Raw genomic sequence first — 57,671 nt, 5'->3', positions numbered from 1 at the left:
TTGACCAATACGCAAAGTTGTAGTTCGTTTAATGCCATTCATCTGACACAAACGATCGATAGATACATGGTACAGACGAGATACTTTACCTAATGTATCTCCCTTACGAATCTTGTGATAACGAATAGCTGATTTTTCCGCTTCTGCAGCTCCCGACTTTCCAGCCTTCACAGCAGCTAAGGCACGTTTACGTTGCCAATCATAACGATTGGCTCCACGAATAAACAAATAATCATCCGCAACAATATCCTGTTTAGGGAAATCGAACATAAATTCCGGATTAATTACCTCACCCAAGAAACGGGTTTCGAAATGCAGATGAGAACCAGTAGAACGTCCGGTATTACCACCCAAACCGATAGGATCACCAGCCTTTACATATTCATTTTCCTTTACCATCTGTTTGGAGAGATGGCCGTAAATGGTTTCCAAACCATTGTCGTGACGGATTACCACATATTTACCATATCCACGACGCTCATACTTCACAATACGCACACGACCATCGAAAGCAGAACGAATCGTATCGCCAATATATACCTTAATATCAAGTCCATTGTGCATACGACGCCAACGAGGGCCACATTTAGAAGTGATTTTGGTATGGGTAGTAGGCATACAAAAGCCTGTCAAATCAATACGGAAACTATCTGGAACCTGAACTGCATTACCATAAGCATGCACACGGTCGTTACTCCAATTAGGATAAAGAGTGTAAGCTGGATATACAGCTTGCTCTGCTTTAATCTGGCGAACCAAAGCCAAAGAATCAACAGCTTTTAATTTTCTGTCAATTGGAGCTTGACGCGCCAGCAAATCTTGTCCTGAGGCATTTAAGCTGACAAAAGCTAAAGCTGCTACAGCGACGGTCTTAATACATTTTAATATCATTCCTCTTATGTTATTTCCCGACCTGTATCTATACTCAGTGAAGCATTGGCCTTTAGAAACTGAAACGTATCGATACAAGCCCACATTATAAAAATTCCATGTAACTATCACGAAAACTTGTTATGTTTCGCAAAAACTGTCTCAAAGATAGTTTTTTTCCATCAGACCGCCACGACGAATTAACTATTTTTTATCTATTTTCAGACCATAACAATGAAGATATGTCAATTCTATGTTTTTAAACATAAGAACGTTTTAAACAATGTATGTATCCCTGCTGATATACATCGCTTTTCTCTAATTTCATTTCTCTGAAACAGATGAATCTTTTCCTGAAAGAACAAATTTTCCTTCTTTCCACTCATACAATAGTGGCATTTCCCTCAAATAAGGAGCCAGTTCTTTTGCTGTTTCTTTATCAAGGTAATCAGGAGTAGTATATACAAAACGTAATGAATTCGTATCCTCCGACAATTCAGCCTTTAACATATACATATCTGCACGCATGCGCAAGTTGCGTACTGAATCAGTTTGAATTTCAGAAAGATCATTTCTATAAAAAGAATCTTCTTCCGGAAGAGTAAGAAAGGCCTCATCCGATAATTTTCTCCAAGACGTATCATAAAAAGAAATATGGCTGTCTGATGTAGGGGCCATATAAGTATGAACTACACAAAGAATCTTTGTCGAATCGTTTAGAGGGAGCAGCTTCATTTCAACTTCACTGGCCAAAGTCATCTTTATTTTCAAATAATCTGCTGTAAGTTTTGTCATTTCAGAGGGTTTACCAAAGCGATTCTTTACCTCAGCCTTCATATTACTGGCAAGGAAATCGCCAAAATCTTCCCTATTAACTTTCGTCAGTAAAAGAGAAAGTGAATCGGGCATAGTAATAAACAAGGACTTGATATCTTGTGCCTGTGTTGTCAATACACAAAGACACATACCAAGAATTAAAAGTATTTTTTTCATGAGAATATTTATTTTTTAATCGAGTCAAAGATACATATTCTACATTTTCCCACCAAATTTACCTGCAGTTCTTGCTTTGACTATACCAACCTGTAAATTATTTACAAAAAGCCTTTTCTATCTTTCAGCAGAAAAGGCTTTATAGTCTCCCCAAAATATCTTATTTCTTACGTTTTAAAAAATCGGTAGGACTTTCACCAAAATAATCTTTGTAGCACTTTGTAAAATAGGAAGGAGAACTAAATCCCACTTCATAAGTAACTTCAGCCACAGTTTTATCGGTAGAAGCCAACAATGCAGCTGCTTTCTTAAGACGGGCAATACGCAACAATTCATTAGGAGCATACCCCGTCAGTGCTTTTGCCTTTCTATACAATTGAACACGGCTCATGCCAATCTTATCTCCTAAATCCTCCACACTCAAATCAGGGTCACTTAAATGCTCATCAATCAACGCACGAAGGCGCTCTACAAATCCTTTATCCAATTCTGCTATAGGTTCTTTCCGAAGAGTCATCTTATCGGAAAAGAAACTCTGCAAACGACGTCTGTTATCAATTAAATTCCGCAAACGAACCTGGAGTAAACGTGCACTAAAAGGTTTTAAAATATAAGAGTCCGCACCACACTCATATCCTTTTACTTTCTGTTCATCCATTGTATAAGCAGTCAGCATCATGACAGGAATATGTGATGTCTGCAACTCAGACTTTAACTTACGACAGCACTCCATTCCATCCATTACAGGCATCATTACATCACAAATAATTGCATCAGGAACATATTTCATAGCCAAAAGTAATCCTTCCTGCCCATTGGATGCTTCTATGACAGTATACGTTTCTTGCAGAAGAATCTTCACATAATCTCTAACATCCTGATTATCATCAATTACCAGTACTGTTTCTTTATCACTGCATTCTACCGGCTCTGATACTGTTTGAAGCGTTTCCTGATCAGCAGAAAGCACAGCTCCTTCCTGAAGATTTTCTAGGACTATATTTCTTTCCACGTTATCATTTAAAACGCCTTGCTGTTCCATTGGCATGTCGATGGTAAAAATAGTACCCTTACCTTCTGCGCTGTCTACAGTAATACTGCCCCCATGCATTTCTACAAAAGCTTTTACCAAAGCAAGTCCAATACCCGACCCTGCATGATGTACATCTACCTGATAAAAACTTTTAAAAATATGCTGTACATGTTCAGCAGGCATACCAATGCCTGTATCTGAGACCCTATAACACAGCCATCTATTATTGTCCCGTTTGTAAACTGCAATCGAAACTTCTATCTTTCCATTTTCTGGAGTAAACTTAAATGCATTCGATAGAAGATTATAAGTAATACGTTCCATTTTTTCAGCATCAGCAATCATCACACAATCTTCTTTTTCAGTCTCAACTGACACGATAAAATGTATATGCTTACGATAAGACAAGGTACGAAAAGCCTCTGTCCATTCTTTTATGGTTTCAGCTATATTAAATTTAGAAAGAGTCAAGTCCAACTTTCCATTTTCAAACTTACGAAAATCCAGAATCTGATTAATCAGACGAAGTAATACAGTTACATTTTTCTGTACAATACGTAAAAGAAAGCGCTCATGTTCACCCAAGTTACCCGTTTCTACCAATTGATTAACAGGATCTGCAATCAACGTTAATGGAGTTCGGAAATCGTGTGAGACATTGGTAAAAAAAGCCAATTTAGCATGAGTAGCCTGTTCTAATTGCTCAGACAAATCCACCAACTGATCACGCTGTTCTTCCAAGCGTCGTTTCTGGTCGGAAAGTTCTTCATTCATTCTATTCTTCGTCCAAAAAGCACGTACCACAAAGAAAAGCAACAAGCCAACCAATATCAAAATAATAATACAAGCATACAACAACATCTGTTGTGAAGAATAACGCATCAAGTATGCATCAAGCCGTTTATCAAGTACCTCTATTTTCGAATCCAGCTGGCTGATGTGTGCAGTCTGCATTTGCATAATACGGGCATTTGCCCGATTGACAAGAGCAGTAGAAAGAATTGTCTCACGATTATATTTTTTCTTCTGCAAAATATTCATAGCAACCTCGAATACTTTATCCCCTCCAGTCGGATAAATAAAGGTTGCATCCAATTGCCCATTAATCACTTGCTCCACACCATGTCCTTCTCCTGCTAACGCATCAATGCCGACAAAAAGCATTTCCTTTTGTCGGCCTTTTTCCAAAGCTGCTTCATAAGCACCTTCTGCCATCCGGTCGTTATGAGAAACAACCATATCAATATGTGAATGGCAATTAAGAATAGAATCAAAAGCCTCTTTTGCCGACACTCGGAGCCAAGCAGCATCGGCAGAGGCTACAATTTTAATATCTGGAGTTTTTTTTAAAGCCGCCATTATCCCTCGATGGCGCTCCAAAGCTGATGTAGACCCATGTAATCCGGCTATTTCTACCAATTGTCCTTTTCCATGAAGTCTCTCAGCTATATAATTACCTACCTGAAAACCTATTTCATAATTGTCTGCTCCCACGTATGCCGTATATTTATCGGAATAAATTCTACGATCGACCAAAACAACAGGAATACCTTTATCATATGCCTTTTCAATAACCGGAGTTATGGCCTCAGCTTCGTTGGGAGAGACAATCAATAAATCAACACCTTTATCTATAAAGTCTTCTACATCTGCAATTTGTTTAGCATTATCATCCTTTGCGGTACAAATATCCACTTTCACTCCCGGATAAAACAAAGCTTCACGCTTTATTTCCTTGTTCATCTGTTCACGCCATTCATCATCGCTACACTGAGAAACACCTATTATATAATGTGCTTTTTGCGGAGTACATCCCCAGCACATCCATATACATCCGAAAATAAAAGCTAACAAAGAATATTTCATACCATTTTCATTCATGATAACACTGTTTCTACCTTCATTTTACCACACGATTTCTCAACTCCTGTGGCAACACGGGCATAGCACCGTTTTGGGTGCATACATAAGCAGACGTTTCTACAGCCAATTTATGAGCTTCTGTTACCGACAAACCTTGTAAAACAGAAGATACAAATGCTGCAGTAAACGAATCACCAGCTCCAACTGTATCGGCAACTTCTACTTTCGGAGTTTCTACAAAAGATACATGTCCTGGAGTAAAGACATAACTTCCGTTTACTCCACAAGTAAGGATCAGCATCTTAAGATTATATTTGGCCAACAATATCCAGCATTTGTCCTGAAGATCAATTCCAGGATAACCAAACATCCGGCTTACAGTAACCAGTTCTTCATCATTTATCTTCAATACATTACATTTCTCAAATGAATTGCAGAGAATCTCCTTGGTATAAAATCCCTGACGAAGATTGATATCAAAAATCTTCCAAGTATCTTCTGAAGGCATTGCATCAAGAAAACGATTAATGGTTTCACGTGATACAACACTACGCTGTGCCAAAGAGCCGAAACAAACAGCTTTTGTACATTGAGCCAAACCTTCTAAAGCAGGAGTATAAGGAATATTGTCCCAAGCCACTCCTTCTTTTATATCATAACAAGGAACTCCTTCCGCATCCAACTCTACCTGTACAGTGCCAGTAGGATATGGTACAACTTCTACCATTGCGCTAAGTTTCTTTTCACGGAAATTCTCCAAAATCTCCATGCCCAATTTATCATCTCCCACTGCACTTACTACCCGGCTCTCCAATCCGAATTGAGACACATGATACGCAAAATTAGCGGGAGCTCCACCTATTTTTTCCCCTTCTGGAAGCACATCCCACAATGCTTCTCCCATTCCTACGACGATTGTATTTTCCATATCTTGAATTCTATATAATCAAAGTTATATATTACTTTTTAATTTTCCATGTATAAAGGAGTAAATAAATCACTCCGACCATCATCACAGCTACTGCTCCATTCTGTCCTATGGCATCACTGGCAAATCCCATGAACAAAGGGAAAACAGTACCACCAAACAATCCCATAATCATCAAACCTGAAATTTCATTTCTTTTTTCAGGAACAGCCAATAAAGCTTGTGAAAAAACAATTGAAAAGATATTTGAGTTACCAAAACCAATCAATGCAATTGCCGCATAAATCACATATAGTTCATGAGATATAAACAACCCAATCATAGCTATCAACATACAGCATACGCTAAGAATAAAGAAAGAACGAGCAGATACTTTCTGTAAGACAATAGCTCCTGAAAAACATCCCAGTGTACGGAATATAAAATATAGACTGGTAGCGAATCCAGCTTCACCAAGTGACATTTCCAGACGTTCCATCAAAATTTTTGGAGCAGTTGTATTAGTGCCGACGTCAATTCCTACATGACACATAATGCCCAAAAAGCAAAGCAAAATAAACGGACGGCCCAATAATTTCAAGCAATCTCCAAACCCAGATGCTTGATCAGCTTTCTCTTCTTCAATCGGAGTTGCCCCCAGCCACAGTATAGCAATTACAGCTATAACCATATAAACAGGGAACAGGACTCTCCATCCCAATCCAAATGTAGGCATAGCCTGAGTAGCCCCCCACATCGCAATATAAGGTGCCAAGAAAGATGCAATAGCCTTTACAAACTGGCCAAAAGTCAAAGAACTTGCCAATTTATCTCCCGATATGATATTACTCAACAGCGGATTCAAAGAAGTTTGCATCAAAGCATTTCCTATTCCCAGTAAAGAAAAAGAACAAAGCATAATACCATAACTATCACCAAACACCGGAATAAGCAAGGATACAAAAGTTACAACCAAACTAAGTAGAACTGTTTTCTTACGCCCTATTTTATTCATCAGCAATCCAGTAGGAACTGAAAAAATAAGGAACCAGAAAAACACTAATGACGGAAAAATATTTGCTTCCGAATCACTCAGATTCAAATCCGCTTTTACATAATTTGATGCTATACCTACCAAATCTACAAAGCCCATTGCAAAGAAGCAGAGCATCAAAGGTATTAATTTAGCATACTTCAATTGTTGATTCATTGTTGTCATCACTATTAACTTTATAATTTATATTACATTTGTTCTGAAAATTCGATTACGCAACTTTGCAAAGACTTGTCTCCAAATACTTCCAGACCTACTTTCATTAAATAATCTCCAGAAACAACCTGATTATTCATCTTTAATACAGATTGGCAACCAGGCATCAGATTAATTTCTTCGACTTTATACATTTTATCAGGATTCAATCCCTGTACTTTAACTGGAAATACTTTTTCTTTAAAACGAGGATAAATATCATATGCAAACAATACAGCTTTTCGTCTATCTTCGCTGACATAGTTCACAGCCATGTGTGCACTCTTATAAGGAGAAACCAAACGATACTGTTTACCATCAAGTATAACAGAAGACAAACGTTTCCAATTGCTTATTGCAGTCTTACAATAAAGCAGCTCATCTTCCGACAAATCTTTCAGACCAATATCAAAACCTAATTTACACATAGAGGCCACATCGGTACGGAATTTTACAGAAGCATTCTTATTCCAGCTTGTTACATGTGCACACATTGCCTTAGCCGGGAAGAAATGAGAGAATCCCCACTGAATATAAATACGTTCTACCGGATCTGTATTATCACTACACCAAAACTCTGTAAAATATTTCAATGCTTCATAGTCACAACGAGCTCCACCTCCCGAGCACAGCATCAAAGGCAATTGAGGATATTTTGCAGATACACGCTTCATGACATTATATACCCCACGCACATGATCGATATAAAGACGTCCTTGCTTATTCTTCAAATAAGGTGAATAAATATTGGTTATCGGACTATTGCAATCCCATTTAAAATAAGCAAGTCCTGCATTCTCTTCCATCAGTTTTTCGACAACCGAATATACATAATCTTGTACCTGAGGATTACTCATATCAAGAACCAGCTGATTACGATAATAATAAGTTTCACGATTAGGATAACGGATAGCCCAATCCGGATGTTTTTCCATCAGTTCACTTTGAGGATTTATCATTTCAGGTTCTATCCAAATACCAAACTCTACTCCCGCTTCTTTAGCGTAACGTATTAGCGCCGGAACACCTCCCGGAAGTTTCTGACGGTTAGCTTCCCAGTCGCCAAGACCTGCATTGTCACTATTACGCGGATATTTGTTGCCAAACCATCCGTCATCAAGCAAGAACATGTCAACCCCCAAATCTTTCGCTTCTTTCATCAGTTCAGCCAATGTAGGTTCATCAAAGTTGAACGCAGTATTTTCCCAGTTGTTCAGCAAAGTCATACGTGTACCTTTACCATCTTTCAACTGATAGTTTCGTGCCCACTGCTGAAAATTTCGGCTTCCTTCTCCTGTACCCTTGCTCAATGTAAAAATAAACTCAGGAGTAGTAAAAATCTCATTTTTCTGCAACTCATATACCGATGCATATGGATTAATAGAAGGAATTACACGTAAGTTACCTACATTATCCACCTCAAAAGTAAATCGGAAATTACCGGTCCATCCAATTGTTCCCATCAATACATCTCCATCCTTTTCCTCCACCGGTTTTCCCAGTCCTACCATGAAAAAAGGCTGAACATGCATAGCGGCTCTACTTCCCAATTTTGTATCTATTACTTTTTTGCCAAATTGCAATTGCTGGCTGCTCATCTGTACTTCTTTTGCCCAGTCGCCACTAAACTCTGTCAGATAATAAGAAGGACTACTAAAGTAAAGAATCGTTGAAGCATAACGGGATAACAACAACGGTTTCTTTTCCTGATGTTTTATTTCGCTCCAAGTTTTAATGACATTTTCCTCCGGATAGGCTACATAATGAAGTGTCACTTCTACCGGATACTTATCATCACGAAGCAGAATATCTGTTTGAGTTCCTCCTGGCACCTGTTTTACCGAAGAAGACACATAATATAGCCATGCAGAAGGATTACCGTCTGCATGCATCATACTCCAGGCAGGTTCAAAAAAATCTTCATTTCCAGAGGTACTGCACACCTCCCATCCACGTTCTACAACGCTTGCATCAGATGCCGGGTGTACTCGCCATTCTAAATGCTCCAAATCGGATTCATTACGCAATTTCTCACCTAAATAAGACTGATATACTCTTCCATTCGGAGCTACTTGAAGTATCAAATCGGTTTGATTGGTAGAAATACGAATCAGTTGCTTTTCTGCAGCATACATCTGTAAGCTCATTAAAGCAGCAAAAACTAAAGTAAAAATATATTTCATGGTTCAGATTAATATATAATGAAGAATATGTGTTTCGGTAAAACAAATTCAGGTTTTAATAAAAACCTGAATTTGTAAAAGTTGAAGAATGTTTTTACATTCCCAATTTATAGATTTTCATATTACTAAATTCTGCTTCACCTCCTTCTGTATAGAAACGTAAAGTATCATACGGTTTGGTTGGGAAAACTAAATTAGTCATTGCAATACGTCCGCCATCTACAAAAATCTCAATGGAACATTTATCTACAAAAATATCCAAATGATAGGTCTTATCTTCACAGAGAGAAAGTGGTGCCCATGTACCTAAGGCAAAATCATTCTGATAGTTCACAGACAATGTTTTACGGTAATTGCCTGTTTCTTTTGCATGAACATCAAATTTTCCATTTCGTTTCAAGTCAACAATACCACTTTCTGTACGGTCCATCACCAGACGGCCTTCTTTCATATCCAAATAGATCTTTGATTTTTCTCCTTTTTCATTCATCAAATCAAAGCCTACCAAACGTGCATTACCCGGAGTTACATCCATTTCCAGTTCATAAGCTCCTTCCATCTTTGAAAAGACAGTATCCATCTCCAATTCACCTTTTACAGTAAAGTTTTCTATCGGACGTGCATCTTTTCTCAAACTCTGAGCTTCTTTCACAACATTAGCAGCCATATAGATTTGTCCATCTTTTGTATAAAGAGACAGTTCACGCGGCAAAGCATTTGCTCCACGATACTGTTTGATAGGAGTAATATTGGCATACTGCCAGTTGCTCATCCAAGGTACAGCAATCACTCTATCGCCTGTGTTTGAGAAACAAACTGTAGCATAGTGGTCTTTTCCATAGTCCAGCCACTTCACAACCTCAGGTTTGGTATCACATTTAAATTCTTTACCATCAAATTCACCTACAAAATATTCGGTAGCACTTCCTCCAAACATACATCCTGGATTGATATTGACAATCATCACCCATTTCTTATTTTCCGGATTGCCGTCTACAGCCAACTGTACAAAATCGGGGCATTCAAACTGATTAGGCTGTGCACCATATCCTTTTCCAAATCCACTTAAGAACTCCCATTCTTTCAAGTTGGAAGAAGAATAGAAACGCATTTCTTTATCGGCAGATACAATCATATACCATTTCTGTGCCGGTTCATACCAGAATACTTTAGGATCACGGAAATCTTTCAAGCCATCAAAAGGAGTCAATATCGGATTCTTTTCGTACTTAGTAAACGTACGCCCGTTATCGTTGCTATATGCCATACACTGAATCTGTCCGTGTTCATCGCTTGCAGATGTATAAAAAGCAATCATAGCATCTTTTCCATATCCAGCACTGTTACGATGATCGACAATAGAGCTACCTGAAAAAATATGTCCCAATGTATCGCGTGCAATAGCTGGTTTCAAATGTTCCCAATGAATCAAATCCTTACTTACCGAATGTCCCCAATGCATATTTCCCCATCTGGAACCATAAGGATTATACTGGAAATACAAATGATATTCTCCATCTTTATATACTAACCCGTTTGCATCATTCATCCAGCCATACTGAGGAGTATGATGATACACCGGTCTATAATAATCGGTATTAGTCACATCGAAGGTATCAGACAATTGAATATTCTTCCAGCATACAGCCTGAGAAGAAACCTTGTCGACAGTAACAGTCACTTCCTTTACATTCTGAGGAAGTTCAAACGGTACATAATATTCTATACTATCCACAGCCAAGCGGATATCCATTGCTACATCAGCCGGGCTTCCGGTATTCAGTTTCACTTTACCCTCACCACTTGACTCCTGCACCGGAAGTAACAAATATTTTGAAGGATTAGAAACACGGATCACAGTCAAAGAATCGCCTTGACGTTCCAACACCAAATTTCCTTTATCCGATTGGCAAGCAGTCATACCACACAACAGTGCCTGCGCTATAACTAAACTAAAGAAAGTACGTTTCATAGTATATATTCTATATGCTTTTAAAGATATCTGTTTTTATTTTCATTCAATAACGTTTTACAAGAATTCCAACCTGTTTTTACATAACAATCTATCTACCTTCAAACTTTAAAATTTAATCTGGGCAGAGAATTCGACAGTAAACGGACGGATATAACTACCAGCCATTACAGTATTGGCATACTGTCCTGCTTCCTCTTTTGTTACCAATTCAGCACCTGCTATACTTCCCTTCGCACCAGTCTGATTCAAGAAGTTGATTACAGTACATCCCAAAGAAAATTTCTTATTGACCTGCCAGTTCAAACCACCAAAGGTTTCCCAACGTCCGTTGAAATAATAAGCATCGTTGATATTAGCATAAGTCTTGCTGAAATAGCGGAAGCTAGTCCATATCTTCAAATCGTCAGTAATCATATAACTAGGATCGATTTCAACAATTACTTGAGGAATTTCTGCTACGATATTTCCAGTTGCATTAATCTGTCCGACATAACCATCAGAGAACTTCACAGAAGTTTCATACTTCTTGTATGTAGGTTTCTGGTAAGTAAACAAGAAGTGCAAATTGAAGCCTTTAAACGGAGTAGCTACCACATCGGTTGTCCAACCCAATGTCTTGATGTCGTAATTAAGCGGAGCAGCCAAAATCTCATTCACACCATTTACTGCATGCTGCAAATTCAATGTAGAATTATTGTTGGTCTTAGAAATATAAGAGAACAAAGAAGTCAGACTCAACCAGTCGTTATTGAAATAGATTCCGGCACGTCCCAATGGTACAGAAATCTTATCTGTATTAGGTAAAGTAGCAGGAGCAAAATTTTCAATACGAGGATGCTGAGTAATATAGGTAAAGTCTCCGGTTAAACCGAATTTGTTAGTCAGCTTATAAGTAGCAGCAGCACTCAAAGCATAGTTAAACCAATCGTAGCTCATTGGAGCAGGTTCAACTTTTACAGCTCCCGAAGTGCCAGCTGCACCAGCCATATATCCGGTCTGATTACCATCTACATCATATACAGGAACAGCAGTTGCTCCAAGATAATAGTTGGCAAAACGTCCGATATAGTCACCATTGGCATTTTTTACTGCGGCATTGTTTCCACGAAGTGCCTGATACTCCAGACGTGCACCATAATACAAGTTCAATCTGTCTGTTATATCCCAGTCATGAGTAAAATAAACAGCCAATTTATTTTCATGACCTTTATAATATTCTGAAGCATTCTTATTGAAATCATAATAATATCCGTTTCCTCCGTAAATACGTCCTTCAGCTGTTGCATATGCAGGATTATACAAACGTACCGGATAGCTTCCGTCAGCAGGAACCGACTGGTCATACATTGTAGTATTAGATGCATAATCAATATCATAATACCATTCATTCAATCCTAAACGCCAAGTACCGTTAGACAATTTACGGGACAATTCTGTTGTAAACATAAACTCATCAATGAATCCACGGTTCAAGCAAGACATTCGGCTTTGTACATATTCACCTTGATACGGCATCATGCTTCCATCTGCAGCTTCATACTGGTAAGCAATAGAACTGTCTGTACGACGCTTCAGCTCCATCGGAGTCTGGTATACACACGAACCTGTTGCATGGTCATACTTCATCATTACTTTCCAAGCCAGTCCATTATCCCATTTATAGTTATTCATCAATAACCATTCACTTCCTTTATTCTGTACCGCATCGTAAAGTGTTGTTTTCTGCAATTCACCTGTACGCATATCACGATACATCATTTCATTGTCTACCGGAAGATAAGAAGTGGTTCCCAGGGCAAAACCGCCAAACTCTTTTACACTACCATCACCTACATATACAAACGGAGCAGACTGTGTAGCATACATGTATACCGGATGGCTGTTGCTATAATGATACATGGCTGTAAATTCACCACGGTTTTCATGATAACGCTTAGTCAGCGCAAATTTATAAATCTGTGTACGGTCTTGAAATGGAGTAGACTTAATTTTAAATGTTCCCGGATCAAAGTCCTGATATGCACTACCACTATAATACCAGTCCTTTGCAATTTCTCCATTGAGGTTAAGAGAAAACTCTTGCATACCAAAGTGATTGGTCTTATAATTTAAAGTACCATGAAATCCTTTTTCTCCAAGCTGAGTAAAAGAATTGACAGCATAACCAATATTACCTGTAGTAATGGCTGTTTCCGAAATTTTCAAAAGTCCTACGTGACTCAAGCTAGCATCAGCACGCCACAGAGAGTTTACGCTGTGAGGATTGGTTGCATAAGTAACAGGCATACCATTCTCCAGCACATTGACATCGGCAGAAGGAAGACCAATCTGAATCTCACGAGGACCGTTAGCACTAGCTGCATTCAACATCACATTTCGGTTTCCCTCTTCTTTAGAACTACTATTGTTTGATGATTTCTTTTCCTGTGCATATCCATTTGCACAAGCCACGGCGAGTAGTAACACGACTGCTCCCATACGATTGCATAACTGTTTCTTTTCAGTCTTCATAGCATTAAATACTTAGTATGAAAGATTTGTTTTTATCGACAGCAAAAGTAGGGAAGGGAATAGTTAAAGGGCATAAAAAATGTTTCATCCTCTTGCAAACCTGTTACATGAAACAAGTTTGCAAGAGGATGAAACATTTTTATCAACAGTGTTAAATTCCTATATCATAACAGTTTACGCCCTATTCTTTCACTTTATATCATCAAAAACTTTCTTTTCGGGTCTTACAGGTGGAAATAAGATATATACCCAGTAAAATAAGAGGAACACTGAGCCACTGACCGATATTAAGCGTCATATTTACCTCTTCTGCTACCTGAGGATTTTTCATAAATTCCAGTCCAAATCGTGCACCAAAGAAAATCAAGAGAGAAACTCCAGTTATCAGACCGATTCGCTTTTGAAGGTGAAATTTGTAATACATCAGCCACGAGGTCACTAACGCTATCAAGCAATAAAGCATCTCGTATATCTGAGTAGGATGACAGGCTTGTGCCACTCCATCCCGATTATACAATTCCTGCCATTCACGCGAACGGATAAACTCAAATCCCCAAGGCAAGGTTGTAGGATAGCCAAATATTTCAGAATTCATCAAGTTACCGAAACGAATGCACATACATACCACAGCTACAGCAGGAATCATACGGTCGAACAACCACCACACGCTTTTCTTTGTCACCTTCTTAGAATACCAAATCAACGCCAATATCAGTGCAAAGACTCCTCCATGGCTGGCCAGTCCACCTTTCCAAATCTTTAAAATTTCCATTGGATGTGCACCGTAATAATCCCATTCATAAAACAGGCAATGTCCCAAACGAGCACCAATAACACTACTTACAATGCAATATATAAAAAGTTTATCCGCCCAGTTATCCGGATACTTCTCTCTTTTAAACAGACGAGACATAAATTCATAGGCAAAGATAAAACCAAGTCCCCACATCAATCCATACCAACGGATTTCCAATGAGCCTATATGCACCAATACAGGATCAACATCCCAAACTATACTTCCTAACATGATTTTGATTTATTTTATAATGTATTTATTCGAGACACAAAGAAAAGAAAAAAAGCAGACTTAGCACGATTATTCACTTACAAAATACAGAAAATTTCGTTCTTAAAATTCTGTCTGCTGCATAACCGGGATATCAAGAAAAAACGGCTTCAAAGCAAATTACCCTGAAGCCGTCTGATTATTACAAGATTTCTTATTATCAGAATCTATAACCTACAGAAATAGAGAATGCGATGTTTTTGCTAGAAGCATCACCCCAAACATCTTCATAGTTCAAGGTATTCAAGAAACCATTCTGTCCTGTAAGATTTACCAAATAGCGGTCAGCGATTTCCAAACCGACACCATACTGAATACCCATATCAAATCTATTCATCAATGCTTTTTCAGCACCTTCTTCTTTAGAGAATAACTTGATAGATTCTCCTTCATCACTCATTTTACCAGCCAAACCACAAGCAAAATAAGGACCAGCATTTACAACTAACTTCATATTTTCGGCTACAGCAAACTTATATGCAGCCAAAACAGGAAGTTCTACATAATGCATATTGAATTTCACACCTTCAACCTTAGCTCCTTTACTTGCAAAATTCAAACCTGACTGCAAAGACCAGTTTTCAGAAAAAGCATAATCCATACCTACACCAACAGTATAACCAACTTTCAGTTTGGAATCTGTAGTTTCAGTCATGTTAGTCATAGACATACCGGCTTTTACATCCCACTTTACCTGAGAAAAACCAGCCAAAGCAAACATTCCCAATACAGCTGTCAATAAAAACTTTTTCATACTCTTTTTAATTTAGTTCAGATCCGCCCCTTAGATCTTAGTTCATTGTTTTATCTCAGAGTGCAAGGACTATCTTTTATTTCTTTAAGAAAAAGTCATAAAAGAAGCACCCTTCGTTTGTATTTTTTAGCAAAGTTATATATTTATTTCACATAAAAAATATTTCATATTTTAAAATTTACACTATAAAACAAAAAAACGCAACTATCCTATCTAAAATAGCCACTATGCAATCATTTTTTGTGACTACACACAAAAAAAATGGCAGTCTTAAGTCAAAAATCAACCTAAGACTGCCATTTCAAAAAAAGTAAGTAAGCTATTTATAGTTTTACGGTTTTCTTAACTGCTTTTGATTCATTGTGCAAACGATCCAATGCTGTCACTATATAACGATACTTTGTCTTCCCGTCTTCATAAGGAAGTTTATAAAAGGTATTACGAGTAATTGATACAATATGTGAAGGATCATCCAAGTTTACCTTTTCTTTCTTTTCGAAGCGATAAACCACATACTGCACAGCTTCATCCATTTCATGCTTTGCTTTCGGAGCAGTCCAGAACAAGATGTAACCGTCTTCTGTCCATACCGGTTTCAACTTCCTGACCTTTCCCGGAGCTTTATCATCTATAAATGGAGACAAAGGAATCAATGCCGGATACTTATGATATTCTTTTACCAACATATCACGATAGTTACCTACATTTTCTACTACAGCAGCAGCATACCACTGGCAACTTCCCTGCACAGTAGGCAAAGAACGCTGCAGGCGATACTTCGCAGGAATCTGACTCTGATTAGGATTCATAAGATCGGCTTTGGTCACAGTGCGGTTTACATCTTGACCAATAAACAAAGGACGGGCAGCCGAATGTCGCGCCCACCAGCGAATCAACGTATCATAATCTGCAGCCGGATGACCGATTTCCCAGTAGATTTGAGGTATGTTGTAGTCTACCCATCCATTGTTCACCCACAACAGAACATCTGCATACAAGTCATCGTAATTCTGCAACCCATTGGTTCTACTTCCATTCGGATCGTTCTTCTGGTTACGATAGATACCAAAAGGAGAAATACCAAATTTTACCCAAGGTTTAGCTTCACGTACAGTTTCGTGAATTTCTTTAATCAACACATTTACATTATCACGACGCCAATCGGCCTTATTAAGGAAACCACGTCCATAAGCAGCAAAACTGGCTCTATCCGGAAACTCCTCACCCGGATTAGGATAAGGATAAAAATAATCGTCCATATGAATGGCGTCGATGTCGTATCGTGTTACGATATCACGTACAATCTTACAAATGTATTTACGCGATTCCGGATACCCAGGATCGAAATATAGCTGTCCGCCATAGTTGACAAAAAGGTCAGGGTATTTATTGTATGGATGAAGAGGCGACAGCGCACCTGTTCCTTTTGTCTTTGCACGGTAAGGGTTAATCCATGCATGAAGTTCCATACCACGCTTGTGACATTCTTCTACCATAAACTGTAACGGATCCCACGCCGGAGAAGGAGCTTTCCCTTGTACTCCAGTCAAGAAACGGCTCCAAGGTTCATATGACGATTTGTACAATGCATCACATTCGGCACGCACCTGAAAAATAATAGCATTGATACCGGCTCCTTTCAGATTGTCGAGCTGGCTGATTAGTGTAGCTTTCATCTTCTCGGTTGGCATACCTTGAAACTGACCGTTCACACATTGAATCCATGCTCCGCGAAATTCTCGTTTAGGTGCCATAGTCTGGGCTGAAAGAGTTGCCATTCCACATAGCCAGGCTACAATAAGCACTAAAAATGTCTTTATTTTCATATTATTATAAATAGTATACAACAGCCCGCAAAGATAAAGAAAAAAAGTATATCAAGTGCAGCATAAATGACCAAATCGGAAAGAACATCCCAATACACTTCCAAAAACATCCGATACCTAAGAATCACTGCGAATTAAACAGTAATTTGTTATGACTATATGAGCAAAATAGCTACTTTTGTAACAGTATAAAAATGAGAATAGAATAACATAATAATAAACTAAAATAAATAGAACTATGTATCCATTAAAATTTCAGCCAATTTTAAAATCAACCATTTGGGGTGGTGAAAAAATTATTCCGTTCAAACATCTTGACTGCCAGCAGGCACAAGTAGGAGAAAGTTGGGAAATCTCGGATGTACCGGGCGATGAATCAGTAGTAGCCAATGGAGCTGATGCCGGTAAAAACCTGACACAGATGGTAAACGAATATAAAGGAGCATTGGTAGGTGAAGCAAACTATGCACGCTTCAACGGTAAATTCCCATTGCTTATCAAATTTATCGATGCACAGGATGACTTGTCTATCCAGGTTCATCCGGACGATGAACTGGCAATGAAACGCCACAACTCTATGGGTAAAACAGAAATGTGGTATGTAATCGACAATGCAAACGGCAAAGCTCATCTTCGCTCTGGTTTAAGCAAACAGATTACTCCAGACGAATATGCAGCAATGATTGCAGACAATACAATCTGTGATGCATTGGCAGACTATGCGGTAAAACCGGGTGACGTATTCTTCTTGCCAGCCGGACGTATCCACAGTATTGGTGCAGGATGTTTTATCGCAGAAATCCAACAGACTTCTAATATTACTTATCGTATCTACGACTTCAACCGTAAAGATAAAAACGGTAATACACGCGAATTGCATACAGAACTTTCAAAAGACGCTATCGACTATTCAGTAGAAAGTGACTATCGTACCAACTATACTCCGAAACAGAATGAACCGGTAGAATTGGTTACTTGTCCGTACTTCACTACTTCTGTATACGACCTGACAGAAAACATGAACATGGATTATAGCGAATTGGATTCTTTCGTTATCTACATCTGTATGGAAGGTGCTTGTACTGTAACAGACAACGAAGGCAATACTGTAGAAATGCAGGCTGGAGAATCTGTATTGTTCCCTGCTACTACAAAAGGACTGGAAGTTGCTCCTAAAGGACAGGTTAAATTCCTGGAAACTTACGTATAAGACTCATTTTTCCACTCATAATTAACAAGACGAAGGAATCTGTTTTTCTAAAACAGGTTTCTTCGCCTTGTCATAAAAATTGATATCCATGAAGAAATACACATCTTTGTTTTGTACGCTTGCCCTAGGAGCAACAATGTTCAGTTGCTCTTCCGAACAAACACCGCAAGCAATCGATTACACACAATACGTAAATACATTCATCGGAGCAGCCGATAACGGACACACTTTCCCGGGTGCTTGCCGTCCTTTCGGTATGATTCAGACCAGCCCGGTTACAGGAGCTATCGGATGGAGATATTGCTCTGAATATGTATATGAAGATTCACTGATATGGGGATTCACCCAGACTCACCTGAACGGAACCGGATGTATGGACTTGGGTGATATTCTGGTAATGCCGGTTACAGGCAACCGCCAGCGCAACTGGGACGGATACCGTAGTCCTTTCTCTAAAAAAAGCGAAAGTGCTACACCTGGATATTATACCGTAACCTTAGACCAGCCGGGAGTAACAGCCGAACTGACTGCTACCACTCACACTGCATTACACCGTTATACATATCATAAAGCAGATTCTGCCTCTGTACTTATCGACCTTCAGCACGGACCGGCATGGAACGAAAAACAATATCATTCGCAGGTAAGTATATGTGAAACCAATTGGGAAAACGACAGCACCCTGACCGGACACGTAATTAATAAGGTGTGGGTAGATCAGGTATACTACTTTGTAATGCAGTTCAACCGCCCGGTAATCAGCACTGTCAACCTGCCGATGGCTGAAACAGAAAAAGGACAGCGCATCGTAGCTACATTCGACATGAAACCGGAAGACCAGCTGATGATGAAAGTAGCATTGTCTACTACTGGTGTAGAAGGTGCAAAAGCCAACATGGCAGCAGAAGTAGCCGGATGGGACTTTGAGGGAGTTCGTCAAGCTGCAAAAGACGAATGGAACAGCTACCTGAGCCGTATCGAAGTAGAAGGTACACAGGATGAAAAAACCAACTTCTATACAAGCTTCTATCATGCATTGATCCAGCCGAATGAAATCTCGGATGTAGACGGTAAATACCGTAATGCACACGACGAAGTAGTATCGGCAACCGGAGGTAAATTCTATTCCACTTTCTCTGCATGGGATACTTACCGTGCTGCGCACCCGTTCTATACCTTGATGGTACCGGAACGTGTAGATGGTCTTGTAAATTCATTGGTAGACCAGGCTGAAACCATCGGTTATCTTCCTATTTGGGGATTATGGGGTGGCGAAACTTTCTGTATGATAGCCAACCACAGTGTATCTATCATCGCAGAAGCGTATGCCAAAGGATTCAGAGGCTTTGATGCGGAACGTGCTTTCAATGCCATCAAACGTACCCAGACTATATCTCACCCGCTGAAATCGAACTGGGAAACCTATACAAAATATGGTTACTTCCCTACCGACCTGACAGAAGCTGAATCTGTTTCATCGACTTTGGAAAGTGTATACGATGATTATGCAGCTGCCGATATGGCAAAACGTATGGGGAAAGAAGAAGATGCTGCTTACTTTGCTAAACGTGCAGACTACTACAAGAATCTGTTCGACCCTTCTACAAAATTCATGCGCCCGAAAAAAGCTGACGGTACATGGAAGAGCCCGTTCAACCCAAGTCAGGTAGGACACTCTGAAAGTGTAGGTGGAGACTATACCGAAGGAAATGCATGGCAATATACCTGGCATGTTCAGCACGATGTACCGGGTCTGATTGCATTGTTTGGAGGAGAAGAAGCGTTCCTCAACAAGCTTGACTCTGTATTTACAGTGAAACTGGAAACTACACAGGCCGATGTAACCGGACTGATTGGACAGTATGCACATGGTAATGAACCAAGCCATCACGTAACTTACCTGTATACTTTAGCAGGACGTCCGGAACGTACTCAGGAACTGGTTCGTCAGATTTTCGACACACAGTATCTTCCAAAACCAAACGGTTTGTGCGGAAATGACGACTGCGGACAGATGTCTGCATGGTATATGTTCTCGGCTATGGGATTCTATCCTGTAAACCCGGTAAGTGGTGAATACGTATTCGGTGCACCTCAGCTTCCGAAGTTCACACTGCATCTGGCCGACGGAAAGACATTTACCATCATAGCAGAAGGCTTGTCGAAAGAACATATGTATGTAGACAGTATCACATTGAACGGAAAACCTTATACCAAGAACTATATTACTCATGAAGATATCATGAAGGGTGGAACATTGGTATACAAGATGAAATAAGGCTTCCGCTCGTTGATTATACAAAACTAAATGCCCCGGCAAAGAAAGTTTTCTTTTGCCGGGGCATTTAGTTTCAGTAGTCTTTTCTAATAAGGAAGAAATTGTACACAAACAGGTTTGGGCATTTTAATACGCTTTCCAGTATCTTTCAATAGACCGCTTTCTTCCTCCCTTTCATATATCTGAATCTCGTTTGTATCCCGACAAGCCACCAACAGATACTTTCCATTAGGAGTTATATTGAAATTACGCGGATGGATTCCCGTTGGCTGATACCCTACCTTATCTAAGGTACCGTCTTCCGAACTGATTTCAAATATAGCAATACCATCCCCTTTCAAACGATTCGATGCATAAAGGAACTTTCCATCCGGAGAAAGATGAATATCAGCACTTCCCCGAGCATCCAATGTATCGGCTTTAATATGCTGAATGGTATCAAATCCGGCTTCATCGTACGACAAGCCTATAACTTCCCCCGACAATTCGGTGAGCAGATAAGCGTGTTTACCGTTTGGAGCAAAACAAAGATGACGAGGACCACAACCTGAGGGTAAACAGATATCAAAAGTATTCTCTTTTTCCAGTAATTCCGATTTTCCACCCTCTTTTACCGGAAAGACATGAATACGGTCTGTTCCTAAATCGTTAGCCAACAAGAAACGTCCGTCGGGAGTAAACTGTACACAATGTAAATGAGGCTGCGACTGACGCTCCTTATCCGGTCCGCTACCTGTAAAATTAATCGTATCGCCTGCTTTTAATCTTCCATTTTCCTCTAAGGGGAAAACAGATATATTACCTCCCATATAATTGGCAGTCAGTACAAAGTCTTCTTCCGGACTCAATGTCACATAACACGGAGCTCCTCCTTGTGTTAACTGAGTATTCATCAATACCAGTTTTCCTGTCTGCCTGTCAAAAGACACCGCATTTACAGTAGAAGAAGCCCCCTCGTCTTCACCCACCACATAAATCCGGTTTCCATCTGTAGATGCAACCAAGTAAGAAGGATTAGAGACTCCTTTCAACCCACTCACATATACAGCTTCTCCGGTTTCCTGATTGAACTGATACATCTGTACTCCCTCATCAGCTGCCGAAGCATAACTTCCCACACAGAGATAAAGCGTATCTCCTGTTTCTGCAAGCCCGACCGCTGCTTTCTGCTGACTTCCCATACACGCAGAAAGACAAACGATTCCTGCTGCCAACCACTTTATTTTTTTCATATACTTAAACTTTGTTCTTTTTCAAAATTATACAATTTTCCAAGAAGCATTGGATAAATCCATTCTTTTTTCATATCTTTGCAAGAAAGAAATACTTCATCATTCGGGGTTGACTGGTTTTGACAGCGAGAGATGTGGTATGTAAGCATGCAGTGCGTCAGTGATTTGCACTATAATCTCAGTTACTGAACTATTATCTGGCAACGAAAACTATGCTCTCGCTGCTTAATCGAAGTACAGTAGATTAACTTTATTTCTGCCACAGTGGTAGAAACGAGACATTGCTCAAAAGCTCTTGTTCCGAAGCGTTTGGTAAAGCGATGCAGTAAAATCGGGAATAGTTTTGTTCTTGTCTTGCGGACAAAATGAAATTTTAAAGACTAAGGTATAAGTGGGTGGCTCTGGTCTTGCTTATGCACGAAAACCGAAGGCAGAGATAAGCATGTAGAAAGCATATGGCTTCCTTGTTTGGACGAGGGTTCGACTCCCTCCAGCTCCACGAATGGAAAATGAGACTGTTTCAAGATAAGCTTGAGATGGTCTTTTTCTTTTTTTTATTTCAGACCGGATTAGCGGTTTTATATACACTTCTAAAACATACATATTATCTGTAATATGAATTTATGATTCCTTTTACGGATTTAAACCGACGACGTCGGATGCACAATCGGCGACGTTGAATATACAGCCGACAACGACAACTCTACAGCCAACGACGACAACTAAAGCATCCGACACTCATCATCGTCTTTTCATACTGTATCCATTAGGAAATAATCACTTTTCCTATCCGAATCCGAGCTAAAACATAACCATAAAAAAATCCGACAGGCCTGCTTTATTCTCGATTCCACTGATATGAAAATCAATCAGGTGTGCTACAAAATAGGAATTGAAGACAGTTATTATTTTTCAAGGCTGTTTCATAAAATAATGGGTATATCACCTAAAGAATACCGGAAAAAACAGAAGGGATAGTGTATATATTCAAAAGGGTATAGAATGGGCTTGGAAATACCTTTATCAGAAAACTTCATTTCTACTGGTTACTATGCTCACCTTTTACGTATTTTTGTCCCTCAAATATTGAATTCATCTGTATCCAACAACTATTAAAATATATACTAAGATGGAAATTCATGCAGACCAAATAAAGCTCAATGTACAGAAAAGAATTGTATTGGTCTCTTTTGTCATTCTGATAGCCAAGTTTATAGCTTATTATGTAACCCATTCGGTTGGTGTACTGACCGATGCACTGGAAAGTATTGTCAATGTAGTGGCAGGAGCTGTAAGTCTATACAGTCTGCATTTGGCCATGCAACCACAAGACCGTAACCATCCTTTCGGACACGGAAAGATTGAATTAATCTCAGCCTCATCAGAAGGTATCCTGATTATTATTGCCGGCATTATGATTATCTACGAAGCTGTAAAACGCTTGTTTTTTCCTGTAGAAATTCAAAAGCTGGATATTGGTATTTATATCATAGCCTTTTCTGGTATAATAAATTATCTGTTAGGAACCTATAGTATCCGTACCGGCAAGAAGCATAACTCTGTAGCTTTAGTAGCAGGAGGTAAACACTTGCATTCTGATACATATTCTACCATCGGACTCGTAATTGGTCTGTTGGCCTTATTCTTCACCAAAATATCATGGATAGACAGTGCATTGGCCTTACTATTTGGAGGCATTATCATCTTTACCGGTATTTCTATTCTACGACAGACCATTACAGGACTTGTAGACCATGCTGATGAGCAATTACTTGGTGAAATGGTTACTGTTTTAAATGAAAACCGCCAACCTGAATGGATTGATATCCACAATACCAAGATTATCAAATCGGGAAATTACCTTTATATCGATTGCGACCTTACTGTTCCCTGGTATTATACAGTAGAAGCAGGACATAATTTAGGAAGTCAGTTGAAAAATGTATTAAATCAAAAATATGGGAATAGAATCCAGCTCACTATCCACATAGATCCCTGCAACATCACCTCAACCAATAAGTGTAAGAAATGTATGCTGACAACATGCCCACATAGAAAAAGCAACTTTACGACACGAGAAAACATGGACATTCTGTCGTTTACAGACAGTGAACTGGAGAAGTCTTGATCGCTACTTTCAGATATAGCAATAAAATTATCGTAGCCCCGCAATACTAATACTGCAAATCTACGATAATTTTATTGCAAATTCAATGCCATTACTTCCAGACAAATAAATTGCCTCTTTGAGTAAAATTCATTGGCTTTACAAACAAGGAACCGAAACAAATTCAGCGTCAGGATATTCCTTTACCAATAATGTACGAATATAGTCTTCAGTATCACGGCGAATCAGTTCATCATCCGATACCGGATACAGGTTATACATCAGTGTATGCAAGCGAATGCCTCTTTTACGGATTGCCTCCAGACTCAACAGAGTATGATTAATACTGCCCAAACGGCCGGATGTAACAAATATCAACGGATATTTTTTTTGAGCAATATAATCGATAGTCAGCAAATCACGTGTCAACGGTACCATCAATCCTCCTGCACCCTCTAATAAAACTGCATCATACTTTTCACTTAATGCCTCAGTAGCACGTTCTATTTTATTGAAATCAATCGCACGCTGGTCTATCTCAGCAGCAAGATGAGGAGAGCAAGGGTAAGTAAAAATCTCAGGCATGGTCAGCCCCTCCTTATCTTCCGGAAGCAGACCTGTCCCCATCAACTTACGGTGTAACTCTATATCTTCCGACAGTTCTGTATTTCCAGTCTGAATAAACTTCTGTGTAATGGTACGTATTCCGCTCTTGTTCCATTCACGAGCCAGATAACCGGTAGCATAACTTTTTCCGATATTTGTATCAATACCACTGACAAAATACACATTCTCTTTCATATCTTTTACTTTTTAAGTTGACATATTACATATATAGGATGATAGGTAAGCGGTACCATACCACCTTCCGATGCATAACGACTTGAATAATGCATGCAAAAAGCATCCAGCTTACCCCGTGTCCATACCCCAGAGCGGATACCGGTAACACCTGTTTTTTTAAGATGCTTCAGTACAGCCATCGGCGATTCGAAAGAAAGCCGGAATACTTCTTCATGACTATACATCAGATGAAAATGAGGTTCCAGCTCACGCTTCAGTTCTTCCAAAGAAAGATAGTTCAATGACACCGAAGATAGTGAAGCTATTTCCTGCATATTCATTTTTCCAAAAGTACTGAAAGCCAAAAATCCTTCAGGTTTTAGAAAGCGGGCGCATCTGGTAAGAAAAGCAACAGGATGCTCAAACCATTGTATTGCCGAACAAGATACAATCATGCCCAGGTTCAAGGGAAAACAAAGTTTCTCGGCATCTCCCATCAGAAAGTCAACTTTTCCTTCCGGCAAATCGGAAAAACAGGTCTGTACCTCCGGACAAATATCATTCAGAAACAACTGTTCAGGTGAATGTTGCTGTAAATACATACGGGTAAACATACCAGTACCACACCCTACCTCAAGAATCTTATGCTGATCCGCCTTCGGCACATAAACACTTATACGTTCTACCATGCGCTCGGCAATAGTACGCTGCACCGAAGCTGTCTGCAAATAACTACCGGTAGCACGTGCAAAACGTTTTCTGATTAAAGTTTTATCCATCCTTCTTCCTTTCCCGACAATAATCTGTCGAACAGACACTCATCATAATGAGCGACATCTACCTTTTTCATTTCTACTCCCTCCCAGGCTTTTTGCTGATTGTTTACGGGAAAAATCAAATCCTGCAAACCAACAATGGCTTTATCCCAATGAAACGTCGGAGTATTTTTTGCCTGTACTTCCTGTTTCAACGCAGCAAGTTCTTCTCTCAGTTCTTCCAACGGACGATACGGCTCATGTGCAAGAAAAGCTTTGACTCCTTCCTGAGTACCACACATGCGGCGGCGAAAGCGTACTAAAGTCTTTTCCGAGAAACCTTGTAACGTACCTTCGAATATGGCATGCGGAATGCCTCTTTCGTCATCTATCGGATAAACGGTACCATTCACAGCCAGACTTCTTACTATCGGCCAAGAACCATTAGACAATATATGTCCGGCAACCCAGACTCCCATCGACCATGCCATCACATAAATCTCCTGATACCCCTCAAGGTATGCTTCATCAAAATCTAAAGTACGATAATCGAAGCACAACAAATAATCATAACCTTGTGGTACAGGACGATGGAACAAATATTCGTCTGCTCCCCACCCGGCAAAGAACAAAAGCAAGCGAGGATTTCTTTCCCGTTTTAAAAAGAGCTGTTTCATACAGTACGAGGTGTTATGTTCTGAACAAGCGAGTTAATATCTTCTTCGGTTATGGCTACCGTAAGCGAAAAGCGCAAACGTGAAGTTCCTTCCGGGACGGTAGGCGGACGAACAGGCAATACATAGAAACCTTTTCGCTGCAACTCCGTTGCATACCATACAGCCCGCTCACTACTGCCAACTGTCAGCGGTACAATATGACTGCCAGAAGCACATTCATATCCATTGCTCTGTACCGCTTCGCGCAGACGGGATGAAATCATATCCAAATGCTTTCTTCGCTCTGTCCATTCTCCCAAACGAGAAAAAATAAAACAAGTCCATGCCATATTGAGTGGAGGAAGAGCTGTAGTAAAAATCAAGGTTCTCATCTTATTTACCAAATAATCCCGTATTACTTTCCTGCAAACCACATAAGCTCCGGCTGAAGCCAATGCCTTTCCAAAAGTTCCACAAAGAAAATCAATGTCGTGTAAACATCCTTGTTCCTCTGCTACTCCCAAGCCATGTTGTCCACGTACTCCGATACCATGTGCTTCGTCGACATACAGCATCAGATTGGAATATGTCTTCTTGAGTGAAACCAGACGAGCAAGCGGAACCACATCTCCGTCCATACTGAACACACTTTCCGTTACTAGAATAATGCGGGAGTATTCAGTATGATGCTTCTCCAAGAGCTGTTCTACCTGTGTATAGTCCTGATGCCGGTAACGGATACATCGGGCAGCCGACAGACGGATACCGTCTATCAGACTGGCATGTACCAGTTTATCGGCCAATATCAACGTGTTGCCATCGGCAACAGCCGGTAATATTCCCATGTTCATGTGATAGCCGCTACCAAAGACCAATGCACTTTCGGCTCCAAATGTATCGGCAAGCAACTGTTCCAGTTCCGTATAAACTGGGAAATTACCTGTCAGCAAACGAGAGGAGGAAGAAGAAAATAAAAAATCCTCTTCCTTTATCCCACTCACAAACTCTTGTTTCAAAGATACATCGGAGGCCAATCCTAAATAGTCGTTTGAAGAAAGATTCAACATTCTTGCTCCTTCTTTCTCTATCCATTTTCCGTTTTGCCTTACCTCCGGCAATACCCGCAAATTATTTATTCCAGCCAGTCTGTCCAGTTCTGTCAGAAAGGCCTCATCCATCTGTTCCATACTCATAATGTTTGTTTTACAACCTTTATCAATCCCGAAGTCAGTTTGCTCAGTTCTTGCGGAGTAATGATAAAAGGCGGCATGATGTAAACCAATTTGCCAAACGGCCGTACCCAAATACCTTCTTCTATAAACAAGCGCTGCATCTGTGCCATGTCTACCGGTTTCTTCATTTCAATGACTCCAATCCCCCCCAAGACACGTACATCTTCTACCTGAGGCAATAAAGAAGCCGGAGCCAGTTCCTCGCGTAACTGTTTTTCGATGCAGGCCACTTTTTCTTTCCAGCCGGACGACAAAAGAAGTTGTACCGAAGCCTTAGCCACAGCACAAGCCAGCGGATTTCCCATAAACGTAGGACCGTGCATAAAGACATTGGGATGATGGGAAGAAATACAATCAGCGACACGGTCGGTAGTCAGAACAGCAGAAAAAGTCATATACCCTCCGGTCAATGCCTTTCCAATGCACATGATATCCGGTTCTACTCCTGCATGTTCCCAGGCAAACAGTTTACCGGTACGTCCAAAGCCGGTAGCTATTTCATCAAAAATCAGCAGCAAGCCATACTCACGACACAATTTGGCAGCCTCACACAAATAGTTGGGATGATAGAACCACATTCCTCCGGCCCCCTGCACAATAGGCTCCAAAATAAGTCCTGCCAGTTCCTGATGATGCAGTTCGATGGCCTCACGCAACGGCAGGATATCCGCTTCATCCCATTCTCCCCCAAAACGACTTTTAGGTGAAGGCGCAAAAAAACGTACGGGTAAAGCCGAACCAAACAGACTGTGCATACCTGTTACCGGGTCGCACACCGACATGGCATTCCAAGTATCACCATGATATCCCGAACGGATGGTTATAAAATTACTCTTCTCCGGTTTGCCGGCTGCAAACTGATACTGTACTGCCATCTTCAAAGCCACTTCTACAGCCACGGAACCACTGTCTGCATAGAATATTTTCTGCATAGAAGGAGGTACCACTTCCAGCAACAGTTTCCCCAACTCGATGGCAGGAGTATGAGTCAGTCCTCCAAACATCACGTGCGACATCCGGCTCAACTGCTCTTCTATAGCTTTATTCAGAACCGGATGATTATATCCATGTACAGCACACCACCACGACGACATACCATCAATAAGCCGTGTACCGTCTGATAATGTCAGTATACATCCGTCTGCTCTCTCCACTTTATAAGTAGGCAACGGATTCAATGTCGATGTATAAGGATGCCACAAATGTTCTCTGTCGAAGCTATCCACAAGCTGTTCATAATTCATACCCTACCTCCTTGATTCGTTTTATATCTTCTTTTACTTTCGATCCTAATGTAGTAAGCAAGTCTCCTACTATGGCCGAATTCACTCCCACATACAATGCCTTACGGACAGCCTCCTCACTCAGAAGCGAGCGTCCTCCGGCAAAACGCAGATAAGCCGTCGGGTTCACAAAGCGGAACATAGCTATAGTCCGAAGAACCTCTTCATCAGACAATCGGGGAGTCTTCTCCAATGGAGTACCCGGAATAGGTTGCAACAAGTTCAATGGAATAGACTGTACATCCAGTTCCTTTAAAGTGAAAGCCAGTTCTACCCGCTGTTCCATACTCTCTCCCATACCTATAATACCACCACTACATACATCCATACCGGCACGGCGTGCTGCACGTAATGTCTCTATTTTCTGCTCCTGTGTATGAGTTGTACAAAGATTCGGGAAATAGGAAGGAGCTGTTTCCAGATTACAATGATAACGCTCTACTCCTGCCTGACGCAAACGCAGCAACTGCTCTTCGGTAGCCAGTCCAAGTGAAGCACAAAGACAGATGGAAGTATGAGCATGCAAGTAAGCAAATCGCTCGCATAAAATATCCAGTTCTTTGGAAGTAGGTCTTTTTCCACTTGTAACCAAAGAGAAGCGATGTACCCCCAATTCCTCATTCGCCTGAGCATGACGTAAACATTCCTCTGCAGAAGCTAATCCATATTCTTCCACTCCTGTGGTATAATGAGCCGACTGTGCACACCATTTACAGTTTTCCGGACAACGTCCCGATTTGGCATTAATAATGGAGCACATATCAAACTTATGTGAAGCGAACTGTCTGGTCAGACGATGCGCAGCTTCACAAAGCGCTTCAAAAGGAGCCTCTTCTGCCAACCATAACGCTTCTGCCCGTGTCAGGCAACCTCCTTCACCAACTTTTTTTTCCAGTTCTTCTATCATAATCATATATATATAAAAAGAACGGAGTGACGAAGCAACTCTCCTTTGTACCTGTACAGATACTACACAGTTGCTTCGTCACTCCGTTTCCGTGAATGACAAATATCAGAAATGTCCAACCGGCATATACGCTACCCCGTACACAACCTCCGCCTGCAAACAGCAGAAAAAGAAAACCAAGTTCGGTTTTCCATTGTGGAAATCCATCATCTGTTTCCCGAGTTTCTCCGTCTTCTGCTGCCATACGTTGTGCTCCTCTGCAGTTGTCTCTCAGCGAGAAAACCGCTTTAGATTTATCCAAAGCAGAGTCGGCAATGCCTTTACCTACATTACCAATAGTAACATGGCAATGCAAACTTCCGAACACAGCGTAACTCTTCCGACTCCAGAAACGGAAGCGGACACTCTTTCGGTCGTTATGTAAAGTGCTTGTATGCATATTGAAACAATTCTATCGGCTGCAAATATAACAAAAGCCTTTTAACCGCAAAAATTACACTCAGAAAAAGAAAAATACACTGCAATGACCACAAAAAAGGCTATTCGGCACAAATATTGATACAAATGCAACATTAAAGAAAATAACTCCTTTCAAATCAAAATTAAATTATTTTCTTTGTAGAGAATTTTGAGAGTATATGTTTAGGAATATTTATTGTAAAAGCATATCTACCCGACTATTCAAGAAGAAAGAGAAACAGAAACAGCATTAATAGATAAAGTAAAACAATGAAAGTTTGCAGTATAGAAACAACTAACAGTTCCGAAAAAATCCTATCACACCTCGAAAAACTTCGTTCGGAAGAACCATTTATCATCATCCTTACTCCTTTCGACTGGATGAAAGAGAGTCTGGAAGAAATATCCAGATTTCTGATTCAAAACCAGCAGACCGAAGCTTTGCATGCCATAGATACATTGAAAGAAGAGTGTATCAGCATGCTTGTGGTTCCAGATACAGATGAGGCGAATACATGTGCTACAAAAGCAGACATTACAGCACAGATAGACCATTTCGTACATCTGGCAAAGTCCCATTCAGAAGCATCTTACCAACAGGAAACAGATATAAGAACAACAGGAGGATACCTTTCGGCCATTCTTTGTACTGCATATTTGAAGTACAAAGGAATGAACGCATCCTTACTCGATGCTTCCGAATTTATCCAACTGAATGAAGAACAGGTTCCTGATATTGATTTCGCTAATATACAGACAGAACCGGGCAAGATATATGTTATGCCGACTAATATATACCGAAACGAATCTGGAGAGCCAACCTATCTGATTGATATGTATACCGATTTATATGCGCTTTATGTAGCAATTGCTCTCCAGGCAAAAGAGCTAACTTTAATTATGCCTACTCAAGGACTTCATAGCTTGCATCATAAAGAGGAGAACAAACTTTGTCTGACTTGTGAAGAAGCTGCACACATGCTCGTGACCGATGACAGTCATATCTCGCACTCCACTCTCTTTCTGGCTCGTGAAAAACAAATCAGTATTCGCCTGATAAGCGATAATCAGGCGAACCTCCCTGCGATCTACATTGATGAAGAAAAGAAAAAGCATGATATAAAAGCCATAACTGTACGAAAGGATATCAACTATTTACGTATGTCACCTTTAGGTAAAATTCCTTCATCGCAGGTATCTACACAAGCATTAGGTATCCTTGTAACCAATTTGGTACCCATTTATCTGTTTACATCTTCCAGTACAAACATATCGGTAGCCATAAGAGTTTATGACATTTTCTGGAATAAAATACTGAATAAACTCTCTCGATTTGCTAAAGTCACAGTAGAAAAGAATGTTACTGCCATATCTATATTAGGAGAGTTCGACTGGAATATCAGTAAAGTAGAAGCTCGCATAATCGATTTATTAAAAGACATTCCTATCTTAATGATTTCGTATGGCAGCGACAACCAAAGTATATCGGTAGTAGTACGCGAAAAAGATACTCAGGAAGTGCTTCGTATTTTATCCAAGTATCTGTCGGGAGTTGAACCTAGTCCTCAAAGTCTGACTTTCGCTCCTTACGAAGATCATTCTACCTGGTTTGTATAAATCAAAACAATATTTTCGGACAAAACGGTCAGATTTGTGTACAAGCCTCAAATTTGACCGTTTTCATTTTCCATCGGAATCGGAAACTACATAATCTGCACAAACCCCCTCAGCCTGCAAATTGTGCGAATACCGTTTTCCCTCTTAGCCTTCTTCTTTTTTCATTGGTTCCTTCTAATTAATTCTTCATTTTTAACGCTTCATCTTCTATCTTTTTCTTATCTTTGTAGCGAAAGAAAATAATGTAGACAAACATCATTATCACATAACTTAAATAATAAGAATTATGGAATTTGTAACAAACGAAAAACTTACCATTGTAGGTGCTGCCGGTATGATCGGTTCTAACATGGCTCAGACTGCTATCATGATGGGCTTGACTAATAACATCTGTTTGTACGACCCGTATGCTCCGGGATTGGAAGGTGTTGCTGAAGAATTGTTCCACTGCGGTTTCGAAGGTGTAAACATCACTTTCACTTCAGACATCAAAGAAGCGCTGACTGGTGCTAAATATATCGTAAACTCAGGTGGTGCAGCACGTAAAGCTGGTATGACTCGTGAAGACCTGTTGAAAGGTAACGCTGCTATCGCTGAAGAATTCGGTAAAAACGTAAAAGCATACTGTCCGGATGTAAAACACATCGTTGTTATCTTCAACCCGGCAGATATCACTGGTTTGATTACTTTGTTGTACTCTGGTTTGAAACCAGGTCAGGTTACAACATTGGCTGCTCTTGACTCTACTCGTCTGCGTAGCGAATTGGCTAAACATTTCGGTATTTCTATGGACGCTGTTGAAAACTGCCGTACTTATGGTGGTCATGGCGAACAGATGGCTGTATTTGCTTCTACTGCAAAAGTAAACGGTAAAGCTTTGACAGACATCATCGGTACTGATGCTTTGACTAAAGAACAGTGGGCTGAAATCCAGCAGAAAGTAACTAAAGGTGGTGCAAACATCATCAACTTGCGTGGCCGTTCTTCATTCCAGAGCCCATCATACGTTTCTATCGAAATGATTGGTGCTGCTATGGGTGGAAAAGCATTCCGTTGGCCTGCTGGTACTTACGTTTCTAACGCTAAGTACGATCACATCATGATGGCTTGGGAAACTTCTATCGATACTGAAGGTTGCCACTGCGCTGAATTGAACGGTACTGCAGAAGAACAGGCTGCTTTGGATAAGAGCTACGAACACTTGTGTGCTTTGCGTGACGAAGTTATCGCAATGGGCGTTCTTCCTCCAGTATCAGAATGGAACAAACTGAACCCGAACATTAAATAATATATAGTTTGAATTCAGTGAAAGAGGCTATCTCAAAATAAATTGGGATGGCCTCTTTTTTTTTTAATTTTAAATGATTAGGGATTTCTCTATTATAAGAACTTCCTAATTCCATTTATCTACATAAAAAGCACTCATTATCATAAATATAAACTCACGATTCCAACTGCCGGTTCAAACCGACGACGTCGGATACACATTCAGCCACGTTGGCTGTACAGCCAACAACGGCAATTCTACATTCAACGACGACGATTAAACGTTCCGACATTCATCATTGCCCCTTTATTCCTGTTACATCATCTATCGGTTGATAAGACCGGCCTTTTTCCTCCCTTTGTCTCCACTTTTTAACTTTATAAAAATGAACCATTTACTCTTTATTTTGTTCCTTCTAGATGTAATAGCTATAAAAAACACATTTTATGAAATCAAGAAAGTATTTTCTCCTTTTCATTTTATCGACCAGCAACAGCCTTGTATGTGCCAATGAAATTCAGCTAAATATAAATAATGATACCACAGGGCATGCAAAAACATTCACCAAGCAGCCTCATTTTACTACATACGACTATTTCAAAAGAGAGTTCTCATACATGGGAATTCCCTTTATTGTATCCGGTCTTGTAGTCAAAAAACAGAACAGCGACTTCCGTACTTTAAGAAACCGGTTCAATCCAACCTTTCATCAACGTTACGACGACTATACCCAGTACGTACCCCTTGCTGCTACATGGGGAATGAAACTGGCCGGTGTAGAAAGCCGAAGTTCGTGGAAAGAACTGGCAGTAAGCAATGTCTTTTCGGCAGCACTAATGGCTGGATTCGTCAACACCTTGAAATATACGACCAAAGAAACCCGTCCGGATAATTCTTCCGACAACTCCTTTCCATCGGGACATACAGCTACTGCCTTTATGTGTGCGACCATTCTGCATAAAGAATACGGAATGAAAAGTCCCTGGTATAGCATAGGCGGATATACCCTGGCAGGACTTACCGGAGTGACACGTCAGTTGAACAACCGGCATTGGATTGGAGATGTGCTTGTGGGGGCCGGGATAGGCATGATATCAACAGATTTGGGATACTTCTTTTCGGATTTGATTTTTAAACGTAATCAGACAGATACATGGAATGTAAATCCTACCTATAATCGTTATGACAATCCTTCATTCTTAAGTTTTAACATGGGGATTGCTTCCGGACCTTCGATGCTGAAAACAGCCGAGATATACGACTCGGAAGGAGGAAATCCATTAGGCATGAAGCTTAAAGTCAGCACCGCTACCGTAGTAAGTGTAGAAGGAGCCTATTTTCTCAATCCATACATCGGAATGGGAGGACGGCTGAAGGTGGCTACACTTCCTGTAACAGCCGATATACCTACAGAAAATCTGAAGAACTTCGATTTGGACAGCGATTTACAAACTGGAGCACCGGTCAATATGTTTCTGCTTGAAGGACTGGAATCGGACCATTTGGGAATGCTGGACATCGATTTGGGAGTGTATTTCTCTTATCCGTTGAGCCGACACTTTCAGATAGGAAGCAAGCTGCTGATGGGATGCAGAAGAACGGCCAATTTCAGTCTGAACTCACTCAGCCGAATCAATCCCCAGATTTTTGACCGACAGATTGTGAGTGAAGAAGCATATAAGAAATTCTATAAGGAAGATGTTGACTTCTATTTGCAACAAGAGCAAGTTAGTCAAGCCGAATTGCTGAACAGTACTTTTGCAGACGAAGAGTTTCTAAGGATACAAAGAAGTTCGACCTATAAAATAGGGACTGGATTTTCATTTACCTACCGGTATAAAGAAGATGCAGCCCTCCGGCTATATTGTGACTACGACTTTGCTGCTCCCCGCCTCACCTACGACCTGAATAACTCATGGGTAAACGAGGATGGAACGCGTCAGACACATTCGTACAGCAGAAAAACCCCGATGCACAACTTTACATTCGGAGCCTCTATTGCCTTTGTATTTTAACATACAGTCTGCCCGAAAGAGAGGCGAACAAAAAGGAATTGCACATTCTACATATTTTTATTATTTTCGCCTCTTAATATGATTGACCAAGCTACCATAGACCGAATACTCGATGCTGCGCAAATTGTAGACGTAGTATCCGAATTTGTCACCCTCCGACGCAGAGGAGTGAACTATATCGGTTTATGCCCGTTTCATAACGAAAAAACCCCATCATTCAGTGTTTCACCCAGCAAAGGGTTGTGCAAGTGTTTCAGCTGTGGAAAAGGAGGAAACGTAGTACACTTCATTATGGAGCACGAACAGCTCTCGTACTATGAAGCACTGAAATGGCTGGCAAAGAAATACAACATTGAAATAAAGGAGCGCGAACTGACTACAGAAGAAAAACAGGCACAAAGCCTTCGGGAAAGTCTGTTTGTTGTCAACCAGTTCGCATCGGAATATTTCCAGAACATCCTGTACAACGATATCGACGGCCAGCGCATCGGTATGACTTATCTGAGAGGACGTGGCTTTCGTGACGATATCATCAAGAAATTCCAGTTGGGATTCAGTACAGAAAGCCACGATGCACTGGCCAAGGCTGCCATACAAAAAGGATTTAAGGAAGACTATCTGGTAAAGACCGGTCTGTGCTACCGTAAAGACGACGGAAGTTTGAGGGACCGTTTCTGGGGACGTGTCATCTTCCCCGTACATACACTTTCCGGAAAGGTCGTAGCTTTTGGAGGACGTGTACTTAGTGCTGCTACCAAGAACGTACAGATGAAGTACGTCAATTCTCCCGAATCTGAAATCTACCACAAAAGCCGGGAACTGTATGGCATCTATTTTGCCAAACAGGCTATCGTGCGACAAGACCGTTGCTTCCTGGTTGAGGGGTATACCGATGTTATTTCCATGCACCAGAGTGGAATAGAAAATGTGGTAGCCTCATCGGGTACAGCTCTTACTTCCGAGCAAATCCGCCTGATTCACCGTTTTACAAACAACATCACGATGCTGTACGATGGTGACGGAGCAGGTATCAAAGCCAGTCTCCGAGGAATCGACATGTTGCTGGAGGAAGGAATGAACATCAAGGTATGTCTGCTCCCTGACGGTGATGACCCCGATAGTTTTGCACGGAAACATAATGCAACCGACTATCAGGCTTACATCAACGGACATGAGGTGGACTTTATCCGCTTCAAGACCAATCTTCTGATGGAAGAAGCGGGAAAAGACCCTATCAAGCGTGCCTCACTGATTTCAAGTATCGTAAAGAGTATATCGGTGATTCCCGACGCTATTGTCCGCTCTGTTTATATCCGCGAATGCAGCCAGCTGCTTCAGATGGAGGAAAAGATATTGGTAGAAGCTACTGCCAAGCTGACTGAACAGGCAAGGGAGGCTAAATTCAAGGAAGAACAGAGAAAACAATATCGTGCCCAACAGCAGACTACTGCTGCTCCAACTCCTCCCCCCAGTACCAATAAGGAGGAACAGACGCCACAGGTATATCCGGAAACGGCTCCACTGCCCGAACTGATTCCCGAGGTTTCATCGGCAGAACCGGAACAGCTACAACCACCTTTCCCAGTAGATATAGTTCCTCCGGAAGACAGTTATCAGTCTTATATCCCTGTTACAGGCAACGAACAAAAAATATTCTACGAGAAAGAACAGGAACTGATGCGCGTACTGATTCGGTACGGCGAGAAAGTGATGTGTTATATCGAAAATGAAGATGGAGAGCAGCTTCCTTTTACAGTAACCGAATGCATCTCTTCCGGACTGGCAGAAGATGAACTGCAGTTTCACGATGCCCTGCACCGAAGAGTTTTGAAAGAAGCTGAAACGCATATACATGACGAAAATTTTATAGCAGAACGCTACTTCATTGCTTCTCCCGATCCGGAAATAAGCAAACTGGCAGTAGAAATGGCAAGCGACCGCTATCAGCTTAGTAAATATCACTCCAAGGGACAGAAAATTGTGACTGACGAAGAACGTCTGTACGAACTTGTTCCTCGCTTGCTGCTGGATTTCAAGTTAGCTATCGTTACCGAAGAAATGAAACATACGCTGCAGGCACTAAGCAAACCGGAAATAGCCAATGACCCGCAACGCTGTAACGAAATTATGCAACGTTATAAGGAATTGCACCAGACCCAAAGTCTGATGGCACAACGAGCCGGCGACCGGGTGGTACTGAAAGCCTGACTTTGATATGCAGCAAAAGATGTATGCCTCTTTCATACCTCTTTTGCTGCTATTTTTCTTTATCTGTTAGAACTGGAAATAAATAAACGGCTGGATATCGCTGCTTTTTACCTGAATTACGATATAAACAAGTCCTATTAAAATCAAGGCTTGTGCTACAAGTGGCAGACGCACTACACCACGGCAGAAGTAATTCTGCCAACTGTCCGGACACCAGTGCAACAGATACCCGATAAGCATGAAGGCAAAGACCTCCCAATAACCGGTAAGCAATTGTCCCAACAACTCCGGATGGAAAGCAGTAACAATCTGCCGGATCATAGTCATAGAGGCTTCAAATGTTGTATTACGGAAGAATATCCAGCAGAAGCATACAAAATGAAAAGTCAGTACGACTGCAAAGAATTTCTTTATTCCGGTACTCTGGTAATGTTTAGGACGTTTCAACAAACTACGCAGGAATTTATGTATTGCCAAAGCCACGCCATGAAGTCCTCCCCATACGATGAAGTTCCAGGAAGCTCCATGCCAGAGTCCTCCCAAAAGCATAGTCAATATCAGATTAATATAAGTACGCAGTTTTCCTTTCCGGTTTCCTCCCAGCGAAATATAAAGATAATCGCGCAACCAGGTAGACAACGAGATATGCCAACGGTGCCAGAATTCGGTCACACTGTCCGACTTGTAAGGAGAATTAAAGTTGACAGGAAAGCGGAAGCCCAATAACAAAGCAAGACCTATAGCCATATCACTATAACCGGAAAAGTCGCAATAAATCTGAAGGGCATATCCATATACCCCAAACAGATTCTCTATGCCGGAATAAAGCCCGGGGTTATCGAAGATTCTCTCTACAAAATTAATGCTGATGTAATCGGATATAACTGCTTTCTTAAACAGACCGCTTATGATGAAAAACACACCCTGCCCGAACATCTCATTCGACACAAACAGGGGCTGACGGATTTGAGGAATGAAATCGCGGGCACGTACAATAGGACCGGCAACCAGCTGCGGGAAGAAAGATACGTAGAACACATAATCCAACAGATTGTCAAGCGGCTTCAAGTCTCGACGATACACATCGAGTGTATAACTCAACGACTGGAAAGTAAAGAACGAAATACCCACCGGCAGGAAAATATCCAATGGCTCGAATGTACCATTCCATAAGGGAGCCAGCATTTCGTAAAAGAAGTTGGTATATTTAAAATAGCACAGCAATCCCAAATTGATGACCAAGCTGACTACAACCAGCATTTTACGCATCCACAACATCTCCGTACGGGCAATCTGACGAGCCAGCAGAAAATCGCTCACCGTGACAATACCCAGCAAGAAAAAGTAGACACCACTACTTTTATAGTAAAAGTAATACGAGAACAACGATACAAACAACAGCCGTGCAGTAGTTTTCCGCTGCAACAGCATATACACCAGACTGAATCCTAAAAACAAGAACAAAAACAGTCCACTGCTGAATATCATCGGCTGCTTAGGATCGTACGTCAATATATCGGTCAGTTTACTCCAGTCTATTTCCCACATATTTATTATATTCTTTTATCAATGCTTCGTGTAATAATAATCCTTGTAAAATATATCCTTCGCGTGTAAAATGAATTTTGTCACGCTGGAACAGATGAGCCGCATTCCAATTTCGGCAGGCATATTGACTTCCTCCTGCCACATGATACATATCCCATACTGCCAATTGATTCTCTTCCGCAAATTTTAGCTGAGTATCGACCACTAAAGAAGTACGAGGGTTTATGACACGTCCTCTTCGTCCGTTGCGCACATAAGCTCCCGGAGGAGTAGTCAGCAGAAAAGTCACATTCGGACATTCCGACTTGATTTTATCAATCAAATGCTTCATTTCCACTGTATGCAATGTCTGTGCATACCGTCTGCCATGTGCCTCATTTGTTCCAAAAGAAAGAATCACCAGATCGGGCTGAAGAGAAGTTACCTCACGCATACGCTCTTCGGTAGCATAAGTACCACAAGTAGCTCCATTCACTCCTATTACATGATATACTACTCCTACGCTACCCGTTTCTTTTGCAATTCCGGATGTCTGATAAGTTAAGGGAATAGGCTCTACTGCACTTCTTCCAAAATCTTCTTCCAAATAACTGCGAACAATATAAGGGAATACGTGTCCACGCACATGTGAATCGCCTATATGTACAATACGTACCGGCTTTTCCAGCTTACACAATTTGTCCCAAAAAGGAGCTAAAGAAGAAGTTGGATCGAATATCTCATTTTCTTGTACACCTTTGAAACTATCAGGCATAGGAGATTCTACGGTCAACAGCTTCAGCAATTGCTTTATTTCTTTACTGGCATATACCGGAGTAGAATGTGTATCGGCTTTAGCCTTTCGAGGCAAAGGGTCTTGTGCATATCCGCTTATAACCATCCATACACATACACACCACGCAATCAGCCTGTATTTATTCTGCTTCATACGCCTTCCGTTTCTCATGTTGTTCCTTACCATACATCAAAGCTTCAAACAAAAGACCGGCAATGTGTTTACCACCTCTAAAGTTGATATGTGTATAATCGTAATTTGCCATAGAAGGCTTGCTGTTTACCATTTCCACCATACTTCCTTCACCTCCCATAGCTTGAAATAAATTCCAGAAAGCCACATGAGTTTCCGCCGCTAAAGCCTGTTGATAACGAATCAGATTTTTCACTCCCGGCATGGTACGAAGTTCTCCATTTTCGTCCTTATATTCTCTGTCTCCTATTCCCACAATCAGAATAGAAGCTTCTGGAAAAGCTTCTTTCAGACGGTTTACCACTTTTGCCATTGGAGCTTTATAATAAGAATAGTCTTTCCCTTCCTGAAAAGCTACATTCAAACCATATTGCAGCACAATCAAATCGTACGTGCGCAAACGGTTGTAAGCTTTCAAAGTAGCCATTGGTATTTGTCCTAACTGTTGTCCTCCGCTACCACGAGTACTGAAGTTATCCAATGTTATTCCTTCTTCTCCATCCATTGTCACTCCATAGAAAGTAGCTACAGAATCCACCTTCTCTACTTTCCAGCAAATATTCCGGATGTTCCCCTCTACTGTAGCCGCCTGCATACTTTCGGCACCTGAGAAATGATAAGAGACAGGAGCACCTCCATTGATACTTGCGGAAAGAATCAGCGAATCGGAAGTATGGAAATAAAAAGTGGAAACACTGCAGGAATCAAGTCGGGAAGCATATTTACGCTGTCCTTTCAAAGTAACAGATGCACCCTGCCCGGCTATAAAATACTGGTTGGACAAACCTTGACGTGCATCATCGAAAAAAGTAGAGTCGGTAACAGAATGGCTTTCCCATCCATCAAAAGAATGAAGTACTGTAGGACGGAAACCTGCAATTTTAGAGGTTACGGATACATAACCTACCCCACAACCTCCAAACTTGTTTTGAAGCATTGCACGCAAATCTCCCGTCAATATATCTGCTTCGATAAACGAATCCCCAAAATAAGCAATACGAACCGGACGATTTAATGTAGAACGATTCGTCAAGACCTCATAAAAATGACTCATCCCACGCATAGTAGAGTCTGAATAATCTTCAATGCAGGTAATTCCAGTCTTGCAGGTATCAACAAATACAGGCTTTACTATAGGAGGAAGAAGTACGGTATCCGAATCGGCTGCTTCTATAATATCCGGACGTAAATCACTCAACAAGTCGACTTTACGCAATGGTTTATCATTCACCTTAACAGAAGGCAAATAATGCAAAGCCAACAGTCCGACAACGACTAATAAAGTAAATAGGAATGTAAATGATATCTTATTCTTCATGCACATGTTTCTAAAAAACAAGTGCAAAGATAGTTTTATTTTTCATTACTTTTCTCTCACATCGCACAAGAAAGCATCTACCATCTTTCTTCCTTTTTCTGTTGTAATGCCGCGCATGTGCAAAAAAGTAATTTCTCTATAAATATCAGACAACGGATAGTTTTCCGACAAGTCGGAATGAATAATCAAGTCCAACTGCATAGACATGGCCTGATTGATAATCTCAAAATTAATGTCTTCCCGAAAGATTCCCTGTTTCACCCCTTCTTTGAAATGGTTTAATGCCGCTGCATCGGAAGAACGTTGTTCTTCTTTTATGAACTCCAATACTTTGGGGTATTTCCGAAGGTCGCGAAGAAACTGAGGATTCAAATCGTACAGTTCTTTCGATTTTCTCCGATAAAAAGCAAAGATTACTTCCAAAGCATTATCAGCCTTGGAAGCAATCTCTATAATGTATTCATTCATTTCCTGCCGATGCATCCTAATGACTTCCATCAACAGTTGTTCTTTATCATGAAACAATTCATAAAGAGTACGTTTAGACATAGAGAGCGAAAAAGCAATATCATCCATACGCACACTTCTGATTCCCGACTTGGTAAAAGCACGGGAAGCAGCATCCACAATCTGCTTTCGCAAAACTTCTTTATCGTTTTTAGTTCTCTTTATATTATTACTCATACTTAATGAATGATTCCTAATTTAGATGTTTCTACAAATTCAATAATCTGTTCTATTTCCGGACTATTTGGAATTTGTTCTCTTATTCGTAGTAAAGCATCATGCTGTGATGTATTGGCCTTATACAAAATACGGTAAGCCTGAGCAATATGCTTTATCAGAGTTTCCGAAAATCCAAAATGCTCCAACACTACAGTATTTATACTATAAAACGCAATCGGTTCGTGCGCTGCTACGATGAAAGGAGGTATATCCTTTATAAAACGACATCCACCTTGTACAATAGAGAAACTACCTAATCGGGTTTTACCTTGCATCAAGACATTTGAAGTCAGAATTGCATTATCAAATATCTTACAATTTCCCGACACCTGCGAACCATTACCGATGATACATTTGCTTCCCACTTCAACATCATGTGACAAACGTGCTCCAGTCATAATAAAATTATTATCACCAATAGAACTTTCGTGTTCCACATGAGTACCACGGATAATTACAGCGTTTTCTCGTATTACGTTATTGTTTCCAATACGGGCAATGGTCTCTTCACCCGAATAATCAAAATCCTGAGGAGTTGCAGCGATTACAGCTCCCTGATATACGGTATTTCCATTACCCATACGAGTACCGCTCATCAAACTCGCATAAGGCATAATCACATTGTCATCTCCAATTTCTACATTTTTGTCAATGTAGGCAAAAGGATGGACAGTCACGTTGTTTCCAATCTTTGCAGACGGGTCAACATAAGCTAAAGGACTAATCATAGTTATTTTATTTAAAGGTTAAACTATTCTCTTCCGCCTCCCAAAGCACTATACAGATTGATGACAGCCTGCATACGCTGGAAATTGTCAGCAACTTCGCTCAGCTGTGCACTAAGCAAACTTTGCTGCGCTGTCAGGATTTCCAAATAGGTAGCATCTCCACTTTGGAACAAGGCTTTGGTATAAGTTACAGCTTTGTCCAATTGTTCTACCTGTCCTTTATCCTCCTGTAATTTTTTATTTTGAGTTTCATACAAGAATAATGCATCGCTTACTTCCTGTCCGGCTTTCAGGATAGCCTGTTGATAATTCATCTGGGCAATCTTTTCTTCAGCTTTAGAAACTTTCAGGTTAGCAATCAGCTTTCCATTGTTAAAGATAGGCTGAGTAAGAGAACCGATAGCAGTCAGCAATACTTTTCCCGGATTCACAATCATTGCTCCGGCACTGTTGGTCCAACCTGCAGTACCTGTAATCTTCAAACTTGGATAGAATGCAGCACGAGCCTGATTGGTTGTATAATAAGCACTTGCCAATGTCATCTCTGCCACTTTCACATCAGGACGATTTTCCAACAACTGCAAAGGAACACCAGCTGTCAACTCTTCCGGCATCACCTGTTCATCCAACGTGCTTCTCTCAATAGTTTGAGGAGCCTTAGCCAATAATACAGCTAAAGAGTTTTCTGTTTCACGTACCTGACGTTTCAAGTCCATCAGAGAAGCTTCTACCTGATGACTGGCAGCACGCATCTGTGCAACAGCAGCTTCAGTTGTCATACCGGCAATTTTCATAGCTTCCATTACACGTATATTTTCCTTGTAAATAGCAGATGTTTCTGTAGTAATTTCTACCTGACGATCTAACATCAACAAAGAATAATAAATATTGGCAATACCACAAATCAGCTGAGAACGAACAGCCTGCTGTGCATATTTACTCTGCAAATAAGCTGCTTTTTGATTACGATTGGCATTTAATAACTTACCGAACAAATCAATTTCCCAGCTTGCAGCTACCGGCAACTGATAAGTCTTTGAGGTTTTTGAGCCATCAAAACTACTTAAAGTTCCTTGTGGAGCTAAATTAATAGAAGGAAGATAAGAAAGACGAGCTGAAGTCAACATAACTTTCGCTTCTTCCACTCGCAAGATAGCGGCCTGCATATCTACATTATTAGCCAATCCTTCTTCTATCAAGCTCTGCAATTTCGCATCACGGAAGACTTCCTGCCAAGGTAAATTTCCCATATTCATGGTATCAGCAGCCAATGTATCCACTGCCGATACCGGATCACGGTAAATACCCGAAGCATCAATTGATTCCGGACGGTCATATGCTTTGTAAATGTGGCAACTGCTCATCATAGCAGTTGCACACATCATTCCTATAATTTGTTTTTTCATTATTTCTTCGTATTTTTTAAAGAGTACTGTTCAATTTCAGATTGTACTTCACTTTCATCCAAACTATCCCATTCCATCGGTTTCACTTTTTCTTGTAACCACTGGAATATTACAAACAGCACTGGAACAATGAATATCTGTAATATCATACCAATCAACATACCACCGATAGTAGAAGCTCCCAAAGTACGGTTACCATGAGCACCTACACCCATCGCCAACATCAACGGAATCAAACCGACAATCATCGCCAAAGAAGTCATCAAAATCGGTCGCAAACGAGCAGCAGCTCCCAAAACGGCAGCCCAAGAAATACTCATACCTTGTTTACGACGATCAAGAGCAAACTCTACAATCAAAATAGCATTCTTAGCCAACAGACCCATCAACATAATCAAGGCAATCTGCATATAAATGTCGTTTGACATGGATCCAAGAATCATCTTCAATGCAGGAATACTTCCTAAAGCCGCAAATCCATTTACAAATACAAAGCTACCCATCAAACCGAAAGGAACAGAAAGCAATACAGACAACGGCAAGATGTAACTTTCATACTGTGCACTCAGCAACAAGTAAACAAAGACAAAACACAGTACGAAAATAATACCGGTAGAACTTCCACTTGTCTGTGCCTCTTCACGGGCCATACCACCTAATTCATAACCAAATCCTGTAGGAAGATTTTCCTTTGCAACTTCTGAAATTGCCTGAAGAGCCTGACCAGAAGTATATCCAGAAGCAGGAGCTACCATCACCTTAATAGAAGTATACAAGTTAAATCGGTTAATCACATCAGGACCATATACTTTCTTCATCGAAACGAACTGAGTTATCGGAGCCATTTCTCCATTATTGGCACGTACTTTCACTCCATTCAAAGACTCCAGGTTCTTCGTAGCATCCGGTTCAGCTTGAATCATTACACGATACATTTTACCAAAACGGTTAAAATTGGATGCATATAAACCACCGTAATATCCCTGCATGGTAGTTAAAATATCACTCGGACTAATACCGGCTTTCTTACAAGCAGCCGCATCAATATCCATCTGATACTGTGGGAAGTTTGGATTAAAGGTAGTCTGTGCACGACTAATTTCCGGACGTTTTTCCAAAGCAGCGATGTAATCTTTCACAACATCAAAGAAATGATTCAAATCACCACCAGTCTTATCTTGCATGTTCAACTCAATATCACTTGACATAGAGTAACCCGGAATCATAGGAGGTGCAAAGAACAATACCTGTGCATCCTTGATTACCTTCTGAGCACGCATAAAGAGTGTTGCAACTACCATATCGGAATTTTGCATCGTTGAACGTTCTTCCCAGTCTTTCAGTTTAATGATGACAGAACCATAAGAAGGTCCCTGACCGCCGATAAAACCAAAGCCGGAAATTACTGTACGTGATTCAACAGCCGGATCGGCAGCAACCAGACTATCCACTTTAGCTAATACTTCCATTGCTCGTTCCTGTGAAGTACCAGGAGGCAAGGTTACAGCTCCCATGATAGTACCGGTATCTTCATTCGGCACCATACCAGTAGGAGTTGTATTCATAAAGAATACTAACAATACAATAGAAGCTCCTACCAATCCCAAAGACAACCATTTCTTATGAATAAAGAATACAACACGCTTCTTATATTTCTTCAGCAAAGAATCATAAGCTGTATTAAAGGAAACATGGAAACGGTCAATTAAAGACATTTTTTTCTTATTGCCATGTTCGCTTGTATGAGGTTTCAAGAAGATAGCACACAATGCCGGTGAAAGAGTCAAAGCGTTCAATGCAGAGAAACCGATGGCAATTGCCATGGTCAAACCAAACTGACGATAGAATGTACCAGCCGTACCACCCATGAAACTTACCGGAACGAACACAGACATCATGACCAAAGTAATAGAAACAATGGCACCACCCAGTTCACTCATAGCGTCAATAGATGCTTCACGAGCTGACTTATAGCCCTGATCCAATTTGGCATGTACACCCTCGACGACCACAATCGCATCATCGACCACAATCGCAATAGCAAGCACCATCGCAGACAAGGTCAACAAGTTAATACTAAATCCTATTAACTTCAATACAAAGAAAGTTGCAATCAATGCTACCGGAATAGCAATTGCCGGAATCAACGTAGAACGGAAATCCTGCAAGAAAACATATACAACGATAAACACCAAGATAAATGCTTCTATCAAAGTCTTAATAACTTCATGGATAGATGCAAACAGGAAGTCGTTGGCATTCTGTGCAATATTGATTTTCAAACCAGCAGGCAATGACTCTTGAGCTTTAGCCAAGGTTGCTTCCAACTCTGAAATTGTCTGAGTAGCATTTGTTCCAGCCATCTGGTATACAATACAAGTTACAGACTTGTGTCCGTTTACTGTATTGTTAAAAGTATAAGCAAGACGACCTAATTCAATATTAGCAATTTCTCCCAAGCGAAGAATCTGTCCATTGGGCAACGCTTTGATTACGATATCTTCAAATTCTTCAATCTGCTGCAAACGTCCTTTATAACGAATTGTATACTGATAAGTTTGCTTACCACGTTCACCAAATTGTCCGGGAGCAGCTTCAATATTCTGCTCTGCTAAAGCATTAGACACATCAATAGGATTCAACTTATACTGTGCCATAATATCCGGCTTCAACCAGATACGCATAGAATAGTCCTGTCCCATCACATTGGCATCACCCACACCCTTCACACGTTTGATTTCCGGAATCAAGTTAATATTGGCATAGTTTTCCAAGAACTCAATGTTATATTTGTCTTCTGCATCATAAATAGAGAAAATCAACAACATAGAGTTCTGACGCTTTTGAGTAGTTACACCTACTTTTGTTACTTCAGCCGGCAATAATCCTTGTGCCATAGACACACGGTTCTGAACATTGACCGCAGCCATATCCGGATCGGTACCCTGATTAAAATAAATATTAATATCTGCAGAACCACTATTGGAAGCTGTAGACTGAATATACATCATGTTTTCCACACCATTGATTTGGTCTTCCAACGGTGCAATGACTGAGTTCAACACAGTTTGTGCATTGGCTCCGGTATAAGTAGCTCGTACCGATACAGTAGGAGGCGCAATATCCGGATACTGTGTAACAGGCAGAGTAACCAAACCGATTACACCCAGAATCACCATCAAGATAGAGATTACCGTTGATAGTACCGGACGATTAATAAATTTATCTAGTTTCATTTTATACCTTATATATTATATAAACGATATTGTTTTAAATTCTTCCGATTATTTAAAAGCGGTAGCAAAATTACCATCGCGCTGGTCTTTCAATGCCTGCTGATATTTTGCTTCTTTTTGAGCTACAGTAATGGGAACTATCTTTTGTCCATCCTGTAAGTTCTGTACACCTTCCACTACTATTTTATCGCCTGCATTCAAACCACCTGTTACTATATAATTTTTGCCATCATTCAGATTGGAGATCTTCACTTCTGTATGCTTCAATGTACTATCAGCCTGAACTACATATACAAACTTCTTATCCTGAATTTCCTGAGTAGCAGTCTGAGGTATCAATATTACATTTTCCATTGCATATGGGAAAACAACATTAGCCATACCTCCACTACGTAAAATATTCTGCTTATTCGGGAAAATAGCACGCATACTTACCGAACCCGTTGTCTGATCGATCACTCCACTTACAGCATCAATCTTTCCACTATCTGCATAAAGAGTTCCATCAGCCAACTGTAACTGTACAGCAGGCATTTTGTCCAATTGTTCCTTCAGTGTACCACCCGCACGTGTCAAGTCCAGCAACTGTTTTTCTGTCATAGAGAAATACACATACATATCACCAATCTGAGAAACTGTTGTCAGAGGTTCGGCAACCGAAGGACTCACTAAGGCACCTACACGATAAGGGAAAGTACCAATCACTCCATCAGAAGGACTTGTCACTGTACAAAATCCTAAATTTTGCTTTGCTGCAGCATAAGCAGCTTTAGCCTGCGCTGCATTTGCTTTTGCTGTAAGTAAATTATTCACAGCTGTTTGATATTCAAAATCACTGATGATTTTCTGTTCATGAAGCATTTTCTTATTTACTTCAGTTTCTGCTACAGTTTTCAGGTTTGCTTCAGCTGATTCCACTCCAGCTTTAGCCTGATCATAAGCAGCTTTATACTGAGTAGGATCAATTTCAAACAAAGCCTGTCCTTTACGTACAGTTGCACCTTCATCCACACACAACTTTACAATAAATCCAGATACCTGTGGACGAATTTCAATATCTTGCAAACCCTTAATTGTTGCAGGATACTGTGTAGTCTGTTCACTTGAAGTAAACGAAACTGTCTCTACAGCAAACTCATCGTCACCTAATTTCATTCCGCCTTGACCACCACAAGCAGTCAGCAAAAACATACCTAATGCCACCATGGCTATTCGGCTTGAAGAAAAACTTCTGTTTTTTTCCACTCTCATATTCATTTTAAAAAATAATTAATATTTCATTCACTATTTCCCAAAAACATCCCTTAGTATTGAAAACTTTTCAACGCTACTTAGTTTTTACCTTTGCAAAGATAGAAAAAAAAATTACTCCTTAACTCCCTGTTTTAACTAACAATAACCATAATGTTCGGTTATCCTTACAGATAGGCAAATTTATCCTATTAATTGACCGATTGTACCGACAAAAACCTTGAAGAAGAATAAACAGTTTATGGTTTTTTAAATAAAATAATCTTCCATTTGTTATTTTATTCCTACATTTGTACGACACATAATACGAATATAAACAAAACCAATAGAAATATGACTAAGATAACAAAAGAGGCTGCCTTATTATATCATTCTCAAGGTAAGCCAGGAAAAATTGAGGTTATTCCAACCAAACCTTATCAAACACAAAGAGATTTATCATTAGCCTACTCTCCCGGAGTAGCAGAACCTTGTCTGGAAATCCAAAAAGATCCTAAAACAGCATATGATTATACAGCTAAAGGAAACCTAGTAGCCGTAATATCCAATGGAACAGCCGTTTTAGGACTCGGAGATATTGGTGCGATGAGTGGTAAGCCTGTCATGGAGGGAAAAGGTTTGCTTTTCAAGATTTATGCAGGTATCGACGTGTTTGATATTGAAGTAAATGAAAAAGACCCTGACAAATTTATCGAAGCTGTAAAGGCAATAGCTCCCACATTTGGCGGTATCAACCTGGAAGATATCAAAGCCCCTGAGTGCTTTAAAATCGAACAGCGCTTAAAAGAAGAATTAGACATTCCTGTTATGCACGATGACCAGCACGGTACTGCAATTATCTCAAGTGCCGGATTGCTCAATGCATTGGAAGTTGCCGGCAAAAAAATTGAAGATGTTAAAATTGTAGTCAACGGTGCAGGAGCCTCTGCTGTATCTTGTACAAAACTCTACATTGCTTTAGGAGCACGTCTGGAAAACATTGTCATGCTCGACAGCAAGGGAGTAATTTCCAAAACCCGTACAGACTTGAATGAGCAAAAGAAGTTTTTTGCAACCGACCGCACCGATATACATACATTGGAAGAGGCAATCAAAGGGGCTGATGTATTCTTAGGATTGTCAAAAGGCAATGTACTCAGTCAGGATATGGTACGTAGCATGGCAAGCCATCCGATTGTATTTGCTCTGGCAAATCCAACTCCGGAAATTTCATACGAAGATGCAATGGCATCACGCCCAGACGTATTAATGTCTACCGGACGTTCCGATTATCCCAACCAGATAAACAACGTTATCGGCTTCCCTTATATTTTCCGAGGAGCTCTTGATACACGTGCCACTGCCATCAACGAAGAAATGAAACTGGCAGCCGTACATGCTATAGCCTCTTTAGCCAAGAAACCGGTTCCCGATGTAGTGAACGAAGCTTATCATGTAAACAACCTGACATTCGGTCCCGAATATTTCATTCCAAAACCGGTTGACCCACGCCTTATTACAGAAGTATCTATGGCTGTAGCAAAAGCAGCCATGGAATCGGGAGTTGCACGCAAGCAAATCACCGACTGGGAAGAATACAAGAACCACCTGCGCGAACTGATGGGACAAGAAAACAAACTGACCCGTCAGTTATACGATACAGCCCGTCGTTGCCCACAACGTGTGGTATTCGCTGAAGGCGGCCACCCAAACATGCTAAAGGCAGCCGTTGAAGCCAAGTCTGAAGGATTATGTCATCCTATTATATTAGGAAATGAAGAACGTATCGAAAAACTGGCTAAAGAACTCGATCTCAGTCTGGAAGGCATAGAAATCGTTAATCTTCGCCACGACCGAGAAGCTGAACGCCGCGAACGCTATGCACACATTTTATGTGAAAAACGTGCGCGCGAAGGTGCCAACTTCCAGGAAGCCAACGATAAGATGTTCGAACGTAACTACTTTGGTATGATGATGGTAGAAACAGGAGATGCCGATGCTTTTGTAACCGGACTTTATACAAAATATTCGAATACCATCAAAGTAGCCAAGGAAGTAATCGGTATCCAACCCGGTTACAACCATTTTGGAACAATGCATATCCTTAACTCAAAGAAAGGTACCTATTTCATTGCAGATACACTAATCAATCGCCATCCCGATACAGAAACATTGGTCGATATTGCAAAACTGGCTACAAAAGCAGTACGCTTCTTCAACCAGGAACCTGTAATTGCAATGCTATCGTATTCCAATTTCGGTTCAGATACAGAAGGAAGTCCAGCCAAAGTACATGAAGCCATAGCTACCATGCACAAGGAATTCCCCGAGCTTGCCATCGATGGAGAAATGCAGGTAAAATTTGCTCTTGATAATGCGTTACGCGATGAGAAATATCCGTTTACCCGCCTTAAAGGAAAAGAAGTCAACACTCTGGTATTCCCAAATCTAAGTTCGGCCAATGCCACTTACCAGCTCATACAAAATATGAGTGAAACAGAAGTTATTGGCCCCATCCAGATGGGACTGAACAAACCAATTCATTTTACTGACATTGAAAGTTCAGTACGCGATATCGTTAACATCACAGCCATTGCTTGTATTGATGCGATAGTAGCAAAGAAAATGAAATGTACTGAGAAATAATCAACCCACAAATAAAGGATGAAGAATTTTACACATTAGTTCTTCATCCTTTTTTATTTTTATCCGAACCATACACCATGAGAAAACCACTAACCCACACACAATGCATCATTCTTACCCTCTTTTGGGCCTTACTTTGTTTTTTAGTATTAACATCCGCACCTCGTATAGACGGGCCACTCATTGTAGCCATCCTTATCTCAGGAGCATTAGTATTTATACCCATCACCAAGTCAATAAAAGCAAGGAATAAATAAGCATTTCAACATAACAAAGCTTACATTTTGTATTTTTTGATACTCTTTCTTTGTTTTTGTTTATAAAATGTTGCACAAAACAAATTTTATACATAATTTTGTCAGCGGTAAAAAGCTCTATTAACAGATAATACAAATAGAATTATGAATGCAGCTAAAGTATTGGAAGATTTAAAAAGAAGATTCCCTAACGAACCTGAGTATCATCAGGCAGTAGAAGAAGTTTTAAGCACGATTGAAGAAGAGTACAACAAACACCCGGAATTCGACAAAGTAAACCTGATTGAACGTCTTTGCATTCCAGATCGAGTATACCAATTCCGTGTAACATGGATGGATGATAAAGGTAATATCCAGACTAACATGGGTTATCGTGTACAACATAACAATGCTATCGGCCCCTACAAAGGTGGTATCCGTTTCCATAGCTCAGTAAACTTAGGTATCTTAAAATTCCTTGCTTTCGAGCAAACATTCAAAAACTCCCTGACCACTCTTCCGATGGGTGGAGGTAAAGGTGGTTCAGATTTCTCTCCGCGCGGCAAATCTAACGCTGAAGTAATGCGTTTCTGTCAGGCATTCATGTTGGAACTTTGGCGTCACATCGGTCCTGAAACAGACGTACCGGCAGGTGATATCGGTGTAGGTGGACGTGAAGTTGGATTCATGTTTGGTATGTACAAAAAACTGGCACACGAATTCACAGGTGTATTGACAGGTAAAGGTCGTGAATTTGGTGGTTCACTTATCCGTCCGGAAGCAACTGGTTACGGTAACATCTACTTCCTGTTGGAAATGTTGAAAACACGTAATATTGACATTGCAGGTAAGACTTGTCTGGTTTCAGGCTCAGGTAACGTAGCTCAATACACTGTTGAAAAATTAATTCAACTTGGAGCTAAAGTAGTCACAATGTCAGATTCAGACGGCTATATTTACGATCCAGACGGTATCGACCGTGAGAAATTGGATTATATCATGGAATTGAAGAACTTGTACCGCGGACGTATCCGTGAATATGCAGAGAAATATGGCTGCAAATACGTAGCAGGTGCTCGCCCATGGAATGAAAAAGCAGACATTGCTCTTCCTTCTGCTACCCAGAACGAAATCAACGGCGACGATGCAAAAGCACTTATCGCAAACGGAGTATTTGCTGTATCTGAAGGAGCAAACATGCCTTCTACTCCGGAAGCTATCCGTGTATTCCAGGAAGCCAAGATTCTCTACGCACCAGGTAAAGCTGCCAATGCAGGTGGTGTATCAGTTTCTGGTCTGGAAATGACCCAGAACTCTATCAAACTGAGCTGGAGTCAGGAGGAAGTAGATGAAAAACTGAAAAGCATCATGAAAAATATTCACGAAGCTTGTGTACAATATGGTACAGAACCAGACGGTTATATTAACTACGTAAAAGGTGCCAATGTAGCCGGCTTCATGAAAGTAGCCAAAGCAATGATGGCTCAAGGTATTGTATAAAACACTACATCCATACAATTTTACACAAACCCTTTGTTTCTTTCTCTTATACAAAGAGAAGAACAAAGGGTTTTCTTCTTTCCATACCCGAGAAGAAAAAGTACCAATATATGCTATCATACAATAGGATAGTATATTTATTCACACCCTTACCAAATATTATACAAGGCTAAATTTACTTATCACAAAGCTGTTTATTAAAGTCTTTTATCTATCTTTGCAAGTCATAAAATTCTAATTTTTAATCAGATAAAAGATGAAACCAACGCATGTATTTACAAGTATACTGCTCGTTATAGCCAGCACCTCGTGCATTCAAGACGAAGCTCTGAATGTAGAAGCAGCAATAGACGGATGTAGTGGAGCCAATATTCAATTGCTAAATATCAATGAAATAAGTCGGGAAATAGACATTTACGTATTCGACGGAGCCAACACTGCGGCTCAGGAGTTAAACTTCGAACTTCCCGAAGGAGCAAGTATCGTTCCTGATAAAAAAGAAGCCGGAGACAATCCTCCCTATTATGATTTCAGTACGCAAACCCAGCGTAATTTTACCGTCACCTCAGAAGATGGTAACAATCATTCTACCTATACATTAAACATGTATAAAATCAAGTTGCCATTAGAATATTCTTTTGAAAACTTACGTGAAATCAATCCTTACCACATTCTCTATATTACAGACATCAACGGAATTATGCAGTGGGCCAGTGGTAATCCAGGATACAAGTTATGCGGTATGGCTAAAAGTGCAGAAGATTATCCTACAGTACAGACCAGTGGAGGCAAAGAAGGAAAATGCATCACTCTTACCACACGAAGCACAGGTTCTTTTGGAAGCATGACCAAAATGCCTATAGCTGCCGGAAACCTCTTTGTGGGATCATTCGATGCAACCAGTGCAGTTATTGCCCCTTTACAAGCAACCCAGTTCGGATTTACCTTCACCCGCAAACCTATTCGTATGACCGGATATTACAAATATAAAGCAGGAGATGTATTTACGGATAAAGCCGGACAAGTTGTTAGTGGAAAAACTGATACCGGTGATATATATGCAGTATTATACGAAGCCCCTACGAGTGATTTTTCTTTAGACGGAGACTTGTTTACCCCCGGTAACGAAAAAGCACAACACATCGTAGCACTGGCACGTATAGAAAAAACCATAGAAACAGACCAATGGACCCCATTCAATCTTCCTTTCGAACCTCAGAACGGTAAAACTATCGATGAAGACGGATTGAAAAACGGCAAATACAAACTCGCTGTAGTATTTTCCTCCAGCATACGTGGAGCTTACTTTGAAGGAGCAGTAGGAAGCCAGTTGCAAATTGATGAAGTAAAAATAGAATGTGAAGAAGAAAACTAAAAAATAAGCAAAATGAAAATAACAAAATATCTTTTCATTCTGACTGCCTTTATAGCAGCAGGAATACAGTCGGCCTATGCCCAGTCGACAGATTCAGAACACAAAGGGCTGCTTTGGTCTTCTCTGCATGGATTAGATTATGAATTCAAAGCCGGAGTTAATATCGGAGGGACTTCTCCACTTCCTCTTCCACAAGAAATCAGAAGTCTTGACAGTTATTCCCCCGGATTGGCAATCACATTGGAGGGAAGCGCCACCAAGTGGATTGATGTCCAAAAGAAATGGGGGGTCAGCATAGGATTCCGTTTAGACAAAAAAGATATGACAACCGATGCTACTGTAAAAAACTATGGCATGGCTATTTTCAATGAAGTAGGTGGCAAGGTAGAAGGTTTATGGACCGGTGGAGTAAATACCAAAGTGAAAATGTCATTACTTACTTTTCCGATATTAGCCAGATATCAAATAAGCAAACGTTGGAAACTATCTGCAGGTCCCTATTTCTCTTATATGATGGATGGAGAATTCTCCGGTAATGTATACGAAGGTCATTTACGTACTCCTGATGCGACCGGAACACGCATCGACTTTCAAGGAGAAAATACAGCTACATACGATTTTTCCAATGAATTGAGAAAATTTCAATGGGGGCTCCAAGTTGGAGGAAGCTGGAATGCATACAGACATCTTACTGTACATGCCGACCTGACATGGGGACTGAATGATATGTTTAAAAAAGACTTCAATACTATTTCATTTGCAATGTATCCCATCTACCTTAACTTAGGATTTGGCTACGAATTCTAATAGGTGTCCATCAAGCCTTCACACTTTTTTCCTGCAAATTATCAATACAGCAGAAAGGAGAAAAGCATGAAGGCTTTTTCATTTCTTTCTCCCTACTCCATCTATCTGAAATAATAATTCCGTAAGACACAGAAAACACTTTGTAAGAAAAACAAAGCCAATGCAAATAACAATAGAGCCTCAGCTTACAAGTATTCTCACCAGTCCTTACTTGTAAGTAGTGAACTCATCATTGGGAAAAATTCTACTCCTTTCAAGAAAAAACTCCAGTACTCACTTGAAAGTACTGGCAATGAATGAGGCAGGCCTCCTTTTTTATAGCAAAATTCTTTATTTCTGATATACTTTATCTATCCAAAGTTTACTATCAGGAACATCATCCAATTTATCTCCTTCATAACTTGAAAAATAATATAGTAAGACTTTATCTTATTACTCAATACGGACAGCTTATGCCCCTTATGTTAAAAAATAAAGCGATACTGAATATCAGTATCGCTTTATTTTTTAACATAAGAAGTTCATTATTTCTTTATCAAATCCAAACCAATATTGAAGGTTTCAGTTTTACTCCAATAACCTGAAATAAGTTGCAACAATGCACTAGCAGTCTTCGCTTCCTCAGGAATTAAATTAGCAGCTACCAATGCATCCCATACATACATCAAATCATTTTTCATTACAGGTGTTCCCCAATCATCCACCTCTCCAGTTTCACGAAGAGTCATCATAGAATCCAATGCCGACTTATCTAAGTATAAATAGACCTTTCCGGCTTCTTCTTTCTTGTTCATCGGAATACCATTCAAAGCCCATCCCTGCAACTGTTTGATTGTTGCATCTGATACATTAGTCAAATCAATCTGAAACATACTCTTCAACATCTCCTTCAAAACAGAAGGTTCAGACATCAATACCTGATTGATAATTTCTTCCAAGCCGCTTACATCCTGTCCTCCAAGCGCTGCGCCTAAGATATTAGCTATATTCAACTTCACCAAGAGTTTTCCGTTACTTTCACTCCAAGTCGCCAATCCTTCCGGTGATGTAGTAAAGCCAGATACAGCCGCTAAAGAAGTAATTTCTGATTCTTTCGGAAAAGTCTGCATCAACATTCCTCCCATTGCCCAATCCATTAACTGATCAGTGCCCTTTAAAGTCGGCTTATCCACATAAGAGGCTATGATATTTCCATCCTCCTTTAATTCCACAGTATTTAAAACCTGAGGAAGAAGAGCAGCTCCCATCATACGGAACATTCCTGAAGCCACTACTGTAAAAGCATCATTGGCTTCCCATTCTGCGTACAAAGGACCTGATATCGGGAAATTTTTAATTGGATTCTTTCCTTCAGTTACAACAAAATCTTCTGTAGTATAATCAGCCAGTCCATAAGTTCCCACCAAAGGATTCACTGGATTAGGAGTATCTCCACCATTATCTTCACTACAAGAAGTAAACAATATCACTGTACACAATACAGCAAGCATGTAATAAAACAAATTCTTTTTCATCCTTATTATTTTCTAAACAGTTATTAATAAAAACAGATACACTCGGTATTGTTTCTTAAAATCAGTTGCAAAGTAACCCACATTTCACAATACTCACAAGGTCTATTTATCTTATTTTTGTTCCATTTTTTACCTTACAATGAGAATTTATTATATAAATCATTAATTTATATAGCTTATCCACTATTCAAAAAGAAATAATTCTAGTCAATATTTCAGAAAATTTTATCTTTGCAAAAAGAGAAAATAAAATGGAAAAGGAGCTGCCCAAAATAGAATTACCAGAAGAATGGATTATTGGAACAGGAATCAGTAAGGAATTACTAAGTTTATATACCAACTTTCCATGTCGGTTAAAATCGGAAATATTTGTACTTTGTATGGATGGGGAAATCGAAGCCTCTATCAACCTTAATCGGATAAAAGTACAAGCAAACGATTTTGTCACTATCATGCCTGGAAGTATCTTCCAGGTTCATAAAGTAGAAGGTAATCTGAAAATCTATTTCGGAGGATTTTCTTCGCAGTACATTAACCAGGCGGCACTTACACGCTCAGCCTTAGATACATTATATATTACCTTAGGACGTCCTGTCATATCTCTCAAGCCAAAGGGTGCCCAATTATTAGAAGATTATTTCTGCTTTTTAATCAAATTATACGAGTTCTTCAACGAAACAACCCGCAAACTGATTACTCCTCACCTTTATAACAACATCCATACTGGAATAGCGACAATATACCGTAACAAACCGGAAGAAGCTACCAGTAATATTTCCAAAAGCGAACAGCTCTGCAAAAGTTTTACGCAATTAGTAATGCAAAACTACAATCAGGTTCGCAACGTATCTTGGTATGCAGAAAAGTTGAACATTACCCACGCTCATCTCTGCACTACAGTGAAACAAGTTACAGGAAATACATGCATGGAAATTATCTCAAGAATGGTAATTATGGATGCCAAATCACAGTTGAAATCTACCAAGCTGTCAATACAGGAAATATCCGATTCTTTAAATTTTGCCAATATGTCCTTCTTTGGAAAATACTTCAAACGGTATGTCGGAATGAGTCCGTTAGAATATCGCAACAGTGAATAGCACAACTTACGAAAACATTATATATACAAAAAGAGTCCGAATAAAATCCGGACTCTTTTTGTAAAATACTTTATCGCTATTTCAATAAACTTTAT

General features: G+C 40.2%; 41 protein-coding genes, 1 other RNA gene and 1 pseudogene (1 of these 43 running past the window's edge). 15 read left to right on the top strand and 28 right to left on the bottom strand.

Features of this window, described 5'->3' with window-relative positions; all coding sequences use genetic code 11:
* The 11 genes from WKU26_RS00215 to WKU26_RS00165 form a co-directional block, all read right to left on the bottom strand.
* Positions 1 to 891 carry the 5' portion of a peptidoglycan DD-metalloendopeptidase family protein gene (locus WKU26_RS00215; RefSeq protein WP_340320443.1) on the bottom strand. It extends 18 nt beyond the left edge of the window, so 891 of the gene's 909 nt are visible here — the first part of the coding sequence; the start codon lies at positions 889 to 891; the stop codon falls past the left edge of the window.
* 303 nt (positions 892 to 1,194) lie between these two features.
* Complete coding sequence (locus WKU26_RS00210) at positions 1,195 to 1,863, bottom strand: DUF3256 family protein (RefSeq protein WP_340320441.1); 669 nt, start codon at positions 1,861 to 1,863, stop codon at positions 1,195 to 1,197.
* A gap of 160 nt (positions 1,864 to 2,023) precedes the next feature.
* A complete protein-coding gene (locus WKU26_RS00205; protein ID WP_408636040.1) occupies positions 2,024 to 4,762 on the bottom strand; it encodes a hybrid sensor histidine kinase/response regulator transcription factor in 2,739 nt (912 codons plus the stop codon).
* 34 nt (positions 4,763 to 4,796) lie between these two features.
* Positions 4,797 to 5,687, bottom strand: coding sequence for a carbohydrate kinase family protein (locus tag WKU26_RS00200; RefSeq protein ID WP_340320439.1), 891 nt, complete (start codon positions 5,685 to 5,687; stop codon positions 4,797 to 4,799).
* Positions 5,688 to 5,718: 31 nt separating this feature from the next.
* On the bottom strand, positions 5,719 to 6,885 hold the full coding sequence (locus tag WKU26_RS00195) for an MFS transporter (RefSeq protein WP_269876823.1): 1,167 nt from the start codon (positions 6,883 to 6,885) through the stop codon (positions 5,719 to 5,721).
* Between the two features lie 23 nt (positions 6,886 to 6,908).
* Complete coding sequence (locus WKU26_RS00190) at positions 6,909 to 9,098, bottom strand: alpha-galactosidase (protein WP_340320436.1); 2,190 nt, start codon at positions 9,096 to 9,098, stop codon at positions 6,909 to 6,911.
* Positions 9,099 to 9,192: 94 nt separating this feature from the next.
* Entirely contained in the window at positions 9,193 to 11,070 is a 1,878-nt protein-coding gene (locus WKU26_RS00185) for a GH32 C-terminal domain-containing protein (RefSeq protein ID WP_340320434.1), read from the bottom strand.
* 108 nt (positions 11,071 to 11,178) lie between these two features.
* A complete protein-coding gene (locus WKU26_RS00180) occupies positions 11,179 to 13,584 on the bottom strand; it encodes a TonB-dependent receptor (protein WP_340320433.1) in 2,406 nt (801 codons plus the stop codon).
* Between the two features lie 202 nt (positions 13,585 to 13,786).
* A complete protein-coding gene (gene lgt / locus WKU26_RS00175) occupies positions 13,787 to 14,611 on the bottom strand; it encodes a prolipoprotein diacylglyceryl transferase (RefSeq protein ID WP_340320431.1) in 825 nt (274 codons plus the stop codon).
* Between the two features lie 199 nt (positions 14,612 to 14,810).
* The gene (locus WKU26_RS00170) at positions 14,811 to 15,404 is read right to left on the bottom strand and encodes a porin family protein (protein WP_340320429.1); all 594 of its coding nucleotides are present in this window, start codon (positions 15,402 to 15,404) and stop codon (positions 14,811 to 14,813) included.
* 323 nt (positions 15,405 to 15,727) lie between these two features.
* Positions 15,728 to 17,230 carry a glycoside hydrolase family 10 protein gene (locus tag WKU26_RS00165; RefSeq protein WP_340320427.1) on the bottom strand — a complete coding sequence of 501 codons (1,503 nt, stop codon included), beginning with the start codon at positions 17,228 to 17,230 and terminating at the stop codon, positions 15,728 to 15,730.
* A 238-nt stretch (positions 17,231 to 17,468) separates the two neighbouring features.
* Here WKU26_RS00165 and WKU26_RS00160 point away from each other — a divergent pair, with 238 nt between their 5' ends.
* Positions 17,469 to 18,440 carry a type I phosphomannose isomerase catalytic subunit gene (locus WKU26_RS00160; RefSeq protein ID WP_178266773.1) on the top strand — a complete coding sequence of 324 codons (972 nt, stop codon included), beginning with the start codon at positions 17,469 to 17,471 and terminating at the stop codon, positions 18,438 to 18,440.
* Between the two features lie 88 nt (positions 18,441 to 18,528).
* Positions 18,529 to 20,718: a GH92 family glycosyl hydrolase gene (locus WKU26_RS00155; RefSeq protein WP_340320424.1), complete on the top strand. Its 2,190-nt coding sequence runs from the start codon at positions 18,529 to 18,531 to the stop codon at positions 20,716 to 20,718.
* 86 nt (positions 20,719 to 20,804) lie between these two features.
* Here the strand turns inward: WKU26_RS00155 and WKU26_RS00150 are convergent, their stop codons facing one another.
* A complete protein-coding gene (locus WKU26_RS00150; RefSeq protein WP_445323190.1) occupies positions 20,805 to 21,950 on the bottom strand; it encodes a lactonase family protein in 1,146 nt (381 codons plus the stop codon).
* A gap of 105 nt (positions 21,951 to 22,055) precedes the next feature.
* Here WKU26_RS00150 and ssrA point away from each other — a divergent pair.
* The 3 genes and pseudogenes from ssrA to WKU26_RS00135 all read left to right on the top strand — a co-directional run bounded on the left by ssrA (position 22,056) and on the right by WKU26_RS00135 (position 24,078).
* Positions 22,056 to 22,452: a transfer-messenger RNA gene (gene ssrA / locus WKU26_RS00145) on the top strand.
* Between the two features lie 308 nt (positions 22,453 to 22,760).
* Positions 22,761 to 22,928 (top strand): annotated as a pseudogene (locus WKU26_RS00140) (helix-turn-helix domain-containing protein); the annotation flags it as partial.
* Between the two features lie 151 nt (positions 22,929 to 23,079).
* Positions 23,080 to 24,078, top strand: a complete 999-nt coding sequence (locus tag WKU26_RS00135; RefSeq protein WP_340320422.1) for a cation diffusion facilitator family transporter — start codon at positions 23,080 to 23,082, stop codon at positions 24,076 to 24,078.
* Positions 24,079 to 24,216: 138 nt separating this feature from the next.
* On the opposite strand, the gene bioD is transcribed toward WKU26_RS00135, so the two are convergent.
* Genes bioD through WKU26_RS00100 form a run of 7 tightly spaced genes read right to left on the bottom strand, consistent with a single transcriptional unit; the run spans position 24,217 to position 30,112 of the window.
* Positions 24,217 to 24,858: a dethiobiotin synthase gene (gene bioD, locus WKU26_RS00130; protein WP_340320420.1), complete on the bottom strand. Its 642-nt coding sequence runs from the start codon at positions 24,856 to 24,858 to the stop codon at positions 24,217 to 24,219.
* 5 nt (positions 24,859 to 24,863) lie between these two features.
* The gene (gene bioC, locus WKU26_RS00125) at positions 24,864 to 25,619 is read right to left on the bottom strand and encodes a malonyl-ACP O-methyltransferase BioC (RefSeq protein WP_340320418.1); all 756 of its coding nucleotides are present in this window, start codon (positions 25,617 to 25,619) and stop codon (positions 24,864 to 24,866) included.
* On the bottom strand, positions 25,604 to 26,272 hold the full coding sequence (locus tag WKU26_RS00120) for a DUF452 family protein (protein ID WP_340320416.1): 669 nt from the start codon (positions 26,270 to 26,272) through the stop codon (positions 25,604 to 25,606). The genes bioC and WKU26_RS00120 overlap by 16 nt, the downstream gene beginning before the upstream one ends.
* Entirely contained in the window at positions 26,269 to 27,438 is a 1,170-nt protein-coding gene (locus WKU26_RS00115; RefSeq protein WP_340320555.1) for an 8-amino-7-oxononanoate synthase, read from the bottom strand. The genes WKU26_RS00120 and WKU26_RS00115 overlap by 4 nt, the downstream gene beginning before the upstream one ends.
* Positions 27,439 to 27,440: 2 nt before the next feature.
* Positions 27,441 to 28,727: an adenosylmethionine--8-amino-7-oxononanoate transaminase gene (bioA, locus tag WKU26_RS00110; RefSeq protein ID WP_340320414.1), complete on the bottom strand. Its 1,287-nt coding sequence runs from the start codon at positions 28,725 to 28,727 to the stop codon at positions 27,441 to 27,443.
* On the bottom strand, positions 28,717 to 29,676 hold the full coding sequence (bioB, locus tag WKU26_RS00105; RefSeq protein ID WP_340320554.1) for a biotin synthase BioB: 960 nt from the start codon (positions 29,674 to 29,676) through the stop codon (positions 28,717 to 28,719). Before bioB ends, bioA begins: the two co-directional genes overlap by 11 nt.
* Entirely contained in the window at positions 29,642 to 30,112 is a 471-nt protein-coding gene (locus tag WKU26_RS00100; RefSeq protein ID WP_340320412.1) for a hypothetical protein, read from the bottom strand. The genes bioB and WKU26_RS00100 overlap by 35 nt, the downstream gene beginning before the upstream one ends.
* Positions 30,113 to 30,402: 290 nt before the next feature.
* On the opposite strand from WKU26_RS00100, the gene WKU26_RS00095 reads away from it, so the two are divergent.
* From WKU26_RS00095 to dnaG, 4 genes are all read left to right on the top strand, one after another.
* Entirely contained in the window at positions 30,403 to 31,749 is a 1,347-nt protein-coding gene (locus tag WKU26_RS00095; protein WP_340320410.1) for an ACT domain-containing protein, read from the top strand.
* A 286-nt stretch (positions 31,750 to 32,035) separates the two neighbouring features.
* The gene (locus WKU26_RS00090) at positions 32,036 to 33,037 is read left to right on the top strand and encodes a malate dehydrogenase (RefSeq protein WP_340320408.1); all 1,002 of its coding nucleotides are present in this window, start codon (positions 32,036 to 32,038) and stop codon (positions 33,035 to 33,037) included.
* A 425-nt stretch (positions 33,038 to 33,462) separates the two neighbouring features.
* A complete protein-coding gene (locus WKU26_RS00085; protein WP_340320406.1) occupies positions 33,463 to 35,031 on the top strand; it encodes a phosphatase PAP2 family protein in 1,569 nt (522 codons plus the stop codon).
* Positions 35,032 to 35,109: 78 nt separating this feature from the next.
* Entirely contained in the window at positions 35,110 to 37,239 is a 2,130-nt protein-coding gene (gene dnaG, locus WKU26_RS00080; RefSeq protein WP_340320404.1) for a DNA primase, read from the top strand.
* Between the two features lie 66 nt (positions 37,240 to 37,305).
* On the opposite strand, the gene WKU26_RS00075 is transcribed toward dnaG, so the two are convergent.
* The 8 genes from WKU26_RS00075 to WKU26_RS00040 are packed head-to-tail and all read right to left on the bottom strand — an operon-like array spanning position 37,306 to position 48,425.
* Positions 37,306 to 38,787 (bottom strand): MBOAT family O-acyltransferase, encoded by a 1,482-nt coding sequence (locus WKU26_RS00075; protein WP_340320402.1) that lies wholly within the window; start codon positions 38,785 to 38,787, stop codon positions 37,306 to 37,308.
* Positions 38,765 to 39,715 (bottom strand): GDSL-type esterase/lipase family protein, encoded by a 951-nt coding sequence (locus WKU26_RS00070; RefSeq protein WP_340320400.1) that lies wholly within the window; start codon positions 39,713 to 39,715, stop codon positions 38,765 to 38,767. The genes WKU26_RS00075 and WKU26_RS00070 overlap by 23 nt, the downstream gene beginning before the upstream one ends.
* Entirely contained in the window at positions 39,702 to 41,072 is a 1,371-nt protein-coding gene (locus WKU26_RS00065; RefSeq protein WP_340320398.1) for an SGNH/GDSL hydrolase family protein, read from the bottom strand. Before WKU26_RS00065 ends, WKU26_RS00070 begins: the two co-directional genes overlap by 14 nt.
* A gap of 45 nt (positions 41,073 to 41,117) precedes the next feature.
* Entirely contained in the window at positions 41,118 to 41,756 is a 639-nt protein-coding gene (locus WKU26_RS00060) for a TetR/AcrR family transcriptional regulator (protein ID WP_340320396.1), read from the bottom strand.
* A gap of 2 nt (positions 41,757 to 41,758) precedes the next feature.
* The gene (gene lpxA / locus WKU26_RS00055; RefSeq protein WP_340320394.1) at positions 41,759 to 42,526 is read right to left on the bottom strand and encodes an acyl-ACP--UDP-N-acetylglucosamine O-acyltransferase; all 768 of its coding nucleotides are present in this window, start codon (positions 42,524 to 42,526) and stop codon (positions 41,759 to 41,761) included.
* 23 nt (positions 42,527 to 42,549) lie between these two features.
* Positions 42,550 to 43,932 carry an efflux transporter outer membrane subunit gene (locus WKU26_RS00050; RefSeq protein WP_340320393.1) on the bottom strand — a complete coding sequence of 461 codons (1,383 nt, stop codon included), beginning with the start codon at positions 43,930 to 43,932 and terminating at the stop codon, positions 42,550 to 42,552.
* A complete protein-coding gene (locus WKU26_RS00045; protein WP_340320392.1) occupies positions 43,932 to 47,168 on the bottom strand; it encodes an efflux RND transporter permease subunit in 3,237 nt (1,078 codons plus the stop codon). Before WKU26_RS00045 ends, WKU26_RS00050 begins: the two co-directional genes overlap by 1 nt.
* A gap of 48 nt (positions 47,169 to 47,216) precedes the next feature.
* The gene (locus WKU26_RS00040; RefSeq protein WP_340320391.1) at positions 47,217 to 48,425 is read right to left on the bottom strand and encodes an efflux RND transporter periplasmic adaptor subunit; all 1,209 of its coding nucleotides are present in this window, start codon (positions 48,423 to 48,425) and stop codon (positions 47,217 to 47,219) included.
* A gap of 327 nt (positions 48,426 to 48,752) precedes the next feature.
* Between WKU26_RS00040 and WKU26_RS00035 the strand changes: the two genes are divergently transcribed.
* The 5 genes from WKU26_RS00035 to WKU26_RS00015 all read left to right on the top strand — a co-directional run bounded on the left by WKU26_RS00035 (position 48,753) and on the right by WKU26_RS00015 (position 54,962).
* Entirely contained in the window at positions 48,753 to 51,044 is a 2,292-nt protein-coding gene (locus WKU26_RS00035; RefSeq protein ID WP_340320389.1) for an NADP-dependent malic enzyme, read from the top strand.
* Positions 51,045 to 51,121: 77 nt separating this feature from the next.
* A complete protein-coding gene (locus WKU26_RS00030; protein WP_338158283.1) occupies positions 51,122 to 51,301 on the top strand; it encodes a hypothetical protein in 180 nt (59 codons plus the stop codon).
* Positions 51,302 to 51,445: 144 nt separating this feature from the next.
* Positions 51,446 to 52,780, top strand: coding sequence for an NADP-specific glutamate dehydrogenase (locus WKU26_RS00025; protein ID WP_178266285.1), 1,335 nt, complete (start codon positions 51,446 to 51,448; stop codon positions 52,778 to 52,780).
* Between the two features lie 256 nt (positions 52,781 to 53,036).
* Positions 53,037 to 54,155 carry a PCMD domain-containing protein gene (locus tag WKU26_RS00020; protein WP_340320386.1) on the top strand — a complete coding sequence of 373 codons (1,119 nt, stop codon included), beginning with the start codon at positions 53,037 to 53,039 and terminating at the stop codon, positions 54,153 to 54,155.
* A 12-nt stretch (positions 54,156 to 54,167) separates the two neighbouring features.
* Positions 54,168 to 54,962, top strand: a complete 795-nt coding sequence (locus tag WKU26_RS00015; RefSeq protein ID WP_340320385.1) for a porin family protein — start codon at positions 54,168 to 54,170, stop codon at positions 54,960 to 54,962.
* Positions 54,963 to 55,486: 524 nt separating this feature from the next.
* Here the strand turns inward: WKU26_RS00015 and WKU26_RS00010 are convergent.
* Complete coding sequence (locus WKU26_RS00010) at positions 55,487 to 56,476, bottom strand: DUF4925 domain-containing protein (protein WP_340320383.1); 990 nt, start codon at positions 56,474 to 56,476, stop codon at positions 55,487 to 55,489.
* A 251-nt stretch (positions 56,477 to 56,727) separates the two neighbouring features.
* Here WKU26_RS00010 and WKU26_RS00005 point away from each other — a divergent pair, with 251 nt between their 5' ends.
* A complete protein-coding gene (locus WKU26_RS00005; protein WP_269876776.1) occupies positions 56,728 to 57,576 on the top strand; it encodes a helix-turn-helix domain-containing protein in 849 nt (282 codons plus the stop codon).
* Positions 57,577 to 57,671 lie beyond the last annotated feature (95 nt).

Source organism: Phocaeicola sp. HCN-40430, from assembly GCF_037890285.1.
Lineage (GTDB): Bacteria > Bacteroidota > Bacteroidia > Bacteroidales > Bacteroidaceae > Phocaeicola > Phocaeicola acetigenes.
The sequence above is the reverse complement of the archived record's forward strand: the minus strand, read 5'-3'. Positions and strand labels throughout refer to the sequence as shown.

Bases quoted from the DNA above. Each gene is read 5' to 3' on its own strand.
- WKU26_RS00170 (WP_340320429.1), bottom strand. From the start codon at position 15,404: ATGAAAAAGTTTTTATTGACAGCTGTATTGGGAATGTTTGCTTTGGCT.
- WKU26_RS00205 (WP_408636040.1), bottom strand. From the start codon at position 4,762: ATGAAATATTCTTTGTTAGCTTTTATTTTCGGATGTATATGGATGTGC.
- WKU26_RS00165 (WP_340320427.1), bottom strand. From the start codon at position 17,230: ATGAAAATAAAGACATTTTTAGTGCTTATTGTAGCCTGGCTATGTGGA.
- WKU26_RS00180 (WP_340320433.1), bottom strand. From the start codon at position 13,584: ATGAAGACTGAAAAGAAACAGTTATGCAATCGTATGGGAGCAGTCGTG.
- WKU26_RS00060 (WP_340320396.1), bottom strand. From the start codon at position 41,756: ATGAGTAATAATATAAAGAGAACTAAAAACGATAAAGAAGTTTTGCGA.
- WKU26_RS00040 (WP_340320391.1), bottom strand. From the start codon at position 48,425: ATGAATATGAGAGTGGAAAAAAACAGAAGTTTTTCTTCAAGCCGAATA.
- bioC (WP_340320418.1), bottom strand. From the start codon at position 25,619: ATGGATAAAACTTTAATCAGAAAACGTTTTGCACGTGCTACCGGTAGT.
- WKU26_RS00115 (WP_340320555.1), bottom strand. From the start codon at position 27,438: ATGGAACAGATGGATGAGGCCTTTCTGACAGAACTGGACAGACTGGCT.
- WKU26_RS00035 (WP_340320389.1), top strand. From the start codon at position 48,753: ATGACTAAGATAACAAAAGAGGCTGCCTTATTATATCATTCTCAAGGT.
- WKU26_RS00185 (WP_340320434.1), bottom strand. From the start codon at position 11,070: ATGAAACGTACTTTCTTTAGTTTAGTTATAGCGCAGGCACTGTTGTGT.
- bioD (WP_340320420.1), bottom strand. From the start codon at position 24,858: ATGAAAGAGAATGTGTATTTTGTCAGTGGTATTGATACAAATATCGGA.
- lpxA (WP_340320394.1), bottom strand. From the start codon at position 42,526: ATGATTAGTCCTTTAGCTTATGTTGACCCGTCTGCAAAGATTGGAAAC.
- WKU26_RS00065 (WP_340320398.1), bottom strand. From the start codon at position 41,072: ATGAAGAATAAGATATCATTTACATTCCTATTTACTTTATTAGTCGTT.
- WKU26_RS00160 (WP_178266773.1), top strand. From the start codon at position 17,469: ATGTATCCATTAAAATTTCAGCCAATTTTAAAATCAACCATTTGGGGT.
- lgt (WP_340320431.1), bottom strand. From the start codon at position 14,611: ATGTTAGGAAGTATAGTTTGGGATGTTGATCCTGTATTGGTGCATATA.
- WKU26_RS00045 (WP_340320392.1), bottom strand. From the start codon at position 47,168: ATGAAACTAGATAAATTTATTAATCGTCCGGTACTATCAACGGTAATC.
- WKU26_RS00095 (WP_340320410.1), top strand. From the start codon at position 30,403: ATGAAAGTTTGCAGTATAGAAACAACTAACAGTTCCGAAAAAATCCTA.
- WKU26_RS00135 (WP_340320422.1), top strand. From the start codon at position 23,080: ATGGAAATTCATGCAGACCAAATAAAGCTCAATGTACAGAAAAGAATT.
- WKU26_RS00150 (WP_445323190.1), bottom strand. From the start codon at position 21,950: ATGAAAAAAATAAAGTGGTTGGCAGCAGGAATCGTTTGTCTTTCTGCG.
- WKU26_RS00195 (WP_269876823.1), bottom strand. From the start codon at position 6,885: ATGACAACAATGAATCAACAATTGAAGTATGCTAAATTAATACCTTTG.
- WKU26_RS00100 (WP_340320412.1), bottom strand. From the start codon at position 30,112: ATGCATACAAGCACTTTACATAACGACCGAAAGAGTGTCCGCTTCCGT.
- WKU26_RS00120 (WP_340320416.1), bottom strand. From the start codon at position 26,272: ATGAAACAGCTCTTTTTAAAACGGGAAAGAAATCCTCGCTTGCTTTTG.
- WKU26_RS00005 (WP_269876776.1), top strand. From the start codon at position 56,728: ATGGAAAAGGAGCTGCCCAAAATAGAATTACCAGAAGAATGGATTATT.
- WKU26_RS00200 (WP_340320439.1), bottom strand. From the start codon at position 5,687: ATGGAAAATACAATCGTCGTAGGAATGGGAGAAGCATTGTGGGATGTG.
- WKU26_RS00085 (WP_340320406.1), top strand. From the start codon at position 33,463: ATGAAATCAAGAAAGTATTTTCTCCTTTTCATTTTATCGACCAGCAAC.
- WKU26_RS00030 (WP_338158283.1), top strand. From the start codon at position 51,122: ATGAGAAAACCACTAACCCACACACAATGCATCATTCTTACCCTCTTT.
- WKU26_RS00190 (WP_340320436.1), bottom strand. From the start codon at position 9,098: ATGAAATATATTTTTACTTTAGTTTTTGCTGCTTTAATGAGCTTACAG.
- dnaG (WP_340320404.1), top strand. From the start codon at position 35,110: ATGATTGACCAAGCTACCATAGACCGAATACTCGATGCTGCGCAAATT.
- WKU26_RS00025 (WP_178266285.1), top strand. From the start codon at position 51,446: ATGAATGCAGCTAAAGTATTGGAAGATTTAAAAAGAAGATTCCCTAAC.
- WKU26_RS00015 (WP_340320385.1), top strand. From the start codon at position 54,168: ATGAAAATAACAAAATATCTTTTCATTCTGACTGCCTTTATAGCAGCA.
- WKU26_RS00075 (WP_340320402.1), bottom strand. From the start codon at position 38,787: ATGTGGGAAATAGACTGGAGTAAACTGACCGATATATTGACGTACGAT.
- WKU26_RS00050 (WP_340320393.1), bottom strand. From the start codon at position 43,932: ATGAAAAAACAAATTATAGGAATGATGTGTGCAACTGCTATGATGAGC.
- WKU26_RS00090 (WP_340320408.1), top strand. From the start codon at position 32,036: ATGGAATTTGTAACAAACGAAAAACTTACCATTGTAGGTGCTGCCGGT.
- WKU26_RS00070 (WP_340320400.1), bottom strand. From the start codon at position 39,715: ATGAAGCAGAATAAATACAGGCTGATTGCGTGGTGTGTATGTGTATGG.
- WKU26_RS00020 (WP_340320386.1), top strand. From the start codon at position 53,037: ATGAAACCAACGCATGTATTTACAAGTATACTGCTCGTTATAGCCAGC.
- WKU26_RS00010 (WP_340320383.1), bottom strand. From the start codon at position 56,476: ATGAAAAAGAATTTGTTTTATTACATGCTTGCTGTATTGTGTACAGTG.
- bioA (WP_340320414.1), bottom strand. From the start codon at position 28,727: ATGAATTATGAACAGCTTGTGGATAGCTTCGACAGAGAACATTTGTGG.
- WKU26_RS00210 (WP_340320441.1), bottom strand. From the start codon at position 1,863: ATGAAAAAAATACTTTTAATTCTTGGTATGTGTCTTTGTGTATTGACA.
- WKU26_RS00155 (WP_340320424.1), top strand. From the start codon at position 18,529: ATGAAGAAATACACATCTTTGTTTTGTACGCTTGCCCTAGGAGCAACA.